At 72.7% G+C, this 57,149-nt stretch carries 47 protein-coding genes (1 of these 47 cut by a window edge); 21 read left to right on the plus strand and 26 right to left on the minus strand.

Annotated elements, in window-relative coordinates; genetic code table 11:
* The first annotated feature begins 142 nt into the window (after positions 1-142).
* Positions 143-1,720 carry a sensor histidine kinase gene (locus ACIP93_RS04750; RefSeq protein WP_401755740.1) on the plus strand — a complete coding sequence of 526 codons (1,578 nt, stop codon included), beginning with the start codon at positions 143-145 and terminating at the stop codon, positions 1,718-1,720.
* Here the strand turns inward: ACIP93_RS04750 and glgP are convergent.
* Positions 1,717-4,356, minus strand: coding sequence for an alpha-glucan family phosphorylase (gene glgP, locus ACIP93_RS04755; RefSeq protein ID WP_401755743.1), 2,640 nt, complete (start codon positions 4,354-4,356; stop codon positions 1,717-1,719). The genes ACIP93_RS04750 and glgP overlap by 4 nt on opposite strands.
* A gap of 337 nt (positions 4,357-4,693) precedes the next feature.
* On the opposite strand from glgP, the gene ACIP93_RS04760 reads away from it, so the two are divergent.
* From ACIP93_RS04760 to glgB, 5 genes are all read left to right on the plus strand, one after another.
* Positions 4,694-5,965 (plus strand): S8 family peptidase, encoded by a 1,272-nt coding sequence (locus ACIP93_RS04760; protein ID WP_401755746.1) that lies wholly within the window; start codon positions 4,694-4,696, stop codon positions 5,963-5,965.
* 328 nt (positions 5,966-6,293) lie between these two features.
* Positions 6,294-8,330, plus strand: a complete 2,037-nt coding sequence (locus tag ACIP93_RS04765) for an alpha-1,4-glucan--maltose-1-phosphate maltosyltransferase (RefSeq protein ID WP_401755749.1) — start codon at positions 6,294-6,296, stop codon at positions 8,328-8,330.
* Entirely contained in the window at positions 8,327-10,075 is a 1,749-nt protein-coding gene (treS, locus tag ACIP93_RS04770) for a maltose alpha-D-glucosyltransferase (protein WP_345228327.1), read from the plus strand. Before ACIP93_RS04765 ends, treS begins: the two co-directional genes overlap by 4 nt.
* Before the next feature lie 240 nt (positions 10,076-10,315).
* Positions 10,316-11,827, plus strand: coding sequence for a maltokinase (locus ACIP93_RS04775; protein WP_401755753.1), 1,512 nt, complete (start codon positions 10,316-10,318; stop codon positions 11,825-11,827).
* A 48-nt stretch (positions 11,828-11,875) separates the two neighbouring features.
* Positions 11,876-14,653, plus strand: a complete 2,778-nt coding sequence (gene glgB / locus ACIP93_RS04780) for a 1,4-alpha-glucan branching enzyme (RefSeq protein WP_401755756.1) — start codon at positions 11,876-11,878, stop codon at positions 14,651-14,653.
* Here glgB and ACIP93_RS04785 read toward each other — a convergent pair.
* The 4 genes from ACIP93_RS04785 to ACIP93_RS04800 all read right to left on the minus strand — a co-directional run bounded on the left by ACIP93_RS04785 (position 14,604) and on the right by ACIP93_RS04800 (position 19,997).
* Positions 14,604-16,919 (minus strand): HelD family protein, encoded by a 2,316-nt coding sequence (locus tag ACIP93_RS04785; RefSeq protein ID WP_401756987.1) that lies wholly within the window; start codon positions 16,917-16,919, stop codon positions 14,604-14,606. The two genes, glgB and ACIP93_RS04785, sit on opposite strands and share 50 nt — an antisense overlap.
* 193 nt (positions 16,920-17,112) lie before the next feature.
* On the minus strand, positions 17,113-17,457 hold the full coding sequence (locus ACIP93_RS04790) for an STAS domain-containing protein (protein WP_401755759.1): 345 nt from the start codon (positions 17,455-17,457) through the stop codon (positions 17,113-17,115).
* Between the two features lie 172 nt (positions 17,458-17,629).
* Positions 17,630-18,451 (minus strand): ANTAR domain-containing response regulator, encoded by an 822-nt coding sequence (locus tag ACIP93_RS04795; RefSeq protein WP_401755762.1) that lies wholly within the window; start codon positions 18,449-18,451, stop codon positions 17,630-17,632.
* Positions 18,452-18,614: 163 nt separating this feature from the next.
* Positions 18,615-19,997, minus strand: a complete 1,383-nt coding sequence (locus ACIP93_RS04800; protein ID WP_401755765.1) for a cation:dicarboxylate symporter family transporter — start codon at positions 19,995-19,997, stop codon at positions 18,615-18,617.
* Between the two features lie 195 nt (positions 19,998-20,192).
* On the opposite strand from ACIP93_RS04800, the gene ACIP93_RS04805 reads away from it, so the two are divergent.
* Positions 20,193-20,909: a helix-turn-helix domain-containing protein gene (locus ACIP93_RS04805; RefSeq protein ID WP_401755768.1), complete on the plus strand. Its 717-nt coding sequence runs from the start codon at positions 20,193-20,195 to the stop codon at positions 20,907-20,909.
* 334 nt (positions 20,910-21,243) lie between these two features.
* Here ACIP93_RS04805 and ACIP93_RS04810 read toward each other — a convergent pair whose 3' ends face one another.
* Positions 21,244-22,269, minus strand: coding sequence for an ATP-dependent 6-phosphofructokinase (locus ACIP93_RS04810; protein WP_345228333.1), 1,026 nt, complete (start codon positions 22,267-22,269; stop codon positions 21,244-21,246).
* A gap of 277 nt (positions 22,270-22,546) precedes the next feature.
* Here ACIP93_RS04810 and pta point away from each other — a divergent pair, with 277 nt between their 5' ends.
* From pta to pyk, 3 genes are all read left to right on the plus strand, one after another.
* Positions 22,547-24,625 (plus strand): phosphate acetyltransferase, encoded by a 2,079-nt coding sequence (gene pta, locus ACIP93_RS04815; protein ID WP_401755772.1) that lies wholly within the window; start codon positions 22,547-22,549, stop codon positions 24,623-24,625.
* Positions 24,626-24,806: 181 nt separating this feature from the next.
* Positions 24,807-26,027, plus strand: coding sequence for an acetate kinase (locus ACIP93_RS04820; protein WP_401755775.1), 1,221 nt, complete (start codon positions 24,807-24,809; stop codon positions 26,025-26,027).
* Positions 26,028-26,128: 101 nt separating this feature from the next.
* The gene (pyk, locus tag ACIP93_RS04825; protein ID WP_401755778.1) at positions 26,129-27,562 is read left to right on the plus strand and encodes a pyruvate kinase; all 1,434 of its coding nucleotides are present in this window, start codon (positions 26,129-26,131) and stop codon (positions 27,560-27,562) included.
* Positions 27,563-27,631: 69 nt separating this feature from the next.
* Here pyk and ACIP93_RS04830 read toward each other — a convergent pair whose 3' ends face one another.
* The 4 genes from ACIP93_RS04830 to ACIP93_RS04845 all read right to left on the minus strand — a co-directional run bounded on the left by ACIP93_RS04830 (position 27,632) and on the right by ACIP93_RS04845 (position 32,296).
* Complete coding sequence (locus ACIP93_RS04830; protein ID WP_401755781.1) at positions 27,632-29,188, minus strand: hypothetical protein; 1,557 nt, start codon at positions 29,186-29,188, stop codon at positions 27,632-27,634.
* Positions 29,178-29,852 carry a DUF6114 domain-containing protein gene (locus tag ACIP93_RS04835; protein ID WP_401755784.1) on the minus strand — a complete coding sequence of 225 codons (675 nt, stop codon included), beginning with the start codon at positions 29,850-29,852 and terminating at the stop codon, positions 29,178-29,180. Before ACIP93_RS04835 ends, ACIP93_RS04830 begins: the two co-directional genes overlap by 11 nt.
* Before the next feature lie 141 nt (positions 29,853-29,993).
* A complete protein-coding gene (locus tag ACIP93_RS04840; RefSeq protein ID WP_345228339.1) occupies positions 29,994-30,629 on the minus strand; it encodes a DUF6230 family protein in 636 nt (211 codons plus the stop codon).
* Between the two features lie 704 nt (positions 30,630-31,333).
* Positions 31,334-32,296 (minus strand): tetratricopeptide repeat protein, encoded by a 963-nt coding sequence (locus ACIP93_RS04845; RefSeq protein WP_345228340.1) that lies wholly within the window; start codon positions 32,294-32,296, stop codon positions 31,334-31,336.
* A gap of 273 nt (positions 32,297-32,569) precedes the next feature.
* On the opposite strand from ACIP93_RS04845, the gene ACIP93_RS04850 reads away from it, so the two are divergent.
* Entirely contained in the window at positions 32,570-33,268 is a 699-nt protein-coding gene (locus ACIP93_RS04850) for a TetR/AcrR family transcriptional regulator (RefSeq protein ID WP_345228341.1), read from the plus strand.
* Here the strand turns inward: ACIP93_RS04850 and ACIP93_RS04855 are convergent.
* Complete coding sequence (locus ACIP93_RS04855; protein ID WP_401755789.1) at positions 33,256-34,296, minus strand: GDP-mannose 4,6-dehydratase; 1,041 nt, start codon at positions 34,294-34,296, stop codon at positions 33,256-33,258. The two genes, ACIP93_RS04850 and ACIP93_RS04855, sit on opposite strands and share 13 nt — an antisense overlap.
* Complete coding sequence (locus ACIP93_RS04860) at positions 34,293-35,459, minus strand: UDP-N-acetylglucosamine--N-acetylmuramyl-(pentapeptide) pyrophosphoryl-undecaprenol N-acetylglucosamine transferase (RefSeq protein WP_401755792.1); 1,167 nt, start codon at positions 35,457-35,459, stop codon at positions 34,293-34,295. The genes ACIP93_RS04855 and ACIP93_RS04860 overlap by 4 nt, the downstream gene beginning before the upstream one ends.
* A 64-nt stretch (positions 35,460-35,523) precedes the next feature.
* On the opposite strand from ACIP93_RS04860, the gene ACIP93_RS04865 reads away from it, so the two are divergent.
* From ACIP93_RS04865 to ACIP93_RS04875, 3 genes are all read left to right on the plus strand, one after another.
* The gene (locus ACIP93_RS04865) at positions 35,524-36,204 is read left to right on the plus strand and encodes a response regulator transcription factor (RefSeq protein WP_401755795.1); all 681 of its coding nucleotides are present in this window, start codon (positions 35,524-35,526) and stop codon (positions 36,202-36,204) included.
* Positions 36,205-36,388: 184 nt separating this feature from the next.
* Positions 36,389-37,804, plus strand: coding sequence for a sensor histidine kinase (locus tag ACIP93_RS04870; protein WP_401755798.1), 1,416 nt, complete (start codon positions 36,389-36,391; stop codon positions 37,802-37,804).
* A gap of 206 nt (positions 37,805-38,010) precedes the next feature.
* On the plus strand, positions 38,011-38,940 hold the full coding sequence (locus ACIP93_RS04875) for an aldo/keto reductase (RefSeq protein WP_345228346.1): 930 nt from the start codon (positions 38,011-38,013) through the stop codon (positions 38,938-38,940).
* 37 nt (positions 38,941-38,977) lie between these two features.
* Here ACIP93_RS04875 and ACIP93_RS04880 read toward each other — a convergent pair whose 3' ends face one another.
* Complete coding sequence (locus ACIP93_RS04880; protein ID WP_345228347.1) at positions 38,978-39,445, minus strand: MarR family transcriptional regulator; 468 nt, start codon at positions 39,443-39,445, stop codon at positions 38,978-38,980.
* A 90-nt stretch (positions 39,446-39,535) separates the two neighbouring features.
* Here ACIP93_RS04880 and ACIP93_RS04885 point away from each other — a divergent pair, with 90 nt between their 5' ends.
* Positions 39,536-40,369: an alpha/beta fold hydrolase gene (locus tag ACIP93_RS04885; RefSeq protein ID WP_401755803.1), complete on the plus strand. Its 834-nt coding sequence runs from the start codon at positions 39,536-39,538 to the stop codon at positions 40,367-40,369.
* A gap of 54 nt (positions 40,370-40,423) precedes the next feature.
* On the opposite strand, the gene ACIP93_RS04890 is transcribed toward ACIP93_RS04885, so the two are convergent.
* The 4 genes from ACIP93_RS04890 to ACIP93_RS04905 form a co-directional block, all read right to left on the minus strand.
* Positions 40,424-40,909 (minus strand): MarR family winged helix-turn-helix transcriptional regulator, encoded by a 486-nt coding sequence (locus ACIP93_RS04890; RefSeq protein ID WP_401755806.1) that lies wholly within the window; start codon positions 40,907-40,909, stop codon positions 40,424-40,426.
* Between the two features lie 96 nt (positions 40,910-41,005).
* Positions 41,006-42,706 carry a methylmalonyl-CoA mutase family protein gene (locus ACIP93_RS04895; protein ID WP_345228350.1) on the minus strand — a complete coding sequence of 567 codons (1,701 nt, stop codon included), beginning with the start codon at positions 42,704-42,706 and terminating at the stop codon, positions 41,006-41,008.
* An 81-nt stretch (positions 42,707-42,787) separates the two neighbouring features.
* Positions 42,788-43,120 (minus strand): DUF3817 domain-containing protein, encoded by a 333-nt coding sequence (locus ACIP93_RS04900; protein WP_345228351.1) that lies wholly within the window; start codon positions 43,118-43,120, stop codon positions 42,788-42,790.
* 57 nt (positions 43,121-43,177) lie between these two features.
* Entirely contained in the window at positions 43,178-43,687 is a 510-nt protein-coding gene (locus tag ACIP93_RS04905; RefSeq protein ID WP_345228352.1) for a MarR family transcriptional regulator, read from the minus strand.
* A gap of 213 nt (positions 43,688-43,900) precedes the next feature.
* On the opposite strand from ACIP93_RS04905, the gene ACIP93_RS04910 reads away from it, so the two are divergent.
* Positions 43,901-44,941, plus strand: a complete 1,041-nt coding sequence (locus tag ACIP93_RS04910; protein WP_345228353.1) for a glycoside hydrolase family 6 protein — start codon at positions 43,901-43,903, stop codon at positions 44,939-44,941.
* 22 nt (positions 44,942-44,963) lie between these two features.
* On the opposite strand, the gene ACIP93_RS04915 is transcribed toward ACIP93_RS04910, so the two are convergent.
* The 7 genes from ACIP93_RS04915 to ACIP93_RS04945 all read right to left on the minus strand — a co-directional run bounded on the left by ACIP93_RS04915 (position 44,964) and on the right by ACIP93_RS04945 (position 51,792).
* Entirely contained in the window at positions 44,964-46,973 is a 2,010-nt protein-coding gene (locus tag ACIP93_RS04915; RefSeq protein ID WP_345228354.1) for a kelch motif-containing protein, read from the minus strand.
* Position 46,974: 1 nt separating this feature from the next.
* Positions 46,975-48,777: a cellulose synthase catalytic subunit gene (locus ACIP93_RS04920; protein ID WP_345228355.1), complete on the minus strand. Its 1,803-nt coding sequence runs from the start codon at positions 48,775-48,777 to the stop codon at positions 46,975-46,977.
* A gap of 149 nt (positions 48,778-48,926) precedes the next feature.
* Positions 48,927-49,571, minus strand: coding sequence for a TetR/AcrR family transcriptional regulator (locus tag ACIP93_RS04925; RefSeq protein ID WP_345228356.1), 645 nt, complete (start codon positions 49,569-49,571; stop codon positions 48,927-48,929).
* Positions 49,568-50,227, minus strand: coding sequence for a DUF4166 domain-containing protein (locus tag ACIP93_RS04930; protein WP_345229140.1), 660 nt, complete (start codon positions 50,225-50,227; stop codon positions 49,568-49,570). Before ACIP93_RS04930 ends, ACIP93_RS04925 begins: the two co-directional genes overlap by 4 nt.
* A gap of 26 nt (positions 50,228-50,253) precedes the next feature.
* On the minus strand, positions 50,254-51,006 hold the full coding sequence (locus tag ACIP93_RS04935; protein ID WP_401755813.1) for a hypothetical protein: 753 nt from the start codon (positions 51,004-51,006) through the stop codon (positions 50,254-50,256).
* Between the two features lie 157 nt (positions 51,007-51,163).
* Complete coding sequence (locus ACIP93_RS04940) at positions 51,164-51,457, minus strand: MTH1187 family thiamine-binding protein (protein WP_401755816.1); 294 nt, start codon at positions 51,455-51,457, stop codon at positions 51,164-51,166.
* The gene (locus ACIP93_RS04945) at positions 51,454-51,792 is read right to left on the minus strand and encodes a DUF3817 domain-containing protein (protein ID WP_401755819.1); all 339 of its coding nucleotides are present in this window, start codon (positions 51,790-51,792) and stop codon (positions 51,454-51,456) included. The genes ACIP93_RS04940 and ACIP93_RS04945 overlap by 4 nt, the downstream gene beginning before the upstream one ends.
* Before the next feature lie 200 nt (positions 51,793-51,992).
* Here ACIP93_RS04945 and ACIP93_RS04950 point away from each other — a divergent pair, with 200 nt between their 5' ends.
* The 4 genes from ACIP93_RS04950 to ACIP93_RS04965 all read left to right on the plus strand — a co-directional run bounded on the left by ACIP93_RS04950 (position 51,993) and on the right by ACIP93_RS04965 (position 54,674).
* Positions 51,993-52,631 carry an AIM24 family protein gene (locus ACIP93_RS04950; RefSeq protein WP_345228365.1) on the plus strand — a complete coding sequence of 213 codons (639 nt, stop codon included), beginning with the start codon at positions 51,993-51,995 and terminating at the stop codon, positions 52,629-52,631.
* Positions 52,631-53,281 (plus strand): AIM24 family protein, encoded by a 651-nt coding sequence (locus tag ACIP93_RS04955; protein ID WP_345228366.1) that lies wholly within the window; start codon positions 52,631-52,633, stop codon positions 53,279-53,281. The genes ACIP93_RS04950 and ACIP93_RS04955 overlap by 1 nt, the downstream gene beginning before the upstream one ends.
* The gene (locus tag ACIP93_RS04960; RefSeq protein WP_345228367.1) at positions 53,278-54,060 is read left to right on the plus strand and encodes an AIM24 family protein; all 783 of its coding nucleotides are present in this window, start codon (positions 53,278-53,280) and stop codon (positions 54,058-54,060) included. Before ACIP93_RS04955 ends, ACIP93_RS04960 begins: the two co-directional genes overlap by 4 nt.
* A 125-nt stretch (positions 54,061-54,185) precedes the next feature.
* Complete coding sequence (locus ACIP93_RS04965; protein WP_345228368.1) at positions 54,186-54,674, plus strand: MarR family transcriptional regulator; 489 nt, start codon at positions 54,186-54,188, stop codon at positions 54,672-54,674.
* A 61-nt stretch (positions 54,675-54,735) separates the two neighbouring features.
* On the opposite strand, the gene ACIP93_RS04970 is transcribed toward ACIP93_RS04965, so the two are convergent.
* Positions 54,736-56,142, minus strand: a complete 1,407-nt coding sequence (locus ACIP93_RS04970; protein WP_401756989.1) for an ATP-binding protein — start codon at positions 56,140-56,142, stop codon at positions 54,736-54,738.
* A complete protein-coding gene (locus tag ACIP93_RS04975; RefSeq protein WP_345228369.1) occupies positions 56,142-56,831 on the minus strand; it encodes a response regulator transcription factor in 690 nt (229 codons plus the stop codon). Before ACIP93_RS04975 ends, ACIP93_RS04970 begins: the two co-directional genes overlap by 1 nt.
* Positions 56,832-56,952: 121 nt before the next feature.
* Between ACIP93_RS04975 and ACIP93_RS04980 the strand changes: the two genes are divergently transcribed.
* Positions 56,953-57,149, plus strand: partial view of a PepSY domain-containing protein gene (locus tag ACIP93_RS04980; protein ID WP_401755825.1) — the 5' end (the start) only. It continues 397 nt past the right edge of the window; the window shows 197 of its 594 coding nt (coding positions 1-197); the start codon lies at positions 56,953-56,955; the stop codon falls past the right edge of the window.

The following is a 57,149-nucleotide window of genomic DNA, read 5'->3' on the forward strand; positions in this document are numbered from 1 at the left end:
TTGCAAACAAACCCTCCTCACCCCACTTTGTGGGTGTGTTGGGGGGGTTTGTCCGGTCCCGGGTGGGGGGGGGGGGGGGGGGGGGGGGGGCCCCCCCCCACCACTGGTGTCTTCCCCGGCGGCCCCGCATACGTTTTCCCCTATGCGTGTCACAGCCGCCCTGCGCCGGGCCACCCGCCGCGACCTGCTCCTCGACGTCGCCCTCTGGGTCTGCCTGGGCTTCTTCGTCACGATGCGGGAGGACCCGAACGACGGCGGGTCCTGGCCGCAGGTGGCCGTCGGCGTCGTCTCGCTCGGCGTCGGCGTGCTGCTGTGCCGCGCCGCGCCGCTGGTCTCGCTGACGGTCGCGGTGCTGTGCGCCGCCTTCGACGACCCGGAGCTGTTCACCCCGTCGTACGCCGTCGCGATGTGCGCCTTCGCCTTCCTCGCGGGCCGCCGCGACGCCCGGGTGCGGCCGGCGGTCCTGGTGTTCGCCTCGTACGCGGTCGCCGGGCTCGCGCTGAGCCTGACGTACGACGACAGGCTGTGGGTGTGGTTCGCCCAGCTGACCTCGCTGCTCGGCCAGGTGGTGGTGCCGTGGCTGGTCGGCCGGTACGTCCGCCACTACGCCCAACTGGTCGCCGACGGCTGGGAGCTGGCCGACCGCATGGAGCGCGAGCAGCGCGCCGTCGCCGACCGGGAGCGGCTGCGCGAGCGCTCGCGCATCGCGGGCGACATGCACGACTCGCTCGGCCACGACCTCTCCCTGATCGCCCTGCGGGCCGCCGCCCTGGAGGTCAACCGCAATCTGCCGCCCGCCGAGCAGCGGGCCGCGGGCGAGCTGCGGCTGGCCGCCGCCGACGCCACGGCCCGGCTGCGCGACCTCGTGGGCGTGCTGCGCGAGGACGGCGAGGGCGCGCCGACGGCCCCGGCCGACGAGACGGTCGCCGAGCTGGTGAAGCGCGCCCAGGACTCCGGGATACCGGTGGAACTCCAGCAGGAGGGGCCGGAGTCGCCCGTCCCCGGCATGGTCGGCCGGGCCGTCCACCGCGTCGCCCAGGAGGCCCTGACGAACGCGGCCAAGCACGCGCCGGGCGCTCCGGTACGGATCCGGATCGTACGCGACCCCCGGGCGCAGGCCCTGTCGGTGGCCGTCACCCACCCCGCCCCGCCCGGCGGCGCCCCCTCCCCCGGCCTCGCCTCCGGCGGCACCGGCCTGGTCGGCCTGGACGAACGCGTGCGCCTCGCGGGCGGCGCCCTCACCCACGGCCCGGCCCCCGACGGCGGCTTCGCGGTCCGCGCCCGCCTCCCGCTCGCCGGGGCCCCGGTGCCGCGCGCCCCGCAGGCGCCGGTCGCCGCGCGGGAGCTGAGCCGGGCCCGCCGGCAGGTCCGGCGGGGGCTGGTGCAGGCGGTCGTGGCCCCGGCGGCGGCAGTGGTCGTCCTCGGCGCACTGATCCTGGCGTACCAGGAGTACGGGGCGTCGCGGTCGGTCCTGACCCGGGACCAGTTCGACCGCGTCCGCCCGGGCGAGCAGCGGGCGACGCTCCTGGAGCGGCTGCCGGACCACCCGCTGGACGGCCCGCCCGCGGGCGTCGGCCCCGAACCCGCCGGGACCGACGCCTGCACCTACTTCCGTACGGACCGCTTCGAGCTGACGCCGGTGTACCGGCTGTGCTTCACGGACGATGTCCTCAGTTCGAAAGCCCTGGTCGACGACGTGCCGAACGAGGAGCTGCGCTAGCGCAGCAGCACCCCGGCCCCCTCCCCCGTGGCCTCCGTCGGCAGGGTCACCAGACCCAGGTCCGCCCCGCTCGCCAGCAGCGGGTGCGCGGGCAGCACCCGGACCGTGTAGCCGTACGGCCCGGTCCGGTCGAGGGCGAGCGGGCCCTCGTACGTCCAGCGCCCGTCCAGGTCGGGACCGGAGGCGGGCTTCAGCGGGAAGGTCTGAGCGCCGGTGATCCGGTCCTCGGAGTCGACGCGCCCGGCGACCGCCTGCACCTCGACGTCCTCGGGCCCGAGCTCGCCGAGCCCGGCCCGTACCCGCAGGGAGAGGGTGGACCCCAGCTCGGCGGTGCCGTTGACGGCGGTGGCGGCGACCGCCTCCACGTGGTCGACGGCGACACCGGACCAGGCCGCCCGCACCCGGGCCTTCCAGTCGGCCAGTTCCCGCGCGGAGGAGGGTCCGAGGGCCCGGTGGGCGAGCGCGGCCGGTGCGTACAGGCGCTCCACGTACTCGCGCACCATCCGCCCGGCGAGCACCTTCGGGCCGAGGACGGCCAGGGTCCGGCGGACCATCTCGATCCACCGGTCCGGGAGTTGGCCACGCCCCCGCTCGTAGAAGCGCGGGGCGACGCGCTGTTCGATCAGCTCGTAGAGGGCGTTCGCTTCGAGGTCGTCGCGGCGGTCCTCGTCGGCGGCCGCGCCGTCGGCGGTGGGGATCGCCCAGCCGAAGTCCGGCTCGAACCACTCGTCCCACCAGCCGTCCAGGACCGAGAGGTTGAGGCAGCCGTTGAGGGCGGCCTTCATGCCGCTGGTCCCACAGGCCTCCAGCGGGCGCAGCGGGTTGTTGAGCCACACGTCGCAGCCCGGGTAGAGCTTCTGCGCCATCCGCATGCCGTAGTCGGGGAGGAAGACGATGCGGTGCCTGACCCGGGGGTCGTCGGCGAACCGCACCAGCTCCTGGACGAGCCGTTTGCCGCCGTCGTCGGCGGGGTGCGCCTTGCCCGCGACGACGATCTGGATCGGCCGTTCGGGGTGCAGGAGGAGTTCCGTCAGCCGGTCGCGGTCGCGCAGCATGAGGGTGAGGCGTTTGTACGAGGGGACGCGACGGGCGAAGCCGATGGTGAGGACGTCGGGGTCCAGCACGCCCTCGATCCAGCCGAGTTCGGCGTCGACGGCGCCCCGCTGGCGCCAGGACGCGCGCAGCCGGTCGCGGACCTCGTGCACCAGGTTCTCGCGCAGGGTGCGGCGCAGGTCCCAGATCTCGTCGTCCGCGATGTCGGCGACGGCGTCCCAGCGCGCGGACCCGCCGACGGACAGGGCGTCCTCGGTGCGGCCCGCGCCGATCTGCCGCGCGCCCAGGCGGACGACCTCGGGATCGACCCAGGTGGGGGCGTGCACCCCGTTGGTGACGGAGGTGATCGGCACCTCCTCGGGGTCGAAGCCCGGCCACAGTCCGGCGAACATGTCCCGGCTGACCTGGCCGTGCAGGGTGGAGACGCCGTTGGCGCGCTGGGCCAGGCGCAGGCCCATCACGGCCATGTTGAAGAGGTTGGGCTCGCCGCCGGGGTAGGTCTCCATGCCGAGGGCCAGGACGCGTTCGACGTCGACGCCGGGGAGTTCGCCGTCGTGGCCGAAGTGGCGGGCGACGAGTTCGCGGTCGAAGCGGTCGATGCCGGCGGGGACGGGGGTGTGGGTGGTGAAGAGGGTGCCGGCCCGGACGGATTCCAGGGCGGCGTCGAAGCCGAGTCCCTGGGTGCCGAGTTCGCGGATGCGTTCCAGGCCGAGGAAGCCGGCGTGGCCCTCGTTGGTGTGGAAGACCTCGGGTTCGGGGTGACCGGTGAGGCGGCAGTACGCCCGGACCGCGCGGACGCCGCCGATGCCGAGCAGCATCTCCTGGAGGAGGCGGTGCTCGCTGCCGCCGCCGTAGAGGCGGTCGGTGACGTCGCGTTCGCCCGGGCCGTTCTCCTCGACGTCGGAGTCGAGCATCAGCAGCGGGACGCGGCCCACGTGGGCCTGCCAGACGGTGGCGTGCAGGGAGCGGCCGCCGGGCAGGGCGAGGGAGATCCGGCAGGGGCTGCCGTCGGCCTCGCGCAGCAGGGCCACGGGGAGCTCGTCGGGGTCGAGCACCGGGTAGTGCTCCTGCTGCCACCCGTCGCGGGACAGGGACTGGCGGAAGTAGCCGTGCCGGTAGAGGAGCCCGACACCGATGAGGGGCACGCCCAGGTCGCTGGCGGCCTTGAGGTGGTCGCCGGCGAGGATGCCCAGCCCGCCGGAGTACTGCGGGAGGGCGGCGGTGACGCCGAACTCGGGCGAGAAGTAGCCGATGGCGGCGGGGAGTTCGGTCCCCTCCGGCCTTTCCTGGTTCTGGTACCAGCGGCGTCCGCCCAGGTAGTCGGCGAGGTCGTCGGCGGCGGCCTGGAGCCGGCGCAGGAAGCGGCGGTCCCGGGCGAGTGCGGCCAGGCGTTCGGCGGAGACGGTGCCCAGCAGCCGTACCGGGTCCTCGCCGCAGGCCTGCCAGCCTTCCGGGTCGATGGACTGGAACAGCTCCCGGGTCTCGGTATGCCAGGACCAGCGGAGATTGCGGGCGAGGTCGGAGAGCGGTCGGAGGGGATCGGGGAGGACGGGACGTACGGTGAACCGACGGATTGCCTTCACGTGACCACCTTCGCAGGGGGTGTGGCTCGGGGGCGGGCGCGCCGCGTTGCGCGTCCGCGCTTGTCCTCGACGGTAGAGCAGCCGGGGGTGCGGGCTCCACGGCGCGCGGTGGGGGCGCGGGGGCGTCGGCGCGGGTGGGCGGGCGGCGGGCCGCGCCCACGCGGCGGAGCCCGCACCTCGTGCCGGTCCCGGACCCCGAGGGGGCGCGCGAGTGATATGGCCGGTTCCGCCCCCGCCAGCGGCCTTGTCCCGGTTCACACCGCGGGAGAGGCTGACAAGTGCGTTCGGGCCGGGTGCCGGGTCCGGAGCGTCCGGTCGTGGAGGGGGAACCTCGCTCATGACACGTACACGTCAGTACCGCAGGCGGCTGGCCGGGGCCTGCGCCGCCGTCGCCCTGACGGCGGGACTCCCGGCCGTCACCCCGCCCGCGCGGGCCGACGCGCCCCCGGCGGAGGGCCGCGTTCTCGGAGCCGGGGCCCCCGGTTCCGTGGCGGACAGCTACCTCGTCACGCTCAGGTCGGGACCGGACGGCGTCCGTGCGTCGTCCGGGGCCGGGAAGGGGATCGCCCAGAAGTACGGAGCGAGAATCAGCCATACGTACCACCGGGTGCTCAACGGCTACGCGGTGCGGGCGGATCCGGCGCAGGCGCGCAGGCTCGCGGCGGACCCGCGGGTGGCCTCGGTCGCGCAGGACACCGCCGTCTCGCTCCGGCGCACCCAGCCGGATCCGCCGCCCTGGGGGCTCGACCGGATCGACCAGCGCGACCTTCCGCCGGACGGGTCCTACACCTGGCCCGAGAGCGCCGGCGCCGGGGTCCACGTGTACGTCATCGACTCCGGTCTGCGCACCACCCACCGGGACTTCGGCGGCCGCGCCTCCAGCGGCTGGGACTTCGTGGAGAACGACCCCGTCGCCCAGGACACCAACGGCCACGGCACGCACGTCGCCGCGACCGCCGTGGGCGAGAGGTACGGGGTGGCCAAGAAGGCCGAGGTCGTCGGGGTGCGGGTGCTCGACGGCGAGGGCGGCGGGACCACCGGGTCGGTGATCGCCGGAATCGACTGGGTGGCCCGGAACGCCAGGAGGCCCGCCGTCGCGAACATGAGTCTGGGCGGCGTGGCCAATGGCCGACTCGACGCCGCCGTGCGCAACGCGATCGGGTCCGGGGTGACCTTCGTGCTCGCCGCGGGCAACGACACGCTGCCCGCGAGCCTGTTCTCCCCCGGCCGGGTCGCGGAGGGCATCACGGTCGGCGCCACCGACATCAGGGACCGCAGGGCGGACTTCTCCAACTGGGGCGCCCGCCTCGACCTCTTCGCCCCCGGCGTCGACATCGTCTCCGCCCTGAGCTCGGACGACACCGCCTCGGGCGTGTCCTCCGGCACGTCGATGGCCGCCCCGCACGCCACCGGCGCGGCCGCGCTGCACCTCGCCGACCATCCGGGGGCCTCGCCCGCCGAGGTGGGCGAGGCACTCACGGACCAGGCCGTGCGGGGAAGGGTGCGGGGCCCGGGGCCCGGCTCCCCGAACCGGCTCCTGCAGGTGGGCGGCCAGGCGGCCGGTCCCCGGCCGTACGTCAACAACTGGCCATATCCCGCTGACGGTTGAGCAAACGGGCCCTGTCGGGAACGACCGGACCCCTCGGCCTTTCCCCTGGTCGGAGCCGTCGTGCGCCGTTACGCGTCGGTAGTCGACAAACGGCCGGATTGACGCCCACCCGTGTAAGGGAAGCATCCCCCGGTACCCGATGAAGAGAACACCAGAACGCCTCGCTCCGAACCCCCCGGATCGCCTCGCACCCCCGCCGCCCGAGTGAACGCTGACAGGAGCGGTCATGCCCGCAGCCCGCAAGACGAGCACCCCGAGCAAGGAAGGGTTACAAAGAGCGCATCCCCATCGGCATCCAGGTCCGTCCGCCCCAGCCCCAGGTGAGCCCATGATCGGTCGTATCCCCGTCCTCGACGTCTCCCCCGCGGTCGACCGCGGCCGCAGGCCCGCGAAGGCGGTGTCCGGCGAGACGTTCCAGGTGTCCGCCACCGTGTTCCGCGAAGGCCACGAGGCCGTGGCGGCCAATGTGGTCCTGCTCGATCCGAGCGGCCGCCCCGGCCCCTGGACGCCGATGCGCGAACTCGCCCCCGGCACGGACCGGTGGGGCGCGGACGTCACCCCGGACGCCGAGGGCCTGTGGTCGTACGTCGTCGAGGCGTGGGGCGACCCGGTCTCGACCTGGCGGCATCACGCCGGGATCAAGATCCCGGCCGGCCAGGACACCGAACTGGTCCTGGCCGAGGGCGCCGGGCTGTACGAGCGCGCCGCCGAGGGCGTGCCCAAGCAGGACGGGCGCGAGGCCGTCCTGGCCGCCGTGGACGCGCTGCGCGACACCCGGCGGCCCGCCGCCGCCCGGCTCGCCGCGGCCCTCACCCCGGAGGTCGACGCCGCCCTCTCCCGTTTCCCGCTGCGCGAGCCCCTGTCGGCTTCGGAGCCGCTGCCGTTGCTGGTCGAACGCCCGCGGGCGCTCTTCGGTTCCTGGTACGAGCTGTTTCCGCGCTCCGAGGGCGCACGCGCGGCCGAAGGCGGTGCTCCGGCGGTCAGCGGCACCTTCCGCACCGCCGCCGAGCGCCTTCCCGCCGTGGCCGCCATGGGCTTCGACGTGGTCTACCTGCCGCCGGTCCACCCCATCGGCAGCACCTTCCGCAAGGGCCCCAACAACACCCTCTCCGCCACCGAGCAGGACGTCGGCGTCCCCTGGGCGATCGGCTCGCCCGACGGCGGCCACGACGCCGTCCACCCGGACCTCGGCACCTTCGAGGACTTCGACCACTTCGTCGCCACCGCCCGCGACCTGCGCATGGAGGTCGCCCTGGACTTCGCCCTCCAGTGCTCGCCGGACCACCCCTGGGTCACCGAGCACCCGGAGTGGTTCCACCACCGCTCCGACGGCACGATCGCGTACGCGGAGAACCCGCCGAAGAAGTACCAGGACATCTATCCGATCGCCTTCGACGCGGACATGGACGGACTGGTCGCGGAGACCGTGCGCGTCCTGCGCCTGTGGATGGCGCACGGCGTGCGGATCTTCCGCGTCGACAACCCGCACACCAAGCCGGTCGTCTTCTGGGAACGGGTCCTGGGCGAGATCAACGGGAGCGACCCCGACGTGATCTTCCTGGCCGAGGCGTTCACCCGGCCCGCGATGATGCGCACGCTGGGCGCGGTCGGCTTCCAGCAGTCGTACACGTACTTCACCTGGCGCAACACCAAGCAGGAACTCACCGAGTACGCGCTGGAGCTGGCGCACGAGACGGCCGCGTACATGCGTCCGAACTTCTTCGTGAACACCCCGGACATCCTGCACGCCTACCTCCAGCACGGCGGGCGGCCCGCCTTCGAGGTCCGGGCGGTGCTGGCGGCGACCCTGTCCCCGTCCTGGGGTGTCTACGCGGGCTACGAGCTGTGCGAGAACACCCCGGTGCGGGACGGCAGCGAGGAGTACCTGGACTCCGAGAAGTACCAGCTGCGCCCGCGCGACTGGGAGGCCGCCGAGCGCGAAGGGCGCACGATCGCCCCCCTGATCACCACCCTGAACCGGCTGCGGCGCCGCCACCGGGCGCTCCAGCAGCTTCGGGACATCACCTTCCACCCCACGAACAACGACGCGGTGATCGCGTACTCGAAGCGCGCCCGCACCCCGGAAACCAGCAGCACCCGGCAGAGCCAGGAGGGTGAAGGCGGCTCGAACACCGTTCTGGTGGTCGTGAACCTCGACCCTCACCACACCCAGGAGGCCACGGTCTCGTTGGACATGCCGGCACTCGGCCTCGACTGGCACAGTGTCGTCCCGGTGCGCGACGAGCTCACCGGCGAGACCTACCACTGGGGCAGGGACGCTTACGTGCGCCTGGAGCCGGGAGTCCTGCCCGCGCACATCGTGACCCTGCGACCGTCCCCGCTGACCGGAGGGTCACCCACATGATCTTCAATGAGCCCGTCCACGACACCTTCGAGGACACCCCCGCCAAGGACCGCGACCCCGAGTGGTTCAAGCGGGCCGTCTTCTACGAAGTCCTCGTCCGCTCCTTCCAGGACAGCAACGGCGACGGCGTCGGCGACCTCAAGGGCATCACCGCCAAACTGGACTACCTCCAGTGGCTGGGCGTCGACTGCCTCTGGCTGCCGCCGTTCTTCATGTCGCCGCTGCGCGACGGCGGCTACGACGTCTCCAACTACACCGCGGTGCTCCCCGAGTTCGGCGACCTCGCCGACTTCGTGGAGTTCGTCGACGCCACGCACCAGCGCGGCATGCGTGTGATCATCGACTTCGTCATGAACCACACGAGCGACCAGCACGAGTGGTTCCAGCAGTCCAGGAGCGATCCGACGGGGCCCTACGGCGACTACTACGTCTGGGCCGACGACGACAAGCAGTACCAGGACGCGCGGATCATCTTCGTGGACACGGAGACCTCCAACTGGACCTTCGACCCGGTGCGCAAGCAGTACTACTGGCACCGCTTCTTCTCCCACCAGCCGGACCTCAACTACGAGAACCCGGCCGTGCAGGAGGAGATCATCTCCGCGCTGCGGTTCTGGCTGGACCTGGGCATCGACGGCTTCCGCCTCGACGCGGTCCCGTACCTCTACCAGGAGGAGGGGACCAACTGCGAGAACCTCCCGCGCACCCACGAGTTCCTGAAGCGGGTACGGGCGGAGATCGACGCCTCGTACCCGGACACGGTGCTCCTGGCGGAGGCCAACCAGTGGCCGGAGGACGTCGTCGACTACTTCGGCGACTTCGAGAAGGGCGGGGACGAGTGCCACATGGCGTTCCACTTCCCCGTCATGCCGCGCATCTTCATGGCCGTGCGACGCGAGTCCCGCTACCCCGTGTCGGAGATCCTCGCCAAGACCCCGGCGATCCCCTCCAGCGCCCAGTGGGGCATCTTCCTGCGCAACCACGACGAGCTGACCCTCGAAATGGTCACGGACGAAGAACGCGACTACATGTACGCGGAGTACGCCAAGGACCCCCGGATGCGCGCCAACATCGGCATCCGCCGCCGGCTGGCCCCCCTGCTGGACAACGACCGCAACCAGATCGAGCTGTTCACCGCGCTGCTGCTGTCCCTGCCCGGCTCGCCGATCCTCTACTACGGCGACGAGATCGGCATGGGCGACAACATCTGGCTCGGCGACCGCGACGCGGTCCGCACCCCGATGCAGTGGACGCCCGACCGGAACGCGGGATTCTCCTCCTGCGACCCGGGACGGCTCTCCCTCCCGACCATCATGGACCCGGTCTACGGCTACCAGGTGACCAACGTCGAGGCCTCCATGACCTCGCCGTCCTCTCTGCTGCACTGGACCCGGCGCATGATCGAGATCCGCAAGCAGAACCCCGCCTTCGGGCTGGGGTCCTACACGGAGCTGCCCTCCTCCAATCCGGCAGTGCTGGCGTTCCTGCGCGAGGCCCCCTCGTCCCGGGACGGGGAGGACGACCTGGTGCTGTGCGTGCACAACTTCTCGCGGTTCGCGCAGCCCACCGAGCTGGACCTGCAGATGTTCAACGGCCGCCACCCGGTCGAGCTGATCGGCGGAGTGCGCTTCCCGGCGATCGGTGAGCTGCCGTACCTGCTGACCCTGGCGGGACACGGCTTCTACTGGTTCCGGCTGCGGAAGGACACCCCCTCGCTGGTCCGTCCGCCGAAGCCGCCGCGCTGACGCCCGCGGGCCGGGGCGGGGAGCCGTACGACGGTTTTCCCCGCCCCGCCCGGGGCACTCTCCCTTTCATACGCGTATGCGATTCACGGATCATCGACAGCTCCCTGCGGCCAATCGACCGGCCGCGGTTCGCCCAATGGATCTCCCTCTCCCGACACGTCCCGTACAGCCGGACAGCTTTGCCGCAATCCGGGACACTCTGCGCATTCGGAGGTGTGCCCGGGGAAAGGACGCGATGCCATGTCGGAGGCTGCTCCCGCCTCATCAGCAACACCCGGTGCGCCCAGCCCTGCCGGTACTTCCGGTCCGCTCGGCAGCACTTCTGATCTGCACGGCCCCACCGCACCGCTCGCCGCACCACCCGCACCACCCGTTCCGCACGCGTCGGCCGCGCTGCTCGCCTCGCTGAGCCCGCTGCTGCACGACTGGCTGCCCCGCCAGCGCTGGTTCGCCGGCAAGGGCCGTCCCGTCGTGGGCTTCACCCTGGTCTCGGCGACCGAACTGCTGCCGCTGAGCGACTCCCCCGGGCTGCTCCATCTGCTCGTACGGGCCCAGCAGCCGGCCGTCCCCGCGCGCGGGACCCCGTCGCCGCCCACCGCCGACTGCTACCAACTGCTCCTCGGCGTGCGCAGGTCGCTGCCGCCCGCGCTGGCGCCCGCCCTGATCGGGTACGTCGCGCAGGGGCCGCTCGCCGGTCACACCGTGTACGAGGGCCTGCAGGACCCGAAGCTGGCCGGGCTGCTCCTGGAGCGCCTGCGGCTGCCCGGGACGATCGGCTCCCTGCGCTTCGACAAGGAGCCGAAGGCCGTGGTGGGGTCCGGGCTCACCCCCCGCACGCTCGGCGTGGAACAGTCCAACACCTCGATCGTGTACGGCGATTCCGCCATCCTGAAGGTCTTCCGCCGGGTGCACGCCGGGGCCAATCCGGACCTGGAGCTCCCGCTCGCGCTCGCCGCGGAGGGCAGCACCCGGGTGCCCGCGCCGATCGCCTGGTTCGAGGGGGCCAACCCGGAGGACCCCTTCGAGCCGTTCACGCTCGGTCTGCTCCAGCCCTTCCTGCGCGAGGCCCAGGACGGCTGGCAGCTCGCCCTCGCGTCGCTCGCCGTCGGGCAGGACTTCACCCGGGAGGCGCACGCGCTGGGCCGGGCCACCGCCGAGGTGCACCTCGCGCTGGCCGCCTCGCTGCCCACGCTCACCCTCGGCCGCCCGCAGGCGGAACTGCTCGGCGCGCAGATGTCGGAACGGCTGGCGGCCACGGTGCAGGCCGTCCCCGCGCTGCTGCCGTATGCCGACGGCCTGCGCCGGGCCTTCGACGCCGTGCGGGAGCTGGGCGCGGCCGGGCCGGTCGTCACCGCCCAGCGCGTCCACGGCGACCTGCACCTCGGCCAGGTGCTGCACACCCGGGACGGCGCGTGGACGGTGATCGACTTCGAGGGCGAGCCCGCGAAGCCCCTCACCGAGCGCCGCCGCCCGCAGCCGGTCGTCCGCGACATCGCCGGAATGCTCCGTTCCTTCGACTACGCGGCCCGCTCCCACCAACCGTGGAGCCCGGACTGGGCGGCCCGCTGCCGCACCGCCTACCTGGACGGCTACACCGCGGCCTCCGGCCTCGATCCGCGCCGGCAGGCCGTCCTGCTGCGGGCGTACGAGACGGACAAGGCCGTGTACGAGGTCCTGTACGAGGCCCGGCACCGGCCGGACTGGCTCCCGGTGCCGATGGCGGCGGTGCGCCGGCTCGCCCACGCTTCCTGAACCCCCGCTCCCCCTTCCTGACGACCCCCCTTCGAGGAGGACCCTCCCGTGACCCCCCGTCCCACCCCCGCTTCCGGCGGGGATGCCCCCCGGCCGACGCGCCGCACCTCGTCACCGACCGAGGCCCCGGCCCCGCCCGCGCGTCTGCCCGTGCCCGGGTCGGAACCCGTGCCGGACCCGGTGACGGAAACCGTCGCGGAGACCGCCGTACCGCCGGGCCCGCGCAAACGGCCGAAGGCCGCCGGCACCACGGCCGGGAAGCCGAAGGCGGCCACGGCCGACAGTCCGCGGCCCGCCACGGTCCCGGCCGCCGGGCCGAAGACCACCACCGGCGCGGCCGCCGGGTCGAAGACCTCCACCGCCAAGGCCGCCAGGGCGAAGACCGCCGGCGCCAAGGCCGCGCCGGCCGCGCCCGCCGGCGCCCAGGCCGCCCCGCCGAAGGCCGAGCGGCCCAAGGCCGTGAAGAAGGCCGCGAAGGAGACTGTGAAGGAAACCGTCCGGAAGACCGCGAAGAAGAGCGCGGCCAAGGCCCCCACCAAGGCCAAGCCGGTGAAGCCGCGGGCCGTGAAGTCCAAGGACGACCAGGTCTCCCCCGCCGGACCCGTCGCACCGGCCCCCGCCGGTGACCTCGCCGTCCTGCCCGCCGCCCCCCTCTCCCCGGACGACCGGGGCCGCCTGCTGCACGGCGCGCACCACGCCCCGCACGACCTGCTCGGCGCGCACCCGGTGCCCGGCGGCGTCTCCTTCCGGGTGCTGCGCCCGCACGCCAGGGCGGTCGCCGTCCTCGCGCCCGGGCTGCGCGTGCCGCTGCTGGACGAGGGCGACGGCCTGTTCTCCGGGGTGCTGCCGCTCCCCGACGTTCCGGCGTACCGGCTCCGGGTGACGTACGACGACAACGAGATCGACGTCGACGACCCGTACCGGTTCCTGCCCTCGCTCGGCGACCTCGACCTGCATCTGATCGGCGAGGGCCGGCACGAGGAGCTGTGGAAGGTGCTCGGCGCGCAGCCGATGACCCTCCAGGACGTGGCCGGCACCCGCTTCAGCGTCTGGGCGCCCAACGCGCGCGGCGTGCGCGTCGTCGGCGACTTCAACTACTGGGACGGCGCCGGCTGTCCGATGCGCTCGCTCGGCGGGACGGGCGTGTGGGAGCTGTTCCTGCCCGGCGTCCGCGAGGGGGCCCTCTACAAGTTCCAGATCACCCGCCCCGACGGCTCGCACACGATGCGCGCCGACCCGATGGCCCGGCAGGCGGAGGTGCCCCCGGCCAACGCCTCGGTCGTCACCTCCTCGCGGCACGTGTGGCAGGACGCCGCCTGGATGGCCTCGCGCGCCGCCCGGCCGGTGCACGAGGCCCCGCTGTCGGTGTACGAGGTGCACCTGCCGTCCTGGCGGCCCGGACTGACGTACCGCCAACTGGCCGAGCAGCTCCCGACGTACGTCGCCGACCTGGGCTTCACCCATGTGGAGCTGATGCCGGTCGCCGAGCACCCCTTCGGCGGGTCCTGGGGCTACCAGGTCACCGGGTTCTACGCGCCGACCTCCCGGATGGGCACGCCCGACGACTTCCGCTTCCTCGTCGACTCCCTGCACCGGGCCGGCATCGGCGTGATCATGGACTGGGTGCCCGCGCACTTCCCGCGCGACGACTGGGCGCTCGCGGAGTTCGACGGCCGTCCGCTGTACGAGCACGAGGACCCGCTGAAGTCGGCGCACCCCGACTGGGGGACGCTCGAGTTCGACTACGGGCGCACCGAGGTCCGCAACTTCCTCGTCGCCAACGCCACGTACTGGTGCGAGGAGTTCCACATCGACGGCCTGCGCGTGGACGCGGTGGCCTCGATGCTCTACCTCGACTACTCGCGCGAGGAGGGCCAGTGGGTGCCCAACGCGCACGGCGGCCGGGAGAACCTCGACGCGGTCGCCTTCCTCCAGGAGATGAACGCCACCGTCTACCGCCGCAACCCGGGCGTCGTCACCATCGCCGAGGAGTCCACCGCCTGGGACGGCGTCACCCGCGCCACCCACCACATGGGCCCCGGCGGCTTCGGGGGCCTGGGCTTCGGGCTGAAGTGGAACATGGGGTGGATGCACGACTCGCTGGACTACGTGTCCAAGGAGCCGGTGCACCGCAAGTACCACCACCACGAGATGACCTTCTCGATGGTCTACGCGTACAGCGAGAACTACGTCCTGCCGATCTCGCACGACGAGGTCGTGCACGGCAAGCGCTCGCTGGTGAGCAAGATGCCCGGCGACTGGTGGCAGCAGCGCGCCACCCACCGCGCCTACCTGGGCTTCATGTGGGCCCACCCCGGCAAGCAGCTCCTGTTCATGGGGCAGGAGTTCGCGCAGGGCGCGGAGTGGTCGGAGGCGCACGGGCCCGACTGGTGGCTGCTCGACCCGTCGTACGGCGCGGAGGCCGACCACCGGGGCGTGCGCGACCTGGTCCGCGACCTGAACACCGTCTACGGCGCCACCCCCGCCCTGTGGGAGCGGGACACCGTCCCCGAGGGCTTCGCCTGGGTGGCGGGGGACGCCGCCGAGGACAACGTGTTCGCGTTCCTGCGCCACGACGCCGCCGGGAACCCGCTCCTCGCGGTGTCCCACTTCTCGCCCGTCGTGCGGCCCGCGTACACCCTCGGGGTCCCGGACGACGTACCGGCGTGGGTGGAGGTCCTGAACACCGACGCGGCCGGTTACGGCGGCGGCGGCGTCCACAACCCGGAGCCCCTGAAGCCGGAGTCGCACCCGTCGCACGGCCGCCCGGCGAGCATCAGTCTGACGCTGCCGCCGCTGGCGACGGTGTGGCTGCGGCCGGCGTGACGTGCCAGCCCCCGGTGTGGACGAGGCCCAGTGACTGAGTGGCCCGGGTCAGGGCCACGTACAGGTCGTTGAGTCCGCGTGGCGAGCCGGACCGGATGCGGTCCGGCTCCGCCACGACCACCGTGTCGAACTCCAGGCCCTTCGCCTGCCGCGGGGCGAGCAGCACGACCGGCGCGGTGAGGTCGGGGTGCGCCCCGCAGGACGCGCCGGGCAGCTCCCGCGCGAGCGCCGGGAGCAGGTCGGCGGGGGCGACGACGGCGGTCCGCCCCGCCCCTCCGGCCGCCGCCACGGCTTCCGCGACCGTACGGGGCAGCTCGTCCGGCGTGCTGCGGCGCACCCACGGCTCCACTCCCGTGGAGCGTACGGAGCTCGGCGGCTCGAAGGCCGGGTCGGCCTCCCGCACCACCCGTGCCGCGAGGTCCATGATCTCGGCCGGGGTGCGGTAGTTGACGCCCAGGCGGGTGTGCTCGTAGCGGTCGCCGACGTACGGGTCGAGGATCTGCTTCCAGGAGTCGCAGCCCGCCGCGTCGCCGACCTGCGCCGGGTCGCCGACCAGGGTCATCGAGCGGGTGGGGCAGCGGCGCATCAGCAGCCGCCAGGTCATCGCGGACAGCTCCTGCGCCTCGTCCACGATGATGTGCCCGAATGCCCAGGTGCGGTCGGCGGCGGCGCGGGCGGCGGCGCTGCGGTGGTCGTCCTCCTCGTGGCGCTCGGCGAACCGCTCGGCGTCGATGAGGTCGTGGGCGCCGAGCACCTCGGAGTCCTCGTCGTCCAGGTCCTCGAACTCGTAGGTCCTGGAGCCGTACGACACGTCCAGGACGCCCTTGGCGTACGCGACGCGCTCCTCGTACTCCCGGGCGGCGGCGGCGCGGGCCGCGTGGTCGTCCTCGCCGAGGAGTTCGGCGGCCTCGTCGAGCAGGGGCACGTCGGCGGCGGTCCAGCCGGCCCCCGGTGCGCGGCGGATCGACGCGGCGTCGGCGTCCGGGAGGTGGACGGGCTCCTGGAGGAAGTCGGTGAGCAGCCGCTGCGGGGTGAGTTCCGGCCACAGGGCGTCGATCGCGGCGACGACGTCCGGGTTGCCCGCGATCTCCCTGCCGAGCTGTTCGATGTCGGCGGGGGTGAGGACGTTGCCCTCGGGGATCTCCTCGCCGAGCTCCTCCGCGATGGCCTCGTACGGTTCGCGGCCGACGCGGTCGGCGAGCTGTCCGGTCAGGGCGTCCAGGACGTGGCGGCCGAAGTGGGCGCGGGCGAGGTTGTGCGGGAGCCCGGTGGCGCGGGCGTGGTGCCGGGCGTCCTCGGCGACGGCGCGCTCCAGGGAGAGCGTCCACTGCTCGTGGTCGATCTCGGTCACGGTGTCGGGCACGGTCTGCCGGTCCCGCACGGCCGCGGCGAGGGCGTCCGCCATCGCGGCGCTGCCCTTCACGGCGGCCGCACCGGGGGTGTCGGCGGCGGTGGCGGTGACGCCGGGGAAGAGTTCGGCGGGGGTGGCGAGCAGGACGCCGGTCTCGCCGAGGGAGGGCAGGACGTCGCCGATGTAGGAGAGGAAGGCGGGGTTGGGCCCGACGATGAGCACGGCGCGGCGGGCGAGCTGCTCGCGGTGGGCGTAGAGGAGGTAGGCGGCGCGGTGCAGGGCGACGGCGGTCTTGCCGGTGCCGGGGCCGCCCTCGACGACGAGGACGCCGCGGTGCGGGGCGCGGATGACGCGGTCCTGCTCGGCCTGGATGGTCTGCACGATGTCGGACATGCGGCCGGTGCGGGCGCCGTTGAGCGCGGCGAGGAGGACGGCGTCGCCGGTGGGGTCCTCGTGTCCGGTGCGCGTGGGGTCGCCGAGGTCGAGGATCTCGTCGTGCAGGGCGGTGACGGTACGGCCCTTCGTGGTCAGGTGGCGGCGTCGGCGCAGGCCCATGGGGGTGTGGCCGGTCGCGAGGTAGAAGGGGCGGGCGACGGCGGCGCGCCAGTCGACGAGCAGGGGGCTGCGCTCGGCGTCGTCGCGGCGGATGCCCATGCGGCCGATGTGGTGGGTGGCGCCCGGCTCGCCCTCGGACTCGGGGGCGAAGTCGAGGCGGCCGAAGCAGAGGCCGGAGTCCGCCGCGTTGAGGGCGGTGAGGGTGGCGGAGCGCTCGATCACGGCGACGTCGCGCTCCACCCGGGCCTGGCGTCCGTTCCCGGCCGGGGCGAGGGAACCGCGCACGGCGGTCTCGGCCTCGGCGCGGAGTTCGTCGAGGCGTGCGTAGAGCCCCGCCACGAACTGCCGCTCCTCCCGCAGTTCACGGGTTGACAATTCCTCGGTTGACAAGTCTTCCCCCACTGGGTTATGGTGTCCATATGGCGCTTCTCTCTGCCCGCTTGTAATTTGGGCAGGGAATCGCCCAATATACGCAGAGAAACACCCCGGCTGTCAATGCGCCGGGGTGTTTCTTTTGGCCCGTCGGCCCGTGCGGTGCCCGCCGCGGCGCAGGTCAGCCGCCGCAGGGAAGCTCCGCGACCATGCGCAGGGGCTCGTCCAGCCGTACGTACCGCAGGATCCGAAGCAGCCGGGGCTCCGGGCAGTGCACCGCGAACTCGCCTCCCCGGCGGGTCACCTGCCCGCGCATCCGCAGCAGCAGGGAGAGGCCGCCGCAGTCCAGGAAGGTGACGCGGGTCAGGTCCACGACGACGCGGCGGGGGTGTCCGCGCAGGGCCCGGTCCGTGAGCGGGCCGACCCGCAGCCCCGCGTAGAGGTCCAGCTCTCCGCGGAGCGCGAGGACGAGCGCGTCGCCGGCACGGCGCACTTCCACGGCTTGTTCCACGAATGATTCGGGCATCTCTTCACCCCAGGTGCCTTGTTGAGCGATCGGTGGCGTCTGTCGGACTCACCGGGGTCTGGGATGGTCTCGAAGCAACGTACGCGTGCGGTACCCGAGAAGAATCGGTTACTCATCCACGTATGGCACTTCCGAGTGAAGCTGAGCTGCGGACATTGACTTTCGGTGCGCCTCAGCTACGTCGGACACCGTACGGCGAGAGCTGGAGCCTGCCCTCGATGACGTCGTGGGCGACCTCGCGCAGCTTGCGCCGACGGGCCCGCGCGTAGGAGCGCATCGGCTGGAAGGCCTCGTCCGGGCGCACCCCCCACCGGGCCGCGAGCATGCCCTTGGCCTGCTCGATGGCGACCCGGCTGGCCAGCGCGCCGCGCAGCTCGTCGGCCGAGCGGGACAACCGGGACAACTGCCGGGTCTGCACCAGGGACAGGACGGCGATGTCCGCCAGCCGCTGGGCCATGTCCAGTTCCTCACGGGCCGGCAGTCCGTCGCGGCCGTAGACCTGCCAGGTGCCGAGCCGTGTTTCCCGGAGCCGCAGGGGGAGCACGGCGACGCGGTCGATGCCGTGCGCCAGGGCGCGGGCGCAGAAGTCGGGCCAGCGGCCGGCGTGCGCCCGCAGATCGAGGTCGAGCAGCGGTTCGTCCCGGCAGGAGCCCTCGGCGCGGGGGCCGTCCTGGCAGCGGGCGGCGACGAGGTCCAGGAGCCCGGAGTCCCCGTCCGGCGCGACGGCGACGAGGTCCAGGAGCCCCGAGTCCCCGTCCGGCGCGACGGCCACGAGGTCCACAAGCCCCGGGTTCCCGTCCGGCGCGGCGGCGGCCCGCGGCGCGCCGCCCGCCTCGGCGAGCACGGCGCCCACCGCGGGAACGTGGAGCAGCTCGACGCCCATCCGGCAGAACTCCCGCAGGAAGACGCCCGCTTCGGGCTCCGGGCCCGGACCGGCCCGCATCAGCTCGGCCAGTCGGACGGACGCTTCCAGCCAGCGGTGCTCCCGGTTCATGTCCCTCACCTCGCCTCGCGACGACGTACTGACGAGGCCGCGCCTCCGGGGGGCGTGTACCCCGAAGGAGGCGCGGCATCGCGTGGTCGCCGGGCGGCCGGGCGCGCGGTGCCGGGCGCGCGCCCTCCCGCTTCCGTCGGTGGCTTCTCGCCGCGCGTCGCCGCTACTTGGTGAGGGACGGAGCGGTGCCGGCGGGGGCCGGCTCCGGGTCCGGGCCGTGGCCGTGCCCGTCGTCCAGCAGGGTCTGCTCGTCGAAGGGCAGCCGGCCGGCGAAGACCTCCGCCACCCGCTCCTTGTCGATCTCCTTGGTCCAGGTCCCGACCAGGACCGTCGCCACCGCGTTCCCCGCGAAGTTCGTCAGCGCCCGCGCCTCGCTCATGAAGCGGTCGATGCCGACGATCAGGCCGACCCCGTCGACCAGTTCGGGCCGGTGGGACTGGAGGCCGCCCGCCAGGGTGGCGAGTCCCGCGCCGGTCACTCCCGCCGCTCCCTTCGAGGCGATGATCATGAAGCCGAGCAGGGCGATCTGCTCCCCGACGGACAGCGGGTCCCCCAGCGCGTTCGCGATGAACAGCGATGCCATGGTGAGGTAGATGGCCGTGCCGTCGAGGTTGAAGGAGTAGCCCGTCGGGACGGTGATGCCGACGACCGGCCTGCTGACCCCCAGGTGTTCCATCTTCGCGATGAGCCGGGGCAGCGCCGTCTCCGAGGACGAGGTGGACAGGATCAGCAGGAACTCCCGGCCCAGGTACCCCAGCAGCCGGAAGATGTTCATCCCGGTGCAGAGCTTCAGGATCGCGCCGAGGACCACGAAGACGAACAGCACGCAGGTGATGTAGAAGGCGATCATGATGGTGGCGAGTGCGGCCAGCGCCTTGCCGCCCGTCTCGCCGACCACCGCCGCGATCGCCCCGAAGGCGCCCACCGGGGCCACCCACATCACCATCGCCAGGATGCGGAAGACGAGCCGCTGGATGTGCCCGATGCCCCGCAGCACCGGTTCGCCCGCCCGCCCCATCGCCTGCAGCGCGAAGCCCACGAGCAGCGCGACGAACAGGGTCTGGAGCACCGAGCCCTCGGTGAACGCCGACACCAGGGTCTTCGGGATGATGCCCAGCAGGAAGTCGGCCGTGCCCTCGTCGCCGCCCGCCGCCTGCTTCGCGCCCTCGCCCTTGTGCGCGTCGATGTCCAGGTCGGTGCCCGGGTGGATCAGGTTGCCGACCAGCAGGCCGATGCCGAGCGCGACCGTCGACATCACCATGAAGTAGCCGAGGGCGAGCCCGCCGACCGCTCCCACCTTGGCGGCCTTGCGCACCGAGCCGATGCCCAGCACGATCGTGCAGAAGATGATCGGCGAGATCAGCATCTTGATCAGGTTCACGAAGCCGGTGCCTATCGGCTTCAGGTCCTTGGCCACACCCGGGGCCAGGAAGCCGACCGTGATGCCGAGGGCGACCGCGACGATCACCGCCAGGTACAGGTAGTGCGACCTGTCCCGCCTCTTGGGCGCGGGCTGCTGCCCCGCTCCGGTCTCCGTTGCGGCCACGGGGCCCTCCTTCGTCCTCACCGGTCTTCGCCCACGTGGAAGTGGGTCCCGGCGACTATGCATCACCGCGCGCGCCGACACACCCTTGCGGTCGTTGAGTTCACAGTTCGACGAATGCGTACACACTGGACGTTCCTACGAGCCGTGACGTTGGCCGAACACACCGTAGCCATTTCCCCCCTTCCCCCATACCGTGTGCGCGTGCACCCCACCCCGCCGTCAGACGTCCCGCCCTCCGAGGCCCCTCCGTTCGACAGCGCGGCCGCCCGGCGGTTGCGCGAGGCCCTCGGGATGCTGCCCGGGCACGTCGCGTACGGGCTGCGCGCGCAGTACGGCATGGACGTGGGGCCGGATCTGGTCACCGCGTGGGAGCGGGGGCTGCGCGCGCCCGACAGCCGTGAAGTGAGCGCCCTGGCCGGGGTGTTGTGGTGCGACCCCGCCGAACTCCTCTACGCCGCGCGGACGTTGCGCGAGCACCGCACCGTGCGCGGCGTGGCCGTGCCGGACCTGGCCCGCCGGGTCGGGCTGAGCGTGGACGCGTACCAGCGGATGGAGGAGAGCGGGCGCTGGCGGGGCACCGAGCGGCAGTCCGCCGCGCTCGTCGCCGTGCTCGGCCTCTCCCCCGCCCAGTTCGTCACGGCCGCCGGACGCGACGCGGAGCTGGCGGAGCTGCTGCGCAGCGCGGTCACCACGCGCTGGCAGGCGTACGTCAAACCGCTGGCCAAACTGCTGCCGGTGGACCGCGGCACGATCGAGGCGGCCCTGCCGCGCCTGCACGCCGACTACCAGTCCCGGATGGTGGCGACCCTGGGCTGGGGCGGCGGGGTGGGCGACGCGGGGGACGGCATGGCGGGGCGGGAGTTCCTGGAGGGGATCGTGGGGCACTTCTGGGAGCGGGTCCAGCGGGTCTGACCGGCCGGGCCGAAGCGGAGGAGCCCGCCGCCGGCGTCGCCGGCGCAGGGGTACGGCTCCGTCGCCGCGACCGCCGCGAGGACCTCGGCCCTCGGCAGCCGGTGCGGACCGGTGGCTTCCGGCCCGTCGGAGGGGGCGGTGCGGCAGGGTCCGCCGGGGCCGTCGGGGGTGTCTCCCGCAGGGCCGCGGGACCCGAATCGGCCGTCGGGCGGGAGCCGCCCGGTGAGGCGGGTGCCGGGGACGCCGCATTCCCCGCGGGCACGCGGCGGCCCCCGCCGTCCACGGAGGAGACGACGGGGGCCGTTGTCGCGCCCGGCGGGCGGCCGGAGCGCGCCTAGAAGACCGACTCGGCCTCGTACATCCGGCTCTCGGGGACCGTCTTCAGCTCGGTGACGCCCTCGGCCAGCGGCACCATCCGGATGCTCGTGCCGCGCAGCGCGGTCATCTTGCCGAACTGCCCGGCGTGCGCCGCCTCCACCGCGTGCCAGCCGAAGCGGGTCGCCAGGACGCGGTCGTACGCGGTGGGCGTGCCGCCGCGCTGGACGTGGCCGAGGATGACCGGCCTGGCCTCCTTGCCGAGGCGGGCCTCCAGCTCGACGGCCAGCCGGGTGCCGATGCCGGTGAAGCGCTCGTGGCCGAACTGGTCGATGACGCCCTTCTCGTACGGCATGGTGCCCTCGGCGGGGCGCGCGCCCTCGGCGACGCAGATGACGGCGAACTTCTTGCCGCGCGCGAACCGCTCCTCGACCATCTTGACCAGCGAGTCGACCTCGAAGGGGCGCTCGGGCAGGCAGATGCCGTGGGCGCCGCCGGCCATGCCGGACTCCAGCGCGATCCAGCCCGCGTGGCGGCCCATGACCTCGACGACCATGACGCGCTGGTGCGACTCGGCGGTGGTCTTCAGACGGTCTATGGCCTCGGTCGCGACGCCGACGGCGGTGTCGAAGCCGAAGGTGCGGTCGGTGCCGTTGATGTCGTTGTCGATCGTCTTGGGAACGCCCACCACGGGCATTCCGGCGTCGGAGAGCATCCGGGCGGCGGTCAGGGTGCCCTCGCCGCCGATCGGGATGAGCGCGTCGATGCCGTACTTCGCGGTGAGCGCGGCGCAGTTCTCGGCGGCCTCGCGCAGCCGGTCGCGCTCCAGGCGGGCCGAGCCGAGGATGGTGCCGCCGCGCGGGAGGATGCCGCTGACCGCGTTGAGGTCCAGGGGACGGTAGTGGCCGTCGAGGAGACCCTTGAAACCGTCCTCGAACCCGATGACCTCGTCGTCGTGTCCGGCGACGGCACGGTGCACGACCGACCGGATCACTGCGTTCAACCCGGGACAGTCGCCGCCTGCGGTGAGAACTCCGATACGCATCGTGCTGTGTCTCCTGCTCTTGGTGGTACTTGTGAGCCAGGTTCCGATTGTTCCACGCCCGGAACAGGCGGCGCGCTTTCGGATACTCCGGTACAAGCGGGACAGGGGGCCTTTGTGCCCGGTTCGCGGGTACTTCTTCCGGCGGGCGCTCTATCCAGCCCCAAAGGTATTGTCAAGGGTGCAAGGCCACCCTAACCGCACAAAATAGGCAAAGTTACCTGTTTACCTGTCGGCAGCGCCGCGGCACCGCCGACCGACGACGAGACGGAGAGCACGCGTGACGCGCAGCGTGTACGTGACCGGCATCGACCGGGGGGACGGCCGCCAGGTCGTCGAGCTGGGAGTCATGGAACTCCTGACCCGCCAGGTGGACCGGGTGGGCGTCTTCCGCCCGCTGGTGCACGACGGCCCCGACCGGCTCTTCGACCTGCTCCGCGCCCGTTACCGGCTGTCCCAGGACCCGGCGACGGTGTACGGCATGGACTACCGCGAGGCGTCCGCGCTGCAGGCCGAGAAGGGCACCGACGAACTGGTCTCCCGGCTCGTGGACCGCTTCCACCGGGTGGCGCGCGGATACGAGGTCGTACTCGTCCTGGGCACGGACTTCGCCGACACCCAGCTCCCCGACGAGCTGGCGCTGAACGCGCGCCTGGCGAACGAGTTCGGGGCCTCGGTGATACCCGTGGTCGGCGGCCGCAAGCAGACCGCGGAGTCGGTGCGGGCCGAGGCGCGCAACGCCCACCGGGCCTACGAGGGCCTGGGCTGCGACGTCCTGGCGCTGGTCGTGAACCGGGTGGCCCCCGTGGACCGCGCCGGCATCGCCGAGCGGCTCAACGACAGCCGCCTGCCGGTGCCCGCGTACGTCCTGCCCGACGAGCCCGCGCTGGCCGCGCCGACGGTCGCGCAGATCACCCAGGCGCTCGGCGGAACGGTTCTGCTGGGCGACGACGCGGGTCTTGCCCGCGACGCCCTGGACTTCGTGTTCGGCGGCGCGATGCTGCCCAACTTCCTCAACGCGCTCACCCCCGGCTGCCTGGTGGTGGCCCCCGGCGACCGCTCCGACCTGGTGGTCGGCTCGCTGGCCGCGCACAGCGCCGGCACCCCGCCGATCGCGGGCGTGCTGCTGACGCTGGGCGAGCGGCCGGGCCCGGAGATCCTGACGCTGGCCTCGCGGCTGGCCCCCGGCACCCCGGTCGTCTCCGTCGACGGCGGGTCCTTCCCGACCGCGGGCGAGCTGTTCGCGCTGGAGGGCAAGCTGAACGCGGCGACCCCGCGCAAGGCGGAGACCGCGCTCGGCCTCTTCGAGCGGCACGTCGACACCGCCGAGCTGCTGGCCCGGGTCTCGGTGGCCCGCAGCGGCCGGGTCACCCCGATGATGTTCGAGCACGAGCTGCTCGAACAGGCCCGCGCCGACCGCCGCCGGGTGGTCCTGCCCGAGGGCACCGAGGAGCGCGTGCTGCGCGCCGCGGACGTCCTGCTGCGCCGGGACGTGTGCGACCTGACGCTGCTCGGCGACGTGGACGTGATCCGCAAGAAGGCCGCCGACCTGGGCATCGACCTGGCCGCCACCCAGCTCATCGACCCCGCCGCCTCCGAGCTCCGGCAGACCTTCGCCGAGCGGTACGCCGAGCTGCGCGCCCACAAGGGCGTCACCGTGGAGCTGGCGTACGACGTGGTCGCGGACGTGAACTACTTCGGCACGCTGATGGTCCAGGAGGGCCTGGCCGACGGCATGGTGTCCGGCTCGGTCCACTCCACGGCCGCCACCATCCGTCCGGCCTTCGAGATCATCAAGACCAAGCCGGACGCGAAGATCGTTTCCTCGGTCTTCTTCATGTGCCTCGCGGACAAGGTCCTGGTGTACGGGGACTGCGCCGTGAACCCGGACCCGAACGCGGTCCAGCTCGCCGACATCGCGATCCAGTCGGCGGGGACCGCCGCCCAGTTCGGCGTCGAGCCGCGCATGGCGATGCTGTCGTACTCCACCGGCACCTCGGGCGCGGGCGCGGACGTGGACAAGGTCCGCGAGGCGACGGAGCTGGTCCGCTCCTCGCGGCCGGACCTCAAGGTCGAGGGCCCGATCCAGTACGACGCGGCCGTCGAGCCCTCGGTCGCCGCGACCAAGCTCCCGGGCTCCGAGGTCGCGGGCCAGGCGAGCGTGCTGATCTTCCCCGACCTGAACACCGGCAACAACACCTACAAGGCGGTCCAGCGCTCGGCGGGCGCGGTCGCGGTCGGCCCGGTCCTCCAGGGCCTGCGCAAGCCGGTCAACGACCTCTCGCGCGGGGCCCTGGTCCAGGACATCGTCAACACGGTCGCCATCACCGCCGTCCAGGCCCAGGGGGAACCCTCCTAGCCCCGGGGCCCGGGCCCCCTCGGGCGGCGGGGCCGCCCCCGGGAACGGGACGGGCGGACAAGGGGGCGGCCCGCCCGATCCGGCGCCCGCCCCGCCCCGCCCGTCCCGCACCCCGAAGCACCGCCGAGCCGCCCCGTACCGCCGAACCCCCTACTCGTACCCGTACAAGAAGGCACCCTCAGTGACCCCCAGCACCCCCACCCGCATCCTGGTCCTCAACTCCGGTTCCTCCTCCGTCAAGTACCAGCTCCTCGACATGCGCGACCGGTCCCGCCTCGCCGTCGGCCTCGTCGAGAAGATCGGCGAGGACACCTCCGCCCTGGCGCACACCCCCCTCCTCGGCGAGCGGGCCGGCCGCAAGCGCACCCAGGAGACCCGGTTCGCCGACCACGACGAAGCGCTCCAGGCCGTCGCCCTGGAGCTCGCCGCCGACGGCATGGGCCTGGACTCGCCCGAGCTCGCCGCGATCGGCCACCGCGTGGTCCACGGCGGCCTGAAGTTCTCCGCCCCCACCGTGGTCACCGACGAGGTCATGACGGAGATCGAGCGCCTGGTCCCGGTCGCCCCGCTGCACAACCCCGCCAACATCACCGGCATCAGGACCGCCATGTCCCTGCGCCCCGACCTCCCCCAGGTCGCGGTCTTCGACACGGCCTTCCACACCACGATGCCGGAGTACGCGGCCCGGTACGCGATCGACGTCGAGACCGCCGACGCCCACCGCATCCGCCGCTACGGCTTCCACGGCACCTCGCACGCGTACGTCTCCCGCAAGACGGCGGCCCTGCTCGGCAAGGAGCCGTCCGAGGTCAACGTGATCGTCCTGCACCTCGGCAACGGAGCCTCCGCCTCCGCCGTCGCGGGCGGCCGCTGCGTGGACACCTCGATGGGCCTCACCCCGCTCGAAGGCCTCGTCATGGGCACCCGTTCCGGCGACCTCGACCCGGCGGTGATCTTCCACCTGGAGCGGGTGGCCGGAATGTCGACGGACGAAATCGACACGCTCCTCAACAAGAGGAGCGGGCTCGTCGGACTCTGCGGCGACAACGACATGCGGGAAATCCGCCGTCGTGTCGACGCGGGCGACAAGCAGGCCGAACTCGCCTTCGAGATCTACATCCACCGGCTGAAGAAGTACATCGGCGCGTACTGCGCCGTGCTCGGCAAGGTGGACGCGGTGGCCTTCACCGCGGGCGTCGGCGAGAACGCCGCTCCCGTGCGGGCGGCGGCCGTCGCGGGGCTGGAGGAGCTGGGCCTGGCGGTCGACGCGGACCTCAATTCCGTACGATCCGACGAACCGCGGCTGATTTCGCCGGAATACGCCCGGGTCGCCGTGGCCGTTGTACCGACCGACGAAGAACTGGAAATCGCGACCCAGGTGTACGACCTGGTCAGTGAGTAATCCGGAGCCGACAGGACAGCCCGTCTGAGCGCACCCGCGCCCATTTGTACATTCCACCAGACGGAATATTCCGCAGCGAAACAAACCGATAGGATCGTCTTATGCGCCGTTCCAAAATCGTCTGCACCCTTGGCCCCGCCGTCGACTCGCACGAGCAGCTCGTCGCTCTGATCGAAGCCGGCATGAGCGTGGCCCGATTCAACTTCAGCCACGGCACCCACGAGGAGCACCAGGGCCGGTACGACCGGGTCCGCAAGGCCGCCGCCGAGACCGGCCGCGCGGTGGGCGTGCTCGCCGACCTCCAGGGTCCGAAGATCCGTCTGGCGAAGTTCGCCGAAGGCCCCGTCGAGCTGGTGCGCGGTGACGAGTTCACCATCACCGCCGAGGACGTGCCGGGCGACAAGTCCATCTGCGGCACCACGTACAAGGGGCTGCCGGGCGACGTCCAGAAGGGCGACCCGATCCTCATCAACGACGGCAACGTCGAGCTGAAGGTCGTGTCGGTCGACGGCCCGCGGGTGAAGACGATCGTCATCGAGGGCGGCGTCATCTCCGACCACAAGGGCATCAACCTGCCCGGCGCGGCGGTCAACGTCCCGGCCCTGTCCGAGAAGGACGTGGAGGACCTCCGCTTCGCGCTGCGCATGGGCTGCGACCTGGTCGCGCTGTCCTTCGTCCGCGACGCCGACGACGTCAAGGACGTGCACAAGGTGATGGACGAGGAGGGCCGCCGGGTCCCCGTCATCGCCAAGGTGGAGAAGCCGCAGGCCGTGGAGCACATGGAGGGCGTCGTCGCGGCGTTCGACGGTGTGATGGTGGCGCGTGGCGACCTGGCCGTCGAGTACCCCCTCGAAAAGGTCCCGATGGTGCAGAAGCGCCTGGTGGAGCTGTGCCGCCGCAACGCCAAGCCGGTGATCGTCGCGACCCAGATGATGGAGTCGATGATCACCAACTCCCGCCCGACCCGCGCCGAGGCGTCCGACGTCGCCAACGCCATCCTGGACGGCGCGGACGCGGTCATGCTCTCCGCCGAGTCCTCGGTCGGCGCGTACCCGATCGAGACCGTCAAGACGATGTCGAAGATCGTCGTCGCCGCCGAGGAGGAGCTCCTCTCCAAGGGCCTCCAGCCCCTGGTCCCCGGCAAGAAGCCGCGCACCCAGGGCGGTTCGGTCGCCCGCGCGGCCGCCGAGATCGCGGACTTCCTGGACGGCAAGGCGCTGGTCGCCTTCACCCAGTCCGGCGACACGGCCCGCCGCCTCTCGCGCTACCGCGCGGCCCAGCCGATCCTGGCCTTCACCACCGACGAGGGCACCCGCAACCAGCTCGCGCTGAGCTGGGGCGTCGAGTCCTTCGTCGTTCCGCACGTGGACAACACGGACGCGATGGTCGACCTGGTCGACGCCGAGCTGCTGAAGCTCCAGCGCTACAACAACGGCGACACCATGATCATCACCGCCGGTTCGCCCCCCGGCATCCCCGGCACGACGAACATGGTCCGGGTCCACCACCTGGGCGGCGAAGAGGGCGCTGCCTGAGCCGCACCGCGCAGGCGGGGGCGGGCCCGGGGTTCCCTGTGAACCCCGGGCCCGCCCCTTTCGCCGCCCTCAGCCGGCGGCGTTGCCCGTACCCGGGCCGGTGTAGTAGTTGTGCAGGCCGGGGACGGTCAGGGTGCCGCCGAACTGGCCGGCCTGGGTGACCCTGACCTTGGTGAACATCGCGATCGGGACGTTCAGCGGGGGCGGGGTCCGCGGGCTGAAGGTCACCGGGATGAGGCCGAAGAGGTTGCCCTTCAGCTCCTCCGTGTACATCGTGACCGTGCCCTGGCGGAGGGTCGAGGTGGAGCCCTTGCGGGCCATGACGTGGCCGGTGGTGCCGTTCGGGCCGGCCGTCGTCTGGTGCAGGTCCTTGATGTCCGTTTCCTTGGCGGTGAACTTCAGGACCTTCTTGATCTTGCCGCTGGCGGTGCGCACCTCGACGACGCCCGCGTAGTCCAGGCCGCGCAGGGTCAGCATGGAGGTCTCCAGGACCCAGGGGTCGTCGGGGAGGGCCGGGATGCCCGGTTCCAGCTCGGCGTCGGCCAGGGCGTCCGGGTCGGCGGTCGGGCAGGGGAAGGGGATCAGGCCGTCTTCGTTCGGGACGAGGTCGGGCTCGCCGTCGCCGTCCTTGTCGAAGTCCTCGACCTCGATGCCCAGCTTCTCGGCGGCCGCCCTGATGGCCTTCGCGGTCTTGGCGGCGGTCGCTTCGGCCTTCTCCTCGGCGTCCTCGGCGGCCTTGTCGAGCTTCGCCTTCTCGGCCCGTTCCGCCTTGTCGGCCTTCGCCTTCTCGGCCTGCTCGGCGTCCTTGGCGTCCTTGGCGTCCTTGGTCTGTTCGGTCTCCTTGGCGGCCTTCTCGGCCCCGGATTCCTTGGTGTCCCCGGCGTCGCCCTTCGGGGTCGGCCTGCCGGCCTTACCGTCGGGCTCGGCGTTCTTGGCCGCGTCGGCGGCCGGGGCGTCCTTCTTCGCCGGGTCGGCGGCCGGAGGAGCGGGCTGCTCCTCCTTCTTCTTGCCGCCCAGGCCCTCGAAGAAGTCCTTGATGGCCGGGCCCACCCCGAGCGGGTCGAGGGGGTTCTTGCTCTCCGCCCCGGCGGGGGCCCCGGGGGTCTTCGCCTTCTCCGCGCCGCCCGCGGGCTGCTCCGCCGGGGGCTTCGCCGCGTCCGGAGCGGGGGTCTTGCCGGGCTTCGCCGTGCCGGGAACCGGGGTCCTGTCGGGCTTCGCGGCGTCGGGGCCGGCCTTGCCGGGGTTGATCTTGTCGGGCTCGGCCTTGTCGGGCTTGACCTTGTCGGGCTCGGCCTTGTCGGTGTCACCCTTGGCCGCGTCGTCCTTGCCCTTGGCCGCGTCCTTCTCCGCGTCCTTCTCGGCGTCCTTGCCCGCCGCGTCCGGCTGCGTCACGCACGGGCCGGGGGCGAACGGGTTGCCCGGCTCCTCGGCCGCCACCGCCAGCTTCGGCGTCAGCCCCATCCCGACGAACACCGCCGTGGGCATCGCCGCGAGGGCGAGCGCCTTGCCGGCCGGCATGTGGAACTTGGTCAGCAGCGACTTCTTGGGGGCCGCGTGACGCGGCCCGCTTCTGCCGCGGGACTGCGCTCCCCCGCCCGCGGTCGTCCGGGCCTCGTCACCCCGCACTGTTCCTCCTGCCATCGGCGTCGGTCGTGGTCGTGTCCGGCCCCGGCCCCGGGGACTTCATGAGGTTCGCCCTGGGCTGCGCCGCCTGCGCCGACTGCGCCGACTGCTCCGCCTGCTGCGGCGGCACCTGCGTCAGGGCCATCGTCTGCTCGGCGGGCGTCTCGGGACCGGCCGGCGGGCCCGCGTACGCACCGCCGGGGGCGTGGGCGGAAGCGGGGGCCCCCTCGGGCGGAGCCGGAACGCCCGCCCCCTTCGCCGGGGCCCACGCGATCGACAGCGCACCGCCGAGCAGCGCCAGCAGGAAACCGACGAGGAAGCCGCCGATGTTCGACACCGGTATGGAGACCAGGGCCAGCAGGATCGCGGCCACACCCGCGAAGATCCGCACGATGGAGTGGAACCACATCGTGAGGCCCAGCGTGACCAGCAGCACGCCGATGATCAGCGAGCCCGCGCCCGCCGTCGTCGCCATGGTGAGCGTGAGCGCGCCCATCTTGAGGTCGTTGTACGGGAAATACATGATCGGGATGCCACCGAGGATGGTGAAGAGTCCCGCCCAGAACGGCCGGGCGCCCCGCCAGGCGCGGAATCGCAGCCGCCAGTAGTGGACATCGCGGCTCTCGCCATCGCGGCTCCCGCTCGGAACCGAGGTCTCGGCGCTCATGAAAACAGCTCCCTGGAACCGGTGTTGCTGTGCAGAAGAGGAGAGAGGGGGAACGGGCGGAGCGCCCCGCACGCACCCGACGGCCGGTCGGCCGGCGGTCCGGTACGGCAGTTGTTCAGCACCCCGCCCGCGACGGGGTGCTTAGTAGCACTCCTTGACACCCTTGTGCAGGCGCAGGCTCAGCCCGTTGAGCTTGAAGGTGCCCGCCGAGGTCGCCCAGGCGCGCTGCTTCACGTTGGTCAGCACGGCCCGGTCGGCCTGCTGCGCGAAGCCGAAGGGGTTGGCCTCCGTGCCCTTCTGGATGCCGGGGCCCTTCTTGGCCTGACCGGCCGCGACACCGATGTCGATGTTCGAGAACTCGGCGTCGGCGTCGAGGTCGGCGACGTCCAGGTAGAGGTTCTCGGCCACGACGGGGTTCGCCGCGTCCGTGCCGGCCTTCAACATCAGGCTGACGCTGCCGAAGACCGGGACGTCGGGGGTGACGACCGACTGGCACATGTTCGAGATCGTGGCCTTCTTGAAGCCGGAGACCGCGACCGGGTGCAGCGTCGGGTTCCCCTTCAGGTCGTTGCCCTTGGCCAGCGACCCGTACTGGACGAAGCCCTCGCCGTCCAGCTTGTCGGTGGTGACCTTGAAGCTCTGGCCGGAGACGCTGAACGAAGCCGCCAGCGCACCCTGGGCCATGGCCACGCCTATCGCCGCGGTCGCGGCGACGCTCGGCACCATGACGACCGCGAAGCGACGCCATCTGGTCCCACCGCGTACTGCTGAGCTCATGTACTTTCCTCCTTCTCGGACGTACATCTCCAGATCCGGGCCTCGATCGGGCCCGTCCCGGGATGGGAGAAGTGCTACGTCCTCGGAGTGCGGGCGCCCGCGTCATCAGGCGTGAACCACGGCGCAAGCCACGTCCGTGCCGTCCGAAATCACCGGCGATCACCCCCGAGCGACAACCACTTGGCCACGCGTTCGCGCAACCTGCCGGACAGGCCCCGCCGCACGAGCGGAGACCCCCCTGTCCGGGGCCGGCACACTGCTGCCGGCCCACCCGGTGGGGACCCATCGGCCGTGCGGACCCGACTGGCTTGTCAGGGCGCGACCAATGGACCGAGCGTGGCCGATCGTGGTGCATTCACGGGCCGGGCACAAGGGGGTTCGTTACTCACTGGTAACGGCCGGATAACCGAAGCGCGGCCGGGTGGTCTCGCAGGGTCGCGGACGGCTGCGACCCGTGACACGGAAAAGCAGGCGAATGCCGCAACAAGTCGGACAGAAGGACGAGTTCGGCTTACTGCGAGTAACAGCTCCCGCGATGGCCAAGTTTTGGCAAAGCGGAGCCGTGATTTATCGACAAGGAGAGCTGAACGGGGTGCCGGTGCGCACAGCACCGACACCCCGTGAGACCGCTTTGAGCACTTCCGTACGAACCGCTTCCGCAGGGGGGACGCACTGCGTCCGCGGCGCGGGCGGAAGCGTTCCGGCTAGAACAGCACCCGCGCCAGCGCCGTCCGCGCCTTGCCGACCCGGGGGTCGTCCGCGCCGACGACCTCGAAGAGTTCCAGGAGGCGCACGCGCGCCGCGTCCCGGTCGTCCCCGGCCGTCACGCGCACGGTGTCCACGAGCCGCCCGAAGGCGTCCTCGATGTGGCCGCCGGCCAGGTCGAGTTCGGCGGCGGCGATCTGCGCCGGCACGTCGGCGGGGCGCTCCGCCGCGTCCTTGCGGGTCTGCTGCGGGTCCAACTGCGTGACCCGGCCGAGCAGTTCGGCCTGCGCGAGGCCGGCCTTGGCGTCCGGGTTCGCCGGGTCGTCGGCGAGCACGTTCTGGTACGCCCGGACCGCGCCCGCGAAGTCGTTCGCGTTCAGCGCGTCCATCGCCGCGTCCAGCAGGGCGTCGTACGGACCCGCCGGAGCCGGGGCGTCGACCGGTGCGGGGGCGTCGGCGACCTGGATGCCGGTGAGCCCGAAGCGCTCCTCGCCGACCTGGATCAACTGGTCCAGCGTGGCCCGGACCTGCTCCTCGGGCGCGACGCCCTGGAAGAGCGGCAGGGCCTGTCCCGCGACGACCGCGAAGACGGCCGGGACGCCCTGGACGGCGAACTGCTGGAGGAGCATCGGGGCGCTCTCGCCCTCGACCTTGGCGAGGACGAAGCGCCCCCGGTACTCGGCCGCGAGACCGGCGAGCTGCTGCACGAGCTGCTCGCTCTGCGCGGAACGGCGCGACCAGAAGGCCACGACGACCGGCACTTCGGAGGCGAGCTGGAGGACGGAGGTCTCGAAGCCGGCCTCGTCGACGTCGAAGACGAGGTTGTCGGCGGGCACGGCCGGTGCGCCGCCCTGCCGGGCGGCTTCGGCGCGGGCCTGCTCCGCCTTCTGCTTGGCCTCGTTGGCCGCTTTCACCGCGGCGAGGTCGACGACGCCGCTCATGGACATGTTCCTAGGCTGCATGCGTACATCCTCCCCCCTCGGCGGCCGGTTCAGAAAAGCGTCGCGGCGGTGCCGCGACGGGTGGTGCGTCTGGCGCCGGGTCCCCACCTGGCGCCGGTGGTTGTCGCTCGGCCCGCCCGCGGCACCGTGCCCGGTGCCGGAGGAGCTTTCGCTACAGGCCGTAGCGTAACTCGACACCCCGCCGGAGCGCCCCGTGATCTCCCTCACGATCATGCACCGGGCCACTGACAGGGCATGGACGCGCCGTACCTACTCACCGGTATGGTCGCGGGCATGTCCACCCCCGCCACCCCTGCCACCCCGGCGCAGCCCCGTCCCGGACGCCCCCGCAGTGCCGCCGCCGACGCGGCGATCCTGCGCGCGACGCGGGACGCGCTGGTGGAGCTGGGCTGGTCGAAGCTGACCATGGGCGACGTGGCACAGCGCGCCGGGGTCGCCAAGACGACGCTCTACCGGCGCTGGGCGCACAAGAACGAGCTGGTGGTGGACGCGGTCGCGGTGCTCTTCGACGAGCTGGAGCTGCCGGACCGGGGCAGCCTGCTGGAGGACGTGCAGGGGGTGGTCCTGCAGTTCGCGGCGCTCCTGGAACGCCCGGAGACCAAGACCGCGCTGATGGCGGTGGTCGCGGAGTCCACCCGGGACGCGGTCCTGCGGGAGCGGATCCGCTCGGCGATCGTGGACCGGCAGAAGCGCCTCGTGCTGCTGGGGCGGGAACGCGCGCAGGCCCGCGGCGAGCTGCCGTACGAGGAGTCCCCCGCGCAGGCCGCCCGCAACGCGGACCTGATCTTCGACGTGATCGCCGGGGCCGTCGTCCACCGGGCGCTGGTGAGCGCGGAGCCGGTGGACGCGACCTGGGCGCGCAATTTCACCGCCCTGCTGGTGGGCGGCCTCGGCGGCGTGCCGCCGTCGTCCCCGGCGCCGCCCGCCGCCCCGGAGGCGACGCCGCCCGCCCCGGAGGCTCAGACCTGGTAGCGGTCCGGCGCGAAGAGGTGCAGGTTCTCCGCGACCCACTCGCTGGTCCGCTTCAGCCCCTCCGCCAGGCTCGTCTCCGGCTCCCAGCCCGCCCATTCGCGGGCCCGGGTGTTGTCGGAGAGCAGCCGCTCGACCTCACTGCCCGACGGCCGCAGCCGTGCCGGGTCGACGACGACCTCGGCGTCCCGCCCGGACGCGGCGATCAGTGCCTCGGCCAGCTCGCCGATGGCGATCTCGCGTCCGGTGCCGAGGTTGACCGTCTGCCCGAGCGCCCGGTCGCAGCCGGCCATCGCCAGGAAGCCGCGCGCGGTGTCGGTGACGTAGGTGAAGTCGCGCGTCGGGGTGAGCGAGCCGAGCTTGATCTGCCGTGCGCCGGAGTGGAGCTGGGCCAGGACGGCCGGGATGACGGCGCGCGCCGACTGCCGCGGGCCGTACGTGTTGAAGGGCCGCACCACCGTCACCGGCAGCTCGAAGGCGTGGTGGAAGCTGAGCGCCGTCATGTCGGCGCCGATCTTGGACGCGGAGTACGGCGACTGCGGCTGGAGCGGGTGGGCCTCGCTGATCGGCACGGTCAGGGCGGTCCCGTACACCTCGCTCGTGGAGGTGTGGACGAGACGGCGCACGCTGTGCCGGCGGCAGGCCTCGGCGATGTTCTCCGTGCCGACCACGTTCGTCTGGACGTACGCGCCGGGCGAGGAGTAGCTGTACGGGATGCCGATGAGCGCGGCGAGGTGGAAGACGGTGTCCGTGCCCGCCACGGCGTCGGACACCCGGCCCGCGTCCCGTACGTCTCCGGTGAACATCTCGACCCGGCCGCCCGCCAGGTGGTGCTTGAGGAAGCCCTTCTCGGCGTACGGCTTGTAGTGCACGAAGGCGCAGACGTCGGCGCCCAGCTCCACCAGCAGGTCCACGAGCGTGGAGCCGATGAAGCCCTCGGCGCCGGTGACGAGGACCCTGCGGCCGTTCCAGTCGACGCGGTTGCCGCGGTTGCCGTGGTTTCCGTGGTTGCCGTGCTCGCTGAGGGTCATCGGGTGAACTCCATTGCGTCGTGGGTGGGGTGGGGAAGGCCGGACAGCCGCAGGACCTGCGCGGCCAGCAGGTCGGCGGCCCGCGCGTGGGTGCTGGGCCCGGCGGCCCGTGACATCGCGGCCAGCCGCGCGGGGTCGGCGAGCAGCGGTCCGAGGAGTGCGGCGAGGCGCTCGGCCGTCGCCTCCCCGTCCGGTACGAGATGGGCCGCGCCGGCGTCGGACAGCACCCGGGCGTTGTGCGTCTGGTGGTCGCCGGGGGCGTGCGGATAGGGCACGAGCACGGCGGGGACGCCGACGGTCTCCAGCTCGGCGACGGTCGCCGATCCGGCCCGGCAGACCACGAGGTCGGCGGCGGCGTACGCGAGGTCCATCCGGTCCAGGTAGGGCACGGCCGTGGCGACGGGGTTGTCCCCGATCCGGGCCCGGGTCTCCTCCAGCCGGGCCGGGCCGGTCTTGATCAGCAGGTGTACGTCCTCGCGCCCGCGCCAGCGTTCGGCGAGCCCGGTGGCCGCGTCGGTGAGCCGTACGGCGCCCAGGCTGCCCCCGTTGACGAGGACGAGCCGCGCCCCCGCCGGGACGCCCAGCGCGCGCCGGGCCCCGGCCCGCAGCCCCGTCCGGTCGAGGCGGGCCAGGGAGGCGGCGATCGGCATCCCGACCGTCATGGCGTTCTGCCCGCCCGCGAGGTGGGCGCGGCTGCGGTCGAAGGCGACGGTGACGTTGCCGGTCAGCCGGGCCGCGAACTGGTTGGCCCGCCCGGGAACGGCGTTCGACTCGTGGATGACGCTCGGCAGGCCGGCCAGTCTCGCCCCGACGATCACCGGAGCGCTGGGATAGCCGCCCATGCCGACGGCGACGTGCGCCCCCTGCTCCCTGAGGACCGCCCGGGCCTGCGCGCCCGACTTCAGCAGGGCCGCGGGCAGCAGGAATCTCTTCGCCCCGAGGGCGGGGTCGAACGGAATCATGTCGACGGTGTGCAGCCGGTACCCGGCGCCCGGTATCAGGTCCGTCTCCAGTCCCCGGGTCGTCCCGACGAAGGAGACGACGGCGTCGGGCACGGCCCGGCGCAGGGCTTCGGCGAGGGCGAGCCCCGGGTAGATGTGCCCCCCGGTGCCGCCCGCCCCGATCACGACGGACAGGGGTCCGGCTGAGAGTGGTGTGCGCATGGCCGCCACACTCACGAAGATCCTTAAGAAGGTTCTAAGAGTCCGCTTTGGCAGTATTCAGCCCATGACGAAGATCCTGGTGGCCGACGACGAACCGGAAGTGCGGGCCGCCGTCGAGGACGGCCTGTCCATCGAGGGGTACGAGGTCAGGGGCGCGCCCGACGGGCTGGCGGCGCTCTCCGCCCTCGCCGCCTGGCAGCCGGACGCGCTCGTCCTGGACGTGATGATGCCGGTGCTGGACGGCCTCGGGGTCTGCCGCCGGCTGCGTGCGGCCGGCGACCGCACCCCGGTCCTGGTGCTCACCGCGCTGGACTCGGTGAGCGACCGGGTCGACGGGCTGGACGCGGGCGCGGACGACTACCTGGTGAAGCCCTTCGCCCTGGACGAGCTGGTCGCCCGGGTGCGCGCCCTGCTGCGCCGCGCCGCGCCGCTCCCCGAGGAGGACGGCTTCCTCACGTACGCGGACCTGGCCGTCGACCCGGCCACCCGCACCGGCCACCGCTCCGGCCGCCCGCTGGAGTTCAGCCGCACCGAGTTCGCCCTGCTGGAACTCCTGCTGCGGCACCCGGGCCAGGTGCTCCCCCGCGAGCTGATCCTCGAACTGGTGTGGGGCCGCGACTTCGGTCCCGACTCCAACTCCCTCGCGGTGTACGTGGGTTACCTGCGCCGCAAGCTGGAGGCGGCGGGCGAGGCCCGGCTGGTCCACACGGTGCACGGCGTCGGCTACCGCCTGGACGTGGCGTGACCGCGCACCGGGGCCGCCCCCGCAGACCCACGGCCGGCCTCCCGGGCACCGGCCCGCGCCCGGCCCCGGCGGCCGGTCGCACCGCCGACGCCCCGGCGCACCTCGGTGGCCGTCCGGCGCCGGGCCGTACGTCCGCCGTGCCTGCCGGCCGCAGCCTGCGTCCCCTCCGCCGCCCGGGCCGCGCGTGAGCGGCGGGCGGCGCGGGCGCGGGCTCGGGGGGCGCTGGCGGCGGCACCGGCCCCTGCGGGCCCGGCTCGCGGTGGCCGCGTCGGCGGCCGTCGCGCTGGTCGCGGTCGGCGTCTGCACGGCCGCGTACTTCGTCATCCGCTACGAGATGTACCACCAGCTCGACCTGAACCTGACCCAGTCGGCGACCCGCATCATCCAGGCCGACCGGCATCCGGACACCGCCGTCCTCGCGGGCGAGTGCCGGTACCTGTCGGCCCCGGCGTGCGCGCAGGTCGTGCCCGCCGACCCGGCGAAGGACGCCGCGGGCCGCTACGTCCTGCCCCTCTCGCCTGCGGTGCGCGAAGTGGCGTCGGGCGAGCGCACCCCGTACTTCTCCAACTTCACCCTCGAAGGCCACCCGGCCCGGATGGCGGTCACCCCGATCGGCGACGGACGCGCGCTCCAACTCGCCCTGCGGGCCGACTCGGTGGAGCGCGGCGTCCGGCAGGCTGCGCTCCTGCTGTCCGCCGTCGGCGGGGCGGGCGTGCTGCTCGCCGCAGCGCTCGGCTACTGGGTGTCCCGTACCGGACTGGCTCCCGTCGCCCGCCTGACGGCCACCGCCGAACGCATCGCCGCCACCCGCGACCCCCGCCACCGCATCGAACTCCCGCCGGGGCCGCCGGGCCGCGAGGACGAGGTGACGCGGCTCGCCGCCAGCTTCAACACCATGCTCGGCGAACTCGAACAGTCGGTCTCGGCCCAGCGCCGCCTGGTCGCCGACGCCTCCCACGAGCTGCGCACCCCCCTCACCGCCCTGCGCACGAACGCCGAACTCCTCGCCCGCGCGGACCGGTTGAGCCCGGAGCAGCGCGACCGGGCGGCGGGGGCCCTGGGCCGTCAGCTCCGCGAGGTGACGGGGCTGGTCAACGACCTGATCGAGCTGGCCCGCGACGAGGAGCCGCAGCCGCTCCTGGAGGAGGTCCGGCTCGCCGCCCTGGTCGAGCACGCGGTCGCGACGGCGGAGACGCACTGGCCCGCCGTCCCCTTCCCCCTGACCGTGGCCCCCGAGACCTCGGACCGCACCCTGCCGGGCATTCCGGCCCGTCTGACCAGGCTCCTGACCAATCTGCTCGACAACGCGGCGAAGTTCAGCCCGCCCGGGGCGCCGGTGGAGGTCGAACTCACGGCCGTCGGCCTCGGCGTGCAGGTCACGGTCCGCGACCACGGCCCGGGGATCTCCGCCGACGACCTCCCGTACGTCTTCGACCGCTTCTACCGCGCGGAGGCGGCCCGCGCCCTGCCCGGCTCGGGCCTGGGCCTGGCGATGGCCCGCCAGATCGCGCGGGCCCACGGGGCGGAGCTGACCGCCGAACGGGCGCCGGGCGGCGGGGCGCTGTTCCGGCTGCGGTTCGGGGGCCGTACGCACGCGTGACCGCGGGAGGGCCGTCCCGCCGGTGACGACCCCCGTCCTCCCGCGCCGCCACCCCTCTCAACTCCCCGCCCGACCCGTCCTGTTCCCGGAATCCGCGTGACATTCGCCCGGTCCGTCGGGCCTTCCCCCCGGTCCCGCCGCCCCCGCATACTCCGAGTCGACCTCCGCCGGTCCGGGCGGGGGCCCACTCACCGACAGGGGTACGTGTGACCACGAGCAGCACCGCGGGGACGCCGACCGCAGGGACGCCCGCCGCAGCGGCGGCCGGAACCTGGAAGCTCGGCGGCGACCTCCGCGTCAACCGCCTCGGCTACGGCACCATGCGCCTGCCCCAGATCGGCCCGGCGCTCGACACCGCCTCCGCCCCGCGCGACCGCGCCGAAGCCGTCGCCCTGCTGCACCGGGCCGTCGAACTCGGCGTGAACCACTTCGACACCGCCGCCTTCTACTTCTCCTCGGCGCACTCCTCCAACGACCTGCTCCGCGCCGCCTTCTTCCCGTACCGCGACGACCTGACCATCACCACCAAGGTGTGGCCGGCCCGCAACCCGGACGGCTCCTGGTGGTACGCCGAGCCGCACCAGCTCCGCGAGCAGGTCGAGGACAACCTCCGCGCGCTCGGCCGCGACCACCTCGACGTGGTCAACCTCCGCCTTCCGCGCAGCAGGGCGACCGGCTCCGTCGCCGAGCACTTCGGCGCCCTCGCCGAACTCCGCGAGGCCGGTCTCGTCCGCCACCTCGGCCTCTCCAACGCCACCGCCGCGCACCTCGCCGAGGCCCGGTCGATCGCGCCGGTGGTGTGCGTCCAGAACCCGTACGGCCTGGACGCCACCTCGGAGGAGACCGCCGTCCTGCGCACCTGCGGCGAGCAGGGCATCGCGTTCGTCCCCTTCTACGCCATCGCCGGCGCGGGCCGCGACGCGGGCGCGACCGGCGCCGAGGAGGACCGCGTCCTCGCCGTCGCCCGTGCCCACGGGGCCTCCCCCGCGCAGGTCCGACTGGCCTGGACGCTCCACCAGGGCCCCCACGTCCTGGCCATCCCGGGCACGGGCGACCCCGCCCACCTGGCGGCCAACGTCGCGGCGGCCGCCCTGCGCCTCACGGAGCAGGACCTGGCCCGGCTCGCCCCCGCCTAGCGGCTCGCCGCGCCGGCCGCCCCGCGCGCCGGCGGCCTCAGTCGACGTCCACGTCGTCGAAGAGGGCCAGCATCCGGCCCAGGACGTGCACGCACGCCGTGACCTGCGCGTCGGTCAGGTCGCCGCCCACCTGGCGCAGCAGCGCGTGTTCGCGGGTGGTCACCGCCGCGATGACCGTGCGTCCCCCGTCCGTCAGGCGGACGAGGGACGAGCGCCGGTGGGCCGGGTTGGGGACGGTCTCCACCCAGCCGCGGGACTCCGCGTCGTGCACCATCCGCTGGACGAACTGCCTGCTCAGCGACTGGGCCCGGCCCATCTGCGGCACCGTCATCGGACCCCGCGCCCGCAGCAGGTCCAGCACCGCGCGCACCCCCGCCGACACCCCCTCCAGCGGCGCCGCCTGCTCCACCTTGCGCTGCACGCGCCGGTAGAGCGGGCCGACCAGGTCGAAGACCTCGGTGAGGCGGGAGGCGAGTTCGTCGGGCGGCAGCGGCTTCTCGGTCATGCACACATGATGACACCTCGGTTGCCAATCAGCCGCCCCTCATGACACCTTGGTTGCCAATCAACCGCCCTTCATGACACCTTGGTTGTCATGACTGATGCCATCGGGACACAGTTCCAGGAACTCCGCACCCTCGACACCGAGGGCGGCCCCCTCGTCCACCGCGACACCGGCGGCGACGGGCCCCCCGTGGTCCTGCTGCACGGCGGTTTCCTCGACCACCGCATGTGGCGCGCCCAGGTCCCCGCACTCGCCGGCACCCACCGCGTCATCGCCCCCGACGCCCGCGGGCACGGCGGCTCCTCCGTGGCGAAGGCCCCCTTCCGGCCCGCCGACGACGTCGCGGCTCTGCTCGCGCACCTGGGCACGGGGCCCGCCGTGCTGGTCGGGCTGAGCATGGGCGGGGCGACCGCCGTCGACGTGGCGGTCGAACACCCGCACCTCGTAAGGGCGTTGGTGGTCAGCGGCACCGGGACCAGCGAGCCCGAGTGGCACGACCCGTGGGTACTGGAGCGGCAGGCCGAGCAGGCGCGCGCGCTCGCGGCCGGGGACGCGGCGCGGTGGATCGAGGAGTTCACCCTGTACGCCGCCGGGCCGCACCGTTCCCTGGACGCCGTCGACCCCGGCGTCGTACGACTGCTGCGGGAGATGCAGGCGCACACGCTCGCCAAGCACACCGGGGCCGAGCCCGACCACCGGGTGCCCGTCGCCGACACCTGGGCCCGGGCCGCCGGCATCGATGTGCCGGTCCTCGTCCTCAACGGCGAACTCGACTCCGACGACCACCACGCCATGGCGGAACGGCTGGTACGGACCGTCCGGCACGGGCGGATCGAACGCGTCACGGGCACCGCGCACTACCCGAACATGGAACGGCCCGACCTCTTCAACGCGTACCTCACGGACTTCCTGCGGAGCCTGTGAAAGCGAGCACCGGCGGCCGGCCGCCGTCCCGCGCCCCCGCCCGCCGGTGCGCCCCTACCGGTTCTCCGCGACCCGCCGCGCGTTCGCCGTCATGCGGCGCAGCACCTTGAGCGCCGCCACGTACTCCTCGTCCGTGACACCCTCGTGGACCCGCGCCCGCAGCTCCGTCACCAGCGCCTTGATCTCCGCCCGCCCGGCGGTCCCCGCCTCGGTGAGGGAGAGCCCGCCCGTCGCGTCGGCGGCGAGCCAGCCCCGGTGCAGGAGCTGGTCGACGACCCGGGAGATGTCGTACGGGTTGTCCGCCACCTCCGCGAGCCCCGCGACCAGTTCCTCCCGGGTGGCGGGGCCCGCGGCGACCCGGCTCAGCACCCACCACTGGGGCTGCGTCACGTCGTACCGGGCCATCGAGTCGCGCAGCAGGTTCTTCACCGTGGTGCTCGCCACCCCCGTCCAGTAGGCGACGGGCTGCGAGGCGAGGTCGGCGTCGGCGGCCAGCGGGTCGGCCGGGTGCTGCGGGGTGGCGTTCGTCGTCGTGGTCATGCGCGAGACGCTAGAACCTCGACCTGGGTCGAGGTCAAGCGTCTTCCGCCCGGCCGGACTCCGCTCGGAGACCCGGGGGTTCAGAAAGCCGGGGGCTCAGAAGCCCGGGGGTTCGACGTACACGCCCCACTCGTCCCGCAGCACCCCGCAGATCTCGCCGAGCGTCGCCTCCGCCCGTACCGCCTCCAGCATCGGCTCGATCATGTTCGACCCGTCGCGGGCGGCCGCCAGCATGGCGTCCAGGGAGGAGCGCACCTTCGCGTCGTCGCGGCGTGCCTTGCGGTCGGCCAGGACCCGTACCTGCTCGGTCTCCACCTCGTGGCTGACGCGCAGGATCTCCAGGTCGCCCGTCACCGAGCCGTGCGCGGTGTTCACGCCGACGACCTTCTTGTCGCCCTTCTCCAGCGAACGCTGGTACTGGAAGGCGGACTCGGCGATCTCGCCGGTGAACCAGCCGTCCTCGATGCCCCGCAGGATGCCCGAGGTGATCGGGCCGATGGGGTGCTGCCCGTCCGGGTGGGCGCGCAGGCCCCGCTCCTTGATCTGCTCGAAGATCTTCTCCGCGTCGGCCTCGATGCGGTCCGTGAGCTGCTCGACGTACCAGGAACCGCCCAGCGGGTCGGCCACGTTGGCGACGCCGGTCTCCTCCATCAGCACCTGCTGCGTGCGCAGCGCGATCTCCGCCGCCTGCTCGCTGGGCAGGGCGAGGGTCTCGTCCAGGGCGTTGGTGTGCAGGGAGTTGGTGCCGCCGAGCACGGCGGACAGGGCCTCGACGGCGGTCCGCACCACGTTGTTGTACGGCTGCTGGGCGGTGAGCGAGACGCCCGCCGTCTGGGTGTGGAAGCGCAGCCACTGCGCCTTGTCGGTCTTCGCGCCGTACACCTCCTTCATCCAGCGCGCCCAGATCCTGCGCGCGGCGCGGAACTTGGCGATCTCCTCGAAGAAGTCCAGGTGCGCGTCGAAGAAGAAGGAGAGGCCGGGCGCGAAGACGTCCACGTCCAGGCCGCGGGACAGGCCGAGCTCCACGTAGCCGAAGCCGTCGGCGAGGGTGTACGCCAGCTCCTGCGCGGCCGTCGCGCCCGCCTCGCGGATGTGGTAGCCGGAGACGGAGAGCGGCTTGTACGCCGGGATGCCCGCGGCGCAGTGCTCCATCAGGTCGCCGATGAGGCGCAGGTGCGGCTCGGGCTGGAAGAGCCACTCCTTCTGGGCGATGTACTCCTTGAAGATGTCCGTCTGGAGCGTGCCGTTGAGGACGGCGGGGTCGACGCCCTGCCGCTCGGCCGCGACCAGGTACATGCAGAAGGCGGGCACGGCCGGGCCGCTGATCGTCATCGAGGTCGTGACGTCGCCGAGCGGGATGTCCCTGAAGAGGATCTCCATGTCGGCCGCGGAGTCGATGGCCACGCCGCAGTGGCCGACCTCGCCGAGGGCGCGGGGGTCGTCGGAGTCGCGGCCCATGAGGGTGGGCATGTCGAAGGCGACGCTCAGTCCGCCGCCGCCCGCGGCCAGGATCATCTTGTAGCGCTCGTTGGTCTGCTCGGCGTTGCCGAAGCCCGCGAACTGGCGGATGGTCCAGGTCCGGCCGCGGTAGCCGGTGGCGTGCAGGCCCCGGGTGAAGGGGTACTCGCCGGGCCAGCCGATGCGCTCGAACCCCTCGTACGCGTCCCCGGGCCGCGGGCCGTAGACGGGCTCGACCTCGTCCCCGGACAGCGTGGTGAAGTCGGCGTCACGCTTGCGGGCCTTGTCGTACCGGGCCTGCCAGCGCTGGCGGCCCTCTTCGATCGCTTCGGCGTCCATGCCCACCAATTTACTAGGACGTCCTAGTAAATGTCGATGGACAACCGCCGCACGAATGCGCACATCCGTACGGCGGGGGGCTTACGCCTTGCTGACGCCGGTGACCGGGCCCTGGTCCTTGACGAGGGGCTTGGCCTCGCGGGTGATCTTCGGCTCGACGAAGAAGGAGGCCACGGGGATGCAGCCGGCGGCGAGCACCCACAGGAGCTTCCCGAAGGGCCACTTCGCCTTGGAGCCGAGGTCGAAGGCGAAGATCACGTAAATGATGAAGAGCACACCGTGGATCTGCGAGATCAGCATGGTGTCGCCGATCTGGAAGGCGTACTTCAGGACGATGGCCCCGGTGAAGACGAGGAGCCACACGGCGGTGACGTAGGCCATGACCCGGTAGCGGGTCAGCACGCTCTGTTTCATGCGTCGAGCGTAACGGGACGACCGGGACGATCTTCCGCCGGGCCCGGGACGCCGGGCTCAGCTCTCGTCGAAGTCCTTCGCCGCCACCCGCAGGGGCCGCAGCAGCGCGAAGATCTCCCCGCACTCCTCCGCGTCGTACGCCCCGAGCCCGAATTCCATCGCCATCAGGTCCCCGGTCGCCGCCTCGACGACCTCGCGCCCCTTCTCCGTGATGGACGCCAGCGTGCCGCGCCCGTCGTTCGGGTTGGGCCGCTTGTCGACCAGGCCGGAGCGCACCAGCCGGTCCACCGTGTTGGTCACGGAGGTCGGGTGGACCATCAGCCGCTCGCCGATCTTGGACATGGGCAGCTCGCCGGCCCGGGAGAAGGTGAGCAGCACCAGCGCCTCGTAACGGGCGAAGGTCAGCCCGTACGGCTTGACGACGGCGTCCACCTCCGCGAGGAGGATCTGCTGGGCCCGCATGATCGAGGTGATCGCGGCCATCGACGGCACGGGACCCCAGCGCTGCTGCCAGAGTTCGTCGGCGCGGGAGATGGGATCGAAGGGAAGGCTGAGCGGCTTCGGCACGGTCCCGACCCTACCGGTCAGTCATATGCTGGTCAGCTTTGTCTCGCTGTTCGGTCTTGTGGAGCCTCCCCTTCCGCGACCGCGACGCACCGGGCCCCCTCGCCGGGCCCGCATCCGCCCGCGCCACCGCGTCGCACCCCTGCCCGAACCATCCCTTGTGTCACGATTGGCGGCGTTCCGTTCCACCCGACCGCAGTCGCCCGAGGGGGCTGGATGTCCGGCCGCAGGTCCTTCCGTTCCCACACCCCGATCCGCACCCGGGCGTCGGCCGCGCTCGCCGGTGCGCTGATCTGCGCGGCGGTCGCCTGCTCCGCGCCCCCGGAGCCGGAGCCCGCGCGACCGGAGCCCTCCCGGCAGTCCGGCAGCCCCGCCGCCGACACCTCGCCCTTCTGGGTCGACCCCGACTCCAGCGCCGCCCGGCAGGTCCGTCAGTGGTCGGCCCAGGGGCGCACCGAGGAGGCGCACCAGCTCACGAAGATCTCCGGGCGGCCGGTCGCCGACTGGCCCGCGGGCGACCACCCGGCGGCCGACATCCGGCGGGTCACCGCGGGCGCGGCCGAGGAGGGCCGCACCGTCGTCCTCGTCGCGTACAACATCCCGCACCGCGACTGCGGCCAGCACAGCGCGGGCGGCGCCGCCGACGCGGCCGCCTACCGGGGCTGGCTCGACGCCTTCGCCACCGCCGTCGGCGACGCGCCCGCCACGGTGGTCCTGGAGCCGGACGCCGTCCCGCACATCGTCGACGGCTGCACCCCCGCCGAGTTCCACGCCGAGCGCAGCACGCTCCTGACGCAGGCCGTCGACCGGCTGAAGAAACAGCCCAGGACGCGGGTGTACGTGGACGCCGGGAACCCGGCGTGGATCACCGACCCGGGCAAGCTGGTCGGGCCCCTCCGGCGCGCCGGGGTCGCCCGGGCCGACGGCTTCGCGCTGAACGTCTCCAACTTCCAGCGCGACGCGGACGTGCGGGCGTACGGCCGGAAGCTGTCCGGGCTGCTGGGCGGCGCGCACTTCGTCGTCGACTCCAGCCGCAACGGCGCGGGCCCCCTCCCGGGGACCCGCACCGACGCCTGGTGCAACCCGCCCGGCCGGGCGCTCGGCAAGCCGCCGACCGACCGGACCGGCGACCCGCTGCTCGACGCCTACCTGTGGGTCAAGCGCCCCGGCGACTCGGACGGCGAGTGCCGGGGCGGACCCACGGCGGGCACCTGGTGGCCGGACTACGCGCTCGGCCTGGCCCGCGCGTCCCGCTAGGACCGCGGGCCCGGCTGCCGGGTCACTTGACCTGGATCCACTTCGCCTCGGACGGCACGCCGTCCCGGTCGGTGACGAACAGCATGTACCAACCCGCGGGCACCAGCGTGGGGTCGCGCGGAACGGTGAGCGTCACCTCGCCGCCGCCCTTCTTCAGCCCCAGCTCGATCGAGCGCTGCTCGACGTCGGTGGTGTGCGTGACGGCGCTCGGACGCATCAGGCGCGCCTTCACGATCCGGTCCGCGTCCTTGGTCCGGTACGTCGCCGAGTTCCCCGGGCCGAAGGAGTCGACGGTGCCCTCCAGGACCGGGCGGGGCTTGTTCCGGTGCAGGTAGGGCGGGGTGAAGATCTCCACGCGCTGCTCGAAGGTGCCGAGCTTGGTGTTGTCCTCGTCGCCGTACAGCGGGTCGGAGCCGAAGGTCGCGACGCGGCCGTCGGGCAGCAGCAGGGCCTCGGAGTGGTAGTTGCGGCCGACGGTGGGCTCGGCGGCGTCCCTGAAGGCGTTGGCCCGGGGGTCGTAGAACTGCGCCTGGAGGATGTCGCTGGCGCCCCGGCCCCGGTAGTCCCGGGAACCGCCGCTGGTGAAGACCGAGTCGTCGGGCATCAGGACCGAGGAGAGGTAGCGGGTGCCCCGGGCCAGCGGGGGCCCGGTCCTGAAGGCGGGGTTGCCGGCCTTCAGGTCGGCGATGGCGGTGCGGGCCGTGGCCTTCTCGGACTCGCCGACGCCTCCGCCGCCGAGCACCATCACCTTCTGGTCCTGCGCGGGCGGCAGCAGCACGGAGGCCGAGGTCTCCAGCTGGTCGGGGTCGGTCATCCCGGAGACCTTGCTGAAGGTGTTGGTCCGCACGTCCCACAGGCCCGGCTCGCGGCCCTTCTCGGCGGGGCCGTATCCGGCGTTGGAGCCGGAGTAGAAGAGCTTGCCGCCCTTGGTGAGGAAGAGCGCCGGGTAGGTCGGGAAGTAGCGGAAGGGGCCCTTGCCCCACTTCTTGGTGCGGGGGTCGTAGATCTCGTTGTCGCCGGGGACGACGTCGCCGATGTCGTTGAGTCCGGAGGCCGCGAGGACCCGGCCGTCTTCGAGGGTGGTCAGCGTCGGGTACCAGCGGGCGTCCTTCATGGGCGCGACCGGGACGTACTTCTCCGCCCTGGGGTCGAATTCGTACGCCGCCTTGATCCCCTGGAAGTCCTGCTTTTCGGTGGTGATCTTCTGGGCGAGGCCGTAGACGTTGTCGGCGTCCTCGCCCTCCAGGCCGACGACCTCGTACTGGGCGGCCTGGGTGGTGAGCGCGGCGGCGCCCTCCTCGGCGGCCTCGACGAAGACGCGCGCCTCGGCGGCCTTCACCTTGGTCTCCCAGGGCTTCATCCGGCCGGACGAGAAGTAGCCGATCTTGAAGTCCCGCTCGGCCTTGGGGACGGTGACGTCGAACTTGGAGACGTACTCGACGCCCGACGGCGAGCGGAAGCGCGTGCCCTTCTTGAGGGTGATCTCCTTGTCCGGCGACTCGTTCTTGACCCGCATGCCGCCGCCGGCCCGGGTGACCTTGCCGTCGAGGACCTCGTAGCGCGCGGTGCCGCCCGCGACGAGGAGCCGGCCGTCGGGGAGCTGGGCGTGACCGGCGCAGAAGAAGTCCTCGGGGGTGGGGATCTTCTTCCAGGTGTTCTTCTTCGGGTCCCACAGCACGGTCTCGAAGGTGCCGGAGTCGAACTTCTTCTGGTCGTTGCCGGAGCCCGCGATCAGCAGCACCTTGCCGGTGTGCAGCAGGGCGGCGTGGATGGCGTTCAGCCGGTACTCGCCGGGGACCTCCAGCATGTCCCAGGAGCCGTACTCCGCCAGGTAGTCGGGCTGGGCGATCTTGTACGCGTGGTACTTCTCCTGCGCGAAGTCCAGCGCCGCGGGGGCGTTGAGGCCGACGAGCAGGATGACCGCGCCACCGCCGAGCAGGGAGTTCTTCAGCTTCCGGCGGGGCTTGCCCGGGGTGGGGCCGGGCGTGTTCGAGGAGGCCTTCGGCCGGTCGTCGGGCGGTCGGGGAGCCATGTCACTTCCCTCCGGACGTGGCGTTGACGGTGGCTGCGGCGGCCGCGCTGGCGGGCGCCGGGGTGCTCGCGGGGCGGGCGGGCTCGGGGCCGGCGTCGCCCTGGGCGCGGCGGCGCGCGGCGGTGCCCGGGTCCCGCTCGGCGTGCCGGCTCCAGATCCACAGCGCGACCGGGGCCAGCGTGATGACCAGGGCGAGTACGGCCCAGGTGCGCATCGCCGCGTGGGTGTGCCCGTAGTACGCGGACGCCCACAGGGAGGCGACGACGACCGCCGCCCAGAACAGGTGGATGCGGAAGGTGAGCAGCCGGTCGGGGCTGGCCTCGCCGCCCTTGGGGGTGACGACGAACGTGCCGCGCCGCCCGACGACGGCCGCGCCGAGCGACTTCAGGTAGATCGGCGCGCAGATCGCGGACATCGCCATGCCGGCCAGGCCGCCGGAGCCCTCGGGCTCGTGCGGGGAGACGTTGTGGCGGCGGTTCCACAGGTAGAGGCAGATCTGGAGGGCCACGGCGTCGCTGTAGAGCATCAGCCACACGGAGGTGGAGACCTGGGTGCCGGACGCGCCGAACCAGAGGAACAGCACGCAGCTCAGGATGCCGAGCAGCCAGTTGACCGCCGTCATGGGGTAGTAGACGAGCATCAGGCCGTAGTTGAGGAGCCGCCCCGGCGGAATCCGGAAGGGTGCCTTCCAGAACTGCTTGACGACGGTCTCGTACGTCCCCCGGGACCAGCGCATCTGCTGGGTGAAGAAGTCCGTCCAGGAGGCGGGCCCCTCCCCCACCGCGAGCACGTCGGGGGTGTAGACCGAGCGCCAGAAGTGCCCGGTGGCCGGGTTCCTGCGGCGGTGCAGTTCGAAACCGGTCGCCATGTCCTCGGTGATCGAGTCGTACAGACCGCCGATCTGGGTCAGCGCGCTGACCCGGACGACGTTGTTGGTGCCGACGAACATCGGCGCGCGGTAGCGGTTGCCGGCCCGCTGGATGAGGGCGTGGAAGAGGTACTGCTGCGACTCGGCGGCCTTGGTGACGACGGAGGTGTAGTTGCCGTACACCTGCGGGCCGACGACGAAGGCGACGTCGGGGTCCCGGAAGTAGCCGAGCATCCGCTCCAGGTAGTTGGGCAGCGGGACGTGGTCGGTGTCGACGCAGGCGAAGTAGTCGTACTTGCCGCCGTGCAGGGCCAGCCAGGCGTTGTAGTTGCCGTGCTTGGTCCTCGCCCGGTGCGCGCCCTTCTCCTGGTTCCAGTCCGGGACGCCCTTGCGGGTGAAGTGCTTGACGCCCAGTTCCGCGCAGAGTGCCTTCGCCGCCGGGTCGTCGCCCTCGTCGAGCAGCCACACGTCGAGCCGCCCCTTGTGGCGGACCTCGACCGCGCCCTCCAGGGTGGCGCGGACCATCGCCAGCGGCTCCTTGCCCGGAACGTACGTCGTCAGGAACGCGACCCGGGTGCCCTTCTGCGCTCTCACCGGGACGGGGTCGCGGGCGACCATCGTGGCGTGCGCGATGGACACCACGTTCAGCAGCATGAAGAACATGATCAGCGCGATCGCGCCGAGCATCGTGTGGTCGGCCCGGACCAGCCACGGGTCGGCGTTCTCCCGCTCGGTCCAGTGCGAGGGCCACACCAGGTACGCGAGCAGCACGGCCGAGAGGAGCGGGGCGAGCGTCATCAGGAGGACCGCTCGTATTCGGTGGGGCTCCTTCGAGAGCAGGCTCGTGTACTGGACCGTGTAGGGACCGCGCCCCGGGTCCGTCAACGGCCCCGCGAGGCGGCTGTGCTTCTCGTAGTCGTAGCCCTCCGGCAACACACTGCCTCCAAGCTGATCACGTGAGGCCCATACCTCACGAAAGCCACGAAACGTCAGATATGAGTTCGTGTCGACTTGGGGCGTCCGATGGAGCTACCGGGGGACGCGGCCGGTGGTCACCGGTGCGCGGAGCGGCCGCGGCCGGTTCCTCACGGAGCGCTCTGTCTGCGGGCCTTGCGCAGGTGGTGCCTGACGGCGCGTTGGGCGACCGGGCCGAGGTGCTCCAGGGCGCCGGCCAACGCGGCGAGCTGCTCCAGCGCGTCGAACGCTCCCGCCGCGCCGGCCTCGTCGACGCCCTCGTACAGCTCCAGGCCCACGAAGGAGGCGGCGACGGCCCTGGCGAGCCCCGCCGGGTCGGCGAACTCCCCGAGCGGGCTGCCGTCCAGCACCCTGACCAGCACCTTTTCGATCTCCTCGATCCACAGGTCCAGGCCGGCGGCGGTCGCGGGGGCCAGCCCCGGCTGGTTCTGGGCCCCGGCGAGCAGTTGCCCGAGGAAGGCGACGTGTCCGCCGCGCTTCTCCTCCTCGTGCATGGCCCGGCCGAAGTCCAGCAGTTCGGCGAGCGACCGGATGCCGGCGAGCCGCAGCCGGTAGCGGGCGACGCGCTGTTCGGCGCCGTACCGGCAGGCGGCGGCGAGGAGTTCGTCGACGGAGCCGAAGTGGTAGAAGACCAGGGCCTGGTTCACCCCGGCGGCGGCGGCGACGGTGCGTGCCGAGGTCTTGGCGATGCCCTGCTCGTTGAGCGTGCGCAACGCTCCGGCCAGCAGTTTCTCCTTGGTCTCCGCGGCACTCACGCGCGAGCCTCTTCCCTGATCGGGCGCAGCCCCGGCCGCAGGCCGTGCGCTGACGCGTCTCGGTAGGCGGCCCGGAAGGACCCCTCGTACCCGAAGAGGGGCCCGAACCGCCGGTTGACCACCCTGACACGGATCCGGAAGCGTCCTGTCCGGTCGTCGTAGTCCTCGCGGACTTCGGCGTCCCCGCCGATCAGGTCCGGTACGCGGACGTCCACCGGCCCCTCCCGGAAGCGGTGCTCGCCGGAGCGGATCACCAGGCCGCCCCGCTGGTCGGCGGAGAAGTGCAGGTCGCTGGCGAGGTGCTGGTGGGTGCCGAGGTAGTCCAGCACGCACTGCCGCTGCGGGCTGTGGACCATGGTGGCGTCGAACCGGCGGGGTCCGCGCGGCAGGTGGAAGGTGCGCACGAAGGTGACGGTCTCCCTTCCGTACGCGTCGACGTAGGGCACGTTCTCGATCACGAACGGGACGTGCCGTCCGGTCTCGGGCACCAGGATGTTGCGCGTCGCCCCGAGCTTCAGGAACGGCCGCACGAAGGCGCCCCCGTGCCAGATGCGGTCCATCACCCCGCGCCCGACGCACATCTCCCCGCTGTCCAGCCCGACCGAGAAGCGGCGCTGGAGCTGCGGGTGCAGCCGGTCGAAGAGGTCGTCGCCCATGGCGGTGCGGAAGATCGAGGCGTGGTTCACGACTGCTCCAGGGCGGTGAGGATCGCGGGCGTACGGACGGGGGCGAGCGGTGCGCGCCGGCAGCGGCGGGCGGCCGGGGTACCCGGCAGGGGCGGCAGCAGGACCGCCGCGGCGAGCAGGGCGGCGGCGAGGACGGGCACCGCGCCCGCGACCGCGTCGTCGGAGTGCCCGGCCGCGTCCACGGCGAGGGCGACCGCACCGGCGGCCGCGACGGCACGGACGGCCGCCTCGCCCAGGGCCCGCGCCAGCAGCCGCCCCGGGCCGGTCCCCCGCTCCAGCCACAGCCGCAGCCGGTCGAAGGACCAGGCGGTGGCCCACCCCATGAGCGGCCGGAACACCAGCCGGTCGGCGACCGCCCCGAACCGTCCCCAGCGGGGCGTGTAGTCGTACCCGGTCAGGAACCGGACCCCGTCCCCGGTGGGCACGTACCGCCAGTACCCGCTGCCCTCGGCGAGCAGGGACAGCGGGTGCGCGGACGCGAAGCGCAGCGCGGAGGTGCGGGTGCCGTCCGGCCGCCGCTTCTCGCCCGCCGAGACGCCGGTGCCGGCGATGACCAGGAAGGGCAGCACCCGGGTCGCGTAGCGGAAGCGCTGCGGCTCACCGGCGCCGGCGCACGGCAGGGGGTCGATCTCTCCGAACCGCAGGTCCCAGCGCTGGTGCTGGGCGGGCTCCTGGGTGCGCTCCCAGAGCAGCTCCGGATCGGCCCGGATCAGCGCTTCGACGTACAGCTGCTTCCTCTGCCGCTTCATCTGCGAACCTCCACACCCCGCCGGATTTGAGCGACCGCTCAAACGGAAGATACGCTTTTTTGAGCGACCGCTCAAGACGCTTTTGAGCTACTGCTCAAATCGTGGGCGGCAAAAAACCCCCGGCCCGTGGGCCAGGGGTCTCTCATATGCGTGCGGGTCAGGCGGACAGGTGCCGTTCCACCGTCGCCACCTTGGACGTCAGGCCGTCCGTGACCGAGGGCCGGATGTCCGCCTTCAGCACCACGGACACCCGGGGCGCCCTGGCCTCCACAGCGGCCACGGCCCGCTTCACGACCTCCATGACCTCGTCCCACTCGCCCTCGATCGAGGTGAACATGGCGTCCGTGCGGTTCGGCAGGCCGGACTCCCGGACCACCCGCACCGCGTCCGCGACGTACTCCCCCACGTCCTCGCCGACGCCCAGCGGCGTGACGGAGAAGGCGACGATCACGCGACGGCCTCCTTGCGGGCGCGGGCCGCGATGACCGCCTGCTCGGCCTCGGCCTTGAGCTTGCGCTCGGCGAAGAAGCCGCCCAGCGGCAGCACCGACATCACGACGTAGAAGGCGGCGGTCTTCAGCGGCCACTTGGTGCGGTTCCAGGCGTCCGCCCAGAACAGGACGTACAGCACGAAGAGCAGCCCGTGGATCGCGCCCATCGCCGGGACCGCGTTGAATTCCGTGGTGCGCTTGAGCACCGAGCAGACGAGGAGCAGCAGGAAGGACACCGCCTCGGGGGCGGAGACCAGGCGGAGGCGGCGGAGTGCGGAGGCGGTCTTGAGATCCACGGAGGGGCAACCTTCGTCGTCGGCGCGAGCGGACGGGCAGCTCACGGGGCATACGGAGAAGCGATCTTGTGAACGCATGCACAAGCGCTCCGCACATTGTGGCATCCGGCTTTGCCAACCCTTGGCTCAGGGTCGGGTCAGGGGCGTCCTCCACCGGAAGGCCCCTGGTCGCGACGGCAGCCGCCCGCTACCGTCGAGTCGTGGCTCAGTTCCGACTGCAAGGCAGCAAGGTGCTCGCCGTCGACATGACCGGGGACGCCGTCAAGGCGAAGAACGGCTCCATGGTGGCGTACGACGGCCAGATCACCTTCAAGAAGATGACCGGCGGCGGTGAGGGCGTACGGGGCATGGTGACCCGGCGCATCACCGGCGAACAGATGACGGTGATGGAGGCCAAGGGGCACGGCACGTGCTACTTCGCCGACCGCGCCTCCGAGATCAACCTGGTGAACCTCACCGGTGAGAAGCTCCACGTGGAGTCCAGCAACCTGCTGTGCGTCGACGCGGGGCTGCGGACCGGCACCACGTTCACGGGGCTGCGCGGCGGCGCGACCGGCAACGGCCTGTTCACCACGACCGTGGAGGGGCACGGCCAGGCGGCCATCACCTCCGACGGGCAGGCGGTCGCCCTGCGGGTGTCCTCGCAGTACCCGCTCCAGGTCGACCCGGGCGCGTACGTCGCGCACACCGGAAACCTCCGCCAGTCCTTCCAGTCCGGGGTCACCTTCCGGACGTTCATCGGCGAGGGCTCGGGCGAGGCCTTCCAGATCCGCTTCGAGGGCGAGGGCCTGGTGTACGTCCAGCCCAGCGAGCGCAACACGGTCGGGGGCGACGTCTGATGCCGTTCCGCGAGATCAACTCCCGGATGGTCGAGGCGCGGGTGCTGCCCGGCCAGAAGATGTACAGCCAGCGCGGCGCGATGCTCGCGTACCGGGGCGAGGTGTCCTTCACCCCGAACATCCAGGGCGGCCAGGGCGGCGTCATGTCGATGATCGGCCGGCGGGTGGCCAACGAGGCGACGCCCCTGATGACGGTCGAGGGCAGCGGCACGGTGATGTTCGGCCACGGCGGCCACCACATCCAGGTGATCAACCTGTCCGGCGACACCCTGTGCGTGGAGGCCGACCGCCTCCTCGCCTTCGACGGCACCCTGACCCAGGGCACGATGTTCATGGGCTCGCAGGGCGGCGTCATGGGCATGGTGCGCGGCCAGGTGACGGGCCAGGGCCTGTTCACCACGACCCTCAAGGGCCACGGCGCGGTGGCCGTCATGGCGCACGGCGGCGTCATCGAGCTGCCGATCACCCCGCAGCGCCCGGTGCACGTCGACCCGCAGGCGTACGTCGCCCACCACGGGGACGTGCGCAACAAGCTGTCGACCGCGCTCGGCTGGCGCGACATGGTGGGACGCGGCTCCGGCGAGGCGTTCCAACTGGAGCTGTCCGGCCACGGCGCGGTGTACGTCCAGGCCTCGGAGGAGAAGCTGTGACCGGCCCTGTGGTCCTCGACCCGCACACCCTTCCCTCGGACGACAACGTCAATCCGTACACCTTCTGCGTGGAGCTCAAGGGGAGCCAGTGGTTCCTGCAGAAGGGCAAGATGATCGCCTACTACGGGCAGATCGAGTTCAACGGCATCGGCCACGGCCGCTTCGACCGGCTGCTGCGCACGAGCTTCCACTCGCCGCTGCACGCCAGTGACTGGGTGGTCGCCGAGGGCAGCGGCAAGATGCTGCTCGCCGACCGCGCCTTCGACGTGAACTCCTTCGACCTGGAGGAGGGCAACCTGACGATCCGCGCCGGGAACCTCCTCGCGTACCAGCCGACGCTGGCGCTCAAGCAGTCGATCGTGCCGGGCTTCCTCACCCTGATCGGCACGGGCAAGTTCGTCGCCGCCTCCAACGGTCCGGTCGTCTTCATGGAGCCGCCGATCCGGGTGGACCCGCAGGCGCTGGTGGGCTGGGCGGACTGCCCGTCCCCCTGCCACCACTACGACCACGGGTATCTGGCCGGCGTGCTGGGCGGGCTCCGCGCCATGACCGGCGTCGGCGGCGCCTCCGGCGAGGAGCACCAGTTCGAGTTCGTCGGCGCGGGCACGGTGCTGCTCCAGTCGACCGAGCTGCTGATGGCCGAGCAGGCGGTGGGCGCGGTCGGCGGAGCGGCGGGGCAGAATGCCGGGGTGCCGGGCGGCGGACAGGGCGGTCCGCAGGGCTCCGGAACGCGTCTTCCCGGCCAACTCGGGGACCTCCAGCGGCGCTTCGGACTGTGAGCGGTATTCTGCGCAGTGTGACCGTCCGTTCGAGGGGAGCCGCCCGTTGAGGGGCGTGCCGGGCGTCACACCGCGCAGACCCGCCATTTTCGTCCAGTATTCAACTTCTTAGGTATGATGCCTGCATGCCCCCCTCTGACAGCGAACCGGCTGACACTCCCTGGCTGAGCGACGCCGAGCAGTGCGCCTGGCGCACCTACCTGGAAGCCAGCAAGCTCGTCATGCACGGGATGGAGAAGGACCTCCAGCCGTTCGGCCTGACGAACAACGACTACGAGATCCTCGTCAACCTCTCCGAGTCCGCCGACCGGCGGCTGCGGATGAGCGACCTGGCGGCGGCCACCCTCCAGTCCAAGAGCCGCCTCTCGCACCAGATCACCCGCATGGAGAAGGCGGGCCTGGTCCGGCGCGAGAACTGCGAGTCCGACCGGCGCGGCCTCTACGCGGTCCTCACCGACGAGGGCGGCGAGGTGATGCAGAAGGTCGCCCCGCACCACGTGGCGTCGGTGCGCCGGCACTTCATCGACCTGATCGAGCCGGCGGACCTGGACCGGCTGAGCACCGTCCTGAAGCCGGTCGCACGGGACCTGCGGGACAAGCGCGGCAAGATCTGAGCCGTTGCGTGCTCCGTGGCGCCCCGGGCCGCCGGCGCCGCGCGATCAGCGGCCGCCGCGCCTACGTCAGCTCCAGTACGAGCCGGAACAGCGCGCCCCCGTCCGCCGCCCGGCCCGCCGTCAGCGTGCCGCCGTGCCGGCGGGCGACGTCCCGGGCGATGGCGAGGCCGAGGCCCGCGCCGCCGTCGTCGCGGCTGCGGGCGTCGTCGAGCCGGACGAACCGCTCGAAGATCCGCTCCCGCTCGGCCTCCGGCACCCCGGCCCCGTCGTCGGACACCTCCAGCACCGCCCGCCCGGCCTCCGCGCGCAGCGTCACCGCGACCGAACCCGTCGCGTGGCGCTGCGCGTTGTCGAGCAGATTGCCCAGCACGCGCCCGAGCTGACCGCGCGATCCAGCCACCTGGACGCCGTCCGCGACCTCCGCCGTCACCGGAATCCGGTCCCGGTCGGCCCGCCGGGCGACCTCCCGGCGCACGAGAGCCGACAGGTCCACCCGGGCGGACCCCGGCCGCTCCCCCGCGTCCAGCCGGGCCAGCAGCAGCAGATCGGCGGCCAGGTCCTGGAGCCGTACGGTGTCCGCCACCGCCCCGTCCAGGTCGAGCAGCTCCGGATGGGCCGCGCCCACTTCGAGCTGGGTGCGCAGCGAGGCGATCGGGCTGCGCAGCTCGTGCGAGGCGTCCGCGACGAACCGGCGCTGGCGCTCCACGGAACCCTCCAGCGCGGCGAGCGTCTCGTTGGTGGTGACCGCGAGCCGGTCCACCTCGTCGCCGGTGCCGGGGGCCGGCACCCGGCGCGACAGGTCCTCGGACGCGGTGATGGCGGCCATCTCGCGCCGGATGCCCTCCACCGGCCGCAGTGCCCGCCGGGTGACCAGCCAGGTCACCCCGGCCACGATCACGAGCAGCACCGGCAGCCCGGTGAGCATGGCGTCCCGCACGGCGCCGACGGCCTCGCGCTCGCCGGACAGGGGCGCGCCCGCGTACACGGTGACGGTCCGCCCGTCGGGGCCGGTCGCCTCGACGGCGGCGAAGCGGTACTCGCCCGTGTCCCCGTCGACGGTGGCGCTGCCGGTCGACATGCGGGGTTCGTCGCGGGAGACCTCGCCGCGGCCGGGGCCGTCGGACTCGTCGTCGTCCTCGGCGGGCGCGGTCCCGGGGGCGGCGGGCCGCACCCGGGGGCTCCCGGCCCCCGAGATCGCCTCCAGCTTCTCGCTCACCGCTGCCAACCGCCCGTCCTCGGTGACCACCTGGACCGGGTTGTCGTCCTTGTCGGGCAGCTCCAGCTTCTCGTACGCGACCCCCACCGCGACCTGCGACGCCACCTCTCGCGCGGCGACCTCGGCCCGCAGGTCGGTCTGGTCCGTCAGCTTCGCGCCGAGCACGAGCAGCACCGCGAGCCCCGCCGCGACGAGCGCCACGGTGACGACGGCGGTGGCCCCGAGGGCGGCCCGGGCCCGCACCGAGCGCATCACGCCGTGCCCTCCCCCGCGGGCCCCACGGCGACCAGCCGGTACCCGGCGCCCCGCACGGTCTGGATGCGCTCCGCGCCCAGCTTGCGCCGCAGCGTGGAGATGTAGACCTCGACGATGTTCGGGTCGCCGTCGTAGGCGAAGTCCCAGACGTGCTCCAGCATCTCCGCCTTGCTGACCACGGCGTCGGGCCGCAGCGCGAGCTGTTCCAGTACGGCGAACTCCTTCGCCGTGAGGGTGACCTCCGCCCCGTCGCGGTGCACGCGGCGGCTGGCGGTGTCGAGGCTGAGCCCGCCGACGACGAGTACGGGCGACGGGGTTCCGGCGCTCGCCCGGCGGCGCAGCAGGGCCCGGATCCGGGCGAGGAGCACGACGTACGAGAACGGCTTGGTCAGGTAGTCGTCGGCCCCGGTGTCCAGTCCCTCGGCCTCGTCGTACTCGCCGTCCTTCGCGGTGAGCATCAGGATCGGCACGTCGTTGCCGGCGGCGCGCAGGGCGGCGCAGACCCGGTAGCCGTTCATGCCGGGCAGCATGATGTCGAGGACCACCAGGTCGTACGGGGTCTCGCCCGCCCGGAACAGGCCCTCCCGCCCGTCGTGCACCACGTCCACGGCGAAGCCCTCGGCGGTGAGTCCCCTGGCGAGCGACACCGCGAGCCGCTTCTCGTCCTCCACGATCAACAGGCGCATGGGGACAAGGGTCGCAGGGCGAAGCTGAACCGGGCTTCAGGCGCCTTCAGGCGGGGTTAAGGATGCCGGGCGCAGATTGGTGGACGTAACCGCTCGTTCGCACCGAACCCGGGAGGAACCCATGAAGCGCAAGTCCGTCGTCGCAGCGGCCGTGGCAGTCGTACTGGTCGGAGGGGGTACGGCGACGGCGCTGAGCCTGCCGTCGGACGACGGCCCCGCCTCCGCCGGCACGTCCGCCCAGGCGGCCCCCGCCGACCTGGACCGGGCGGTCGCCACGGCCGCGTCCGCCGTGCCCGGCACCGTGACCGGTGTGGACCT

It is taken from the genome of Streptomyces sp. NPDC088745, assembly GCF_044751045.1.
GTDB classification, from domain to species: Bacteria; Actinomycetota; Actinomycetes; order Streptomycetales; family Streptomycetaceae; genus Streptomyces; species Streptomyces cremeus.

Excerpts from the sequence above, each read along its gene's own strand:
- ACIP93_RS04750 (WP_401755740.1), top strand. The coding sequence starts at position 143 with ATGCGTGTCACAGCCGCCCTGCGCCGGGCCACCCGCCGCGACCTGCTC.
- ACIP93_RS04760 (WP_401755746.1), top strand. The coding sequence starts at position 4,694 with ATGACACGTACACGTCAGTACCGCAGGCGGCTGGCCGGGGCCTGCGCC.
- ACIP93_RS04765 (WP_401755749.1), top strand. The coding sequence starts at position 6,294 with ATGATCGGTCGTATCCCCGTCCTCGACGTCTCCCCCGCGGTCGACCGC.
- treS (WP_345228327.1), top strand. The coding sequence starts at position 8,327 with ATGATCTTCAATGAGCCCGTCCACGACACCTTCGAGGACACCCCCGCC.
- ACIP93_RS04775 (WP_401755753.1), top strand. The coding sequence starts at position 10,316 with ATGTCGGAGGCTGCTCCCGCCTCATCAGCAACACCCGGTGCGCCCAGC.
- ACIP93_RS04790 (WP_401755759.1), bottom strand. The coding sequence starts at position 17,457 with ATGCCCGAATCATTCGTGGAACAAGCCGTGGAAGTGCGCCGTGCCGGC.
- ACIP93_RS04795 (WP_401755762.1), bottom strand. The coding sequence starts at position 18,451 with ATGAACCGGGAGCACCGCTGGCTGGAAGCGTCCGTCCGACTGGCCGAG.
- ACIP93_RS04810 (WP_345228333.1), bottom strand. The coding sequence starts at position 22,269 with ATGCGTATCGGAGTTCTCACCGCAGGCGGCGACTGTCCCGGGTTGAAC.
- pyk (WP_401755778.1), top strand. The coding sequence starts at position 26,129 with ATGCGCCGTTCCAAAATCGTCTGCACCCTTGGCCCCGCCGTCGACTCG.
- ACIP93_RS04835 (WP_401755784.1), bottom strand. The coding sequence starts at position 29,852 with ATGAGCGCCGAGACCTCGGTTCCGAGCGGGAGCCGCGATGGCGAGAGC.
- ACIP93_RS04840 (WP_345228339.1), bottom strand. The coding sequence starts at position 30,629 with ATGAGCTCAGCAGTACGCGGTGGGACCAGATGGCGTCGCTTCGCGGTC.
- ACIP93_RS04845 (WP_345228340.1), bottom strand. The coding sequence starts at position 32,296 with ATGCAGCCTAGGAACATGTCCATGAGCGGCGTCGTCGACCTCGCCGCG.
- ACIP93_RS04850 (WP_345228341.1), top strand. The coding sequence starts at position 32,570 with ATGTCCACCCCCGCCACCCCTGCCACCCCGGCGCAGCCCCGTCCCGGA.
- ACIP93_RS04855 (WP_401755789.1), bottom strand. The coding sequence starts at position 34,296 with ATGACCCTCAGCGAGCACGGCAACCACGGAAACCACGGCAACCGCGGC.
- ACIP93_RS04860 (WP_401755792.1), bottom strand. The coding sequence starts at position 35,459 with ATGCGCACACCACTCTCAGCCGGACCCCTGTCCGTCGTGATCGGGGCG.
- ACIP93_RS04865 (WP_401755795.1), top strand. The coding sequence starts at position 35,524 with ATGACGAAGATCCTGGTGGCCGACGACGAACCGGAAGTGCGGGCCGCC.
- ACIP93_RS04880 (WP_345228347.1), bottom strand. The coding sequence starts at position 39,445 with ATGACCGAGAAGCCGCTGCCGCCCGACGAACTCGCCTCCCGCCTCACC.
- ACIP93_RS04885 (WP_401755803.1), top strand. The coding sequence starts at position 39,536 with ATGACTGATGCCATCGGGACACAGTTCCAGGAACTCCGCACCCTCGAC.
- ACIP93_RS04890 (WP_401755806.1), bottom strand. The coding sequence starts at position 40,909 with ATGACCACGACGACGAACGCCACCCCGCAGCACCCGGCCGACCCGCTG.
- ACIP93_RS04895 (WP_345228350.1), bottom strand. The coding sequence starts at position 42,706 with ATGGACGCCGAAGCGATCGAAGAGGGCCGCCAGCGCTGGCAGGCCCGG.
- ACIP93_RS04900 (WP_345228351.1), bottom strand. The coding sequence starts at position 43,120 with ATGAAACAGAGCGTGCTGACCCGCTACCGGGTCATGGCCTACGTCACC.
- ACIP93_RS04910 (WP_345228353.1), top strand. The coding sequence starts at position 43,901 with ATGTCCGGCCGCAGGTCCTTCCGTTCCCACACCCCGATCCGCACCCGG.
- ACIP93_RS04915 (WP_345228354.1), bottom strand. The coding sequence starts at position 46,973 with ATGGCTCCCCGACCGCCCGACGACCGGCCGAAGGCCTCCTCGAACACG.
- ACIP93_RS04930 (WP_345229140.1), bottom strand. The coding sequence starts at position 50,227 with ATGGGCGACGACCTCTTCGACCGGCTGCACCCGCAGCTCCAGCGCCGC.
- ACIP93_RS04935 (WP_401755813.1), bottom strand. The coding sequence starts at position 51,006 with ATGAAGCGGCAGAGGAAGCAGCTGTACGTCGAAGCGCTGATCCGGGCC.
- ACIP93_RS04955 (WP_345228366.1), top strand. The coding sequence starts at position 52,631 with ATGCCGTTCCGCGAGATCAACTCCCGGATGGTCGAGGCGCGGGTGCTG.
- ACIP93_RS04965 (WP_345228368.1), top strand. The coding sequence starts at position 54,186 with ATGCCCCCCTCTGACAGCGAACCGGCTGACACTCCCTGGCTGAGCGAC.
- ACIP93_RS04970 (WP_401756989.1), bottom strand. The coding sequence starts at position 56,142 with ATGCGCTCGGTGCGGGCCCGGGCCGCCCTCGGGGCCACCGCCGTCGTC.
- ACIP93_RS04975 (WP_345228369.1), bottom strand. The coding sequence starts at position 56,831 with ATGCGCCTGTTGATCGTGGAGGACGAGAAGCGGCTCGCGGTGTCGCTC.